The organism is Sphingorhabdus sp. Alg231-15, assembly GCF_900149705.1.
Lineage (GTDB): Bacteria > Pseudomonadota > Alphaproteobacteria > Sphingomonadales > Sphingomonadaceae > Parasphingorhabdus.
In genome coordinates this window covers 3408916-3466586 of the sequence record NZ_LT703001.1, presented here as the reverse complement: position 1 = coordinate 3466586, position 57671 = coordinate 3408916, and the positions used below count along the sequence as shown (strand labels likewise).

Genomic DNA, 57671 nt, shown 5'->3' with positions numbered 1-57671 from the left:
AATGATGTCACGCATATGGCTGATCCGCTTGCCCAATGGAAAGGAACACCGAGAAGTTTAACCGTGAACCCATTTCAGGTTTCACAAAAACCTATCGAGGATGCGAAGCGCGCCAATTAGAAGGCTTTTCAAACGCTCCCTGCCAGATGCCGCGCTTCGCCTTTTCTGCGCTTGCCTCTTCCCGGCCGTAAATCACTTGGTCAAAATTTTCGGAAGACATCGCGTGGCCTTGCTCAACCATAGAGGCACCGAGATCCCTGTCAGCGTTTGTACAGGTGACAATCATGCGACCATATCGGTCGCGGGCACGAACATCACAGCTATGCTCGCCTTCACCTAACGCCGTTTCCAGGGCAGTGCGCGATGACTTCCCGCATGGCCAATCGCGATTTTCTGAATCTTTACATATCTGTCGATATTCTGGAGCATCGATACCATAGATACGATATTCGTCGTCTGCATCCTTGAAGCTATCGCCATCAATAACAGTAACTTTTCTGCCATTAATGATGATAGTCTCTTCACCGCCGACCCATTGTGTCAACGCCCATGAACCGCCGACGACCAAAATGACCATCAACAACAGTTTGATTTTCCTGAGAAACCCTCTCGTCATAGCGCGGCCAGCCTAGCCGATAATCGCCATCATACAATGGTAGTTCTAAGCTACGCCTCTACGACTTTTAGGGTCGGATATCGTGATACGATATGATCAAACACAGCCGGATGCAGGGGTTGAACAAATTCACAACCGAAAAAATCATCCTTAATCCAGCAAATCTTGCTTTCAATGGCTGCGAATGATGGCAGGGTCATGAAGATATTTTTTTCCCCTGTCAGCCTCGTCATGCAGCGCATACGAAAGCCAGAGAGTGAAAGATCGATAACCATGGCTTCAATACGGCCGAGCCCTGGCTCCCGAACCTCTGCCGCTATCTCGACACCGGCGCGGGTCGAGATCCGATGATCGCCGCGCTTAAACTTTTTGTCTATCACGCGCTGGTTGGACTTGCCGCTCATTGCCAGTTAATTCCCGATTTGCGCCAAGGAGAATCTCATCCATGGCAGTTTCTTCGGCCATTGAGACCATTTGTCAGCTTGCGGCTTTTTATAGCATTTGATGTTTATCCAAAAGTTAACGTCGTGGCCGATTTATTTGGTTAATATGACAAGCATGTCATCATCATTAGCCCAGGTTTTTCAGGCCCTCCAACGTTAAGTTTGGTCAATATGGTCTCTCGGGCCAGAAGAAGTTTTGAGCTAAGTAGACAGCCTAGGAACCGCAGTCCGTCTGGCAAAATCCAGCCTCTTCATCTTCTAGCTCAATCTGGATCGTCATGTGGTGGATCGCAAATCGGTCTTTCATCGATTTTTGTACATTGGCGAGAAAGTCTTTGCCCGGATGTCCGCTGGGAATGACCAGATGTGCCGTCATCGCCGTTTCACTTGTGCTCATCGGCCAGATATGAAGATCGTGAACTGTTTCCACCCCCGGGAATTCCGAGAGCGCTTCCAACACCTCCTCCACATCAATATCTCTGGGTACACCGGCAAGTGACATCCGCACCGCCTCAGACAACAGACCCCAGGTGCTCCAAAAGATAAGCGCCACAATGAACAGACTAATGAGTGGATCGATCCAGTTTTTACCAGTGAAGAAAATAACAATGCCGCCAATGACAACACCCGCCGAAACCGCAGCGTCGGCCATCATGTGCAGAAATGCGCCGCGGATATTTATATCTTCCTTCTGCCCACGCATGAACAACATGGCAGTGCCGAAGTTAATCGCGATACCAATGGATGCCACAATAATGACCGTCTGCGAGGCTACTTCACTGGGAGCGCTAAACCGTTCTATGGCTTCCCAAGCAATGGCCCCACACGCAAGCAGCAAGAACAGGCCGTTTAGCAGCGCCGCCAGTATCGAGGACCCACCGAGACCGTAGGTAAACTGCTTGCTTGGCGGCTTCTTGGAGAGCTCTGCACCTGCCCATGCAACGGCCAACCCCAGGACATCGGAGAGATTATGCCCAGCATCGGCGAGTAACGCCATGGAGCCTGACAGCAATCCGAAAACCACTTCGACAATGATATAGATGACGTTAAGTGTAATGCCCAATGCGAAAGCACGGCTGAAATTGGTTGGCATGTGGCCGTGAGGGCCATGGCGATCGTGATGGCTGTGGTGGATATGTCCGTGATGATGGTGATGGCCGGACATCTGCGCTCCGATAAATTACTCAATGACTTTAAGTCACTAAATACACGGATTTATCAGAGCGGTCTATGATTATTCTTTAATGTTTTCTGTATGTTATATCATTCATACAAGAGGTTATCTGTAATCAGTCGACGATCAGACCAATGGCCAGATAAATGATGATCGCAGAACCGAAGCCGAAAATTGTTGCGAGCACAAAGATTATACGCAGAATATTGGCATCCATACCGCTCCAATTTGCAAGGCCGGAGCAAACACCCATCAACTTGCCATTGGTTTTATCGAGTTTGAGTTTGTTTTTCACTGGACTATTCTTCCGTTTGTTTGATGAAATGGGTTCAGGCCAACTGGTTGGCGTGGAACTGGTGGGCTTGTTTCTATCGGCCATCAGATCACCATTGAAGCTGCGTTATTCATCGCTGGAGCGATGCTGGCGCTTACGAAAACAACTGCGGAGAAGAGAGCTGCAAAAGAAGCAAGAACTTTGTTTTTAAGATCGTAGGTCATGTTATTTCCTTTCGGGGGGATGGGAGAAAAATTAGATTACCAGAGAGCCGGCGTTGTTGATTGCGGGTCCTACGCTTGCACTGATCAAAACAGAGGCAGAAACGATAGCGGCAAAAGCAGCGGCGATATTATTTGATACATTCGAGAACATTTTTGATTTCCTTCTAATTTAAAAAACTGGGCTTCGCGGTTGTGTTAGCGAAGATGTCTCATACATTGCACATGCCGTGCCAGTTTTTGATATTTCTTATATTACAATAACTTAGTGATTTTCTGACTTGAGTGTCAAATTCTGTAAAACCACTTATTGGTGTTTTTCACCATTTTTTAGTATTAGATGAACAGTATGTGAATGATCTCCTCATAGATCGCGATTTTCCTTCTCATCATATGCCAGCAGGGCTAGAGATGGCGGCCTGTCATGACGATCTCCCGGCTCACTCTTCAAAACTTCAGAAACTATCCTCAACTGCGATTGGATGTCGCGCCCGGCTTTATTGTGTTGAGTGGAGAAAACGGGGCCGGCAAGACCAATATATTGGAAGCCGTTTCGCTTTTGTCTCCTGGACGAGGACTACGGCGGGCCGCCATGAGAGATATGGCCTTTGAAGGCGGCGCTGGCGATTTTGCAGTGGCGGCACAGCTGGATGATGTTCAGCTAGGTACGGGTACGAGTGCGGAACATCCCGAACGCCGGAAAACCCGCATCAATGGCGCAGCGGTTCCCACCAATGATCTCGCGCAATGGCTGTCGATATTATGGCTGACGCCAGCAATGGATCGCCTTTTTATGGAGGGTGCATCGGGACGGCGGAATTTTCTGGATCGCCTGGTTACCGCGCTTGAGCCCGACCATGCCCGCAATTGCGCTCGCTATGATGCGGCACGTCGCGAGCGCAATCGGCTGTTGGCTGATGAATATATGCCGGATAGTGAATGGCTCGATGCTCTGGATGGACAGCTTGCGCGATTTGGAAGCGCCGTTGCAGAGGCTCGCTTTCGGATATCAGAAGCGCTCAACAATACGCTGGCAACGACCGATGATGGCTTATTTGCCTCGGCCAAGCTCAATCTGAACGATGACGCGCTCCGTAGTGAGGAGATGCTGCAAGATGCTTTGAGGGCCAGCCGTCAGGCCGATCGCGCCGCAGGACGGACATTGAAGGGGCCTCATCGTGCAGACTTGACCGTCTTTCACGGAACCAAGGATCAGGCGGCGGAAAAATGCTCGACCGGGGAGCAGAAAGCACTGCTCTTTTCGATCATTCTTGCCCATGCCGACCTTATTGCCGAGCAACGGGGCAATCGCCCGATCCTGTTGCTCGACGAGGTGGCCGCCCATTTGGACCCCAGGCGCCGCGCCGCATTATTTGGAAAGCTTTCTGAAAAGGGTGGCCAAGTCTGGCTCACTGGCACCGAACCGGGTCTTTTCGAGGACGTTCCCAAAGATGCGCTGCATCTCAGGGTTGTCGAGGCCAGCGTTACGAAGCGTTAACCAAGTATTTTAGCGGTCAATTTGTGCCTGTTGGCTAAGCGGGTGTCATGCACATAGCCGCGCAAAATGAACCGATGAAACTAATGAGGAAACTGGGTAGCTCCATCATTCCCATTCTTCTGGTCCTGCAGGCGATATTCTTCCCGACCATGGCACGCGCGGAGGACGGTTCGTCCTCCCAATATCTGCAATGCGTTCCCTATGCCCGCCAACTCAGTGGCGTCCAGATCTATGGTGATGCACACACATGGTGGCGGCAGGCTCGATTTGCTTATGAGCGCGGAAATGTTCCACAATTGGGTGCAGTCCTATCGCTCAAGAGCCACGGCAAGATGAAACTCGGCCATGTTGCTGTTGTCAGTCGGATATTGGATGATCGCCACATATTGTTGAGTCATGCCAACTGGTCACCAATTAACGGGCGTCGCGGACAGATTGAGAGCAATGTCGCAGCGATGGATGTATCGGACAATGGTGACTGGAGCCGGGTTAAAATCTGGTATGCTCCGATTGCTGCCCTTGGCAAGACGGCCTATCCGGTCAATGGATTTATCTATCCGAATGAGAAGCCAAGCGACTTCAGGAACAATGCGGGCAAGCACTGGACCGCCGCCAAGGCTGTTCAACGGGCAAGAACCCCCAATCGTAATCTCTTCGCCCGGCAGATGAAGTCCGAATTGGACAAGGCCGCACGGCGGGAACAGCTGGCCGGCGTCGGACATTCTAATGCTCAACCAACAGATTTAATTGGTGAACTGCTGGACAGAGTGGGCAGCTAAAGTCACAACAGCGCAAGGCACCAATTGCGCTGGAGCGACAAGCGATGAACGACAACCCTCCAACCTGCCTGATCATTTTGGCTGGCGGTCAGTCGCGCCGAATGGGACAGGAAAAGGCCACTATCAGGCTCGATGGAGAGCGCCTGGTCGACAGGGCGGTGGCACGATATCGACCCTCGGTTGATCGCATATGGCTCTCGGCACCAAGCGATTTTGAAACCGGCCTCGATATCATCAGTGATAATCCTGATGCGCCGGGAGGTCCTGTTGGCGCCATTTTCACTATAGCCGCAAATTTGCCGATACTCTGTCCCGAAGCGATAGGATTTCTCACCATCCCCGTTGATGCGCCTTTTGCGCCAGATGACTTGGTTTCGAGACTGAGCGCGGTTCCTGGTTGTTCGGTGGCACAAGGCCCCAAACGATTACACCCGGTTTTTGGTTATTGGCGCTGTGATATCGTCAATAGTGTCCGCGGGACACATGAGATTGGTGATCAATCCCCATCCCTGCATTGGTTAGTGCGGCAATGCGATGCCCAACTGATAACCTGGCACGATGAACAAGCCTTTATGAATATCAACACGCCGGACGATCTCGTCGCTGCTGAAGCCCATATATAAAAGCCGGCGCATGAGGGGGTGCGCCGGCTTTCAAAGTCGCCGTTGGTGCAAGGAGCAAACCGCTTTTCAGCGACCCATTACTTCAGACGACGAAGTTCTTTTTTCGTCAGCGTTGTAATCAACTTGCCATCTGTCTTGGACAGCGTTTCCGCTTGAACACGGCGCACTTTGCCCTTGTAGATGACCAATACGTCGCCATCGTCAGCCACACGGTTGACCTTGGCAACGCTCGAGCCGGTTGCGTCATAGAGACGGTCGTTGCGTTTTGCGTCAGCAGCAAAAGCCGCAGGTGCTGTCAGCGAAAGAGCCGCAGCAGTCAGGACGATAGAAGCAAATTTATTCATGGTAGATCTCCAATAATCTCCAGGGAGGAAGAACGACCACTATGCTGACATAAAAGTAAGTTGCAATGTGAAATGTTGCACCTGCGAGTTGCATTTTTGCAATTGACTTACGCCCGCTGTGAAAAATGACTATCGTAATAATGTTGCGCGCAGAGCAATGATGATGCAATCACCCGGCTAACAATCTTGACCACAGGAAATCCTATGAAACGTTTCGGTATCTTTCTCGCGCTTGCCGCCCTGCCCTCCATAGCTCAGGCGGAAGAGCCGCAGGAGGCGGAAATACTGGCCGCAATTGATGCGCGTTATGACGAAACCGCCAGCGTCGCCCGGCAGATCTGGGAATGGGCAGAGGTCGGCTATCAGGAAGAAAAAGCCAGCGGCCTGCTGCAGCAAAGTCTGCGCGCCCAAGGCTTCACAATTGAGGCAGGCGTTGCAGAAATACCGACTGCCTTCGTCGCAGAATATGGCAAAGACGGACCTGTGATCGCGATTCTGGCCGAATTTGATGCCCTACCCGGCATCAATCAGGACGCCGTTGCGACCCGTTCGCCCATTGCCGGCAAAACAGCCGCCCATGCCTGCGGCCATAATTTGTTCGGCGCCGGCTCCCTCGAGGCAGCAATTGCCGTCAAGAAATGGCTCGATCAATCCGGGACACCCGGCCGGGTCCGGCTCTATGGTACGCCAGCCGAAGAAGGCGGTAGCGGCAAAGTCTATATGGTCCGCGCGGGATTGTTTGATGATGTCGATTTCGCTCTGCATTGGCATGCCGGTGATGAGAACTCAGCCGCAGCCCGTACAACATTGGCCAATCGTTCGGCGAAATTCCGGTTTCGCGGGGTCTCCGCCCATGCCGCAGGTGCTCCGGAAAAAGCGCGCTCCGCACTGGACGGTGTAGAGGCCTTCAACCTCATGATAAATATGATGCGCGAACATGTGCCGCAGGATTCACGCATCCATTATGTCATCACCGAAGGCGGCACAGCGCCCAATGTCGTGCCCGATTTTGCCGAAGTGTTTTACTATGTCCGTCATCCTGACCCCGACGGCGTTGAAGCCATCTGGAAGCGACTGGAAGATGCCGCCCGCGGTGCCGCCCTTGGCACTGGTACCAAAGTCGAATGGGAAGTTATTCACGGAAATAATCCCTTGCTGGTCAACGAACCGCTGGCGAAAATGATGGACTCCAAACTCCGTCAGGTAGGCGGCATTACATATACCGCCAAAGAGCAGGAATTTGCCGAGCAGATCTATGCCAGCTTTGATAGCCCCAAGCACGAACTTGGCAGCGAGTCAGAGATACAGCCCTATGACGTAACGCTTGGCTATGGCTCGACCGATGTCGGAGATGTCTCCTACGCCACACCAACGGTCGGACTGAGCACCGCCGCATGGGTACCGGGTACGTCGGCCCACAGCTGGCAATCCTCAGCCGCCAGCGGCATGTCGATCGGATTCAAGGGCACCCAAGTCGCCGCCAAAGCACTGACGCTCGCAGCTATTGAGCTTTACACCAATCCCGAATTGCGCCGTGAAGCCAAAACCGAATTTGATACGGCACGCGGTCCGGATTATGTCTATAAATCCCTGCTCGGCGACCGCGATCCACCATTAGATTATCGGAAGTGAGCGCGGTCGTTTGTTCTGAGCACTTAAAAGGGCAGATTCTGGCAGTTGCCAGGCAGTTTCTCTTCCGAAAATACCGCCCGTACGAATGGTAATGTATCTCCGGTTGAACCCGGCACAACGCCGCGATGATCAAGGTCTCGATACAGCACGGACTGGATGGTGGAGCCAGCCTCACAGGCTCTTTTAACGAAGGCCGCTTGCATGCGGACAGGCGTGTCTTTGTCCTTGCCACCAGTACCAACGAAAGTTGGTATCGGAAGTTTCAGAGTCGGATAACCCATTCTGGCAAAGGCCGTAGCCAGAAGATCAGACGGCGATTTTTTGAAAGTGCGATTGTGGGTCAGTGCCTGGGCACCGACTTTTGCCCTGACATCTTTGTGACAAGTATTTTCTACTGACTTCGCGATCGGAAGGGCCTCTTCCGAAACATAATCGGACAGCGCGAAACTAGAATCGGTGCGCTGTACCAGCGACAGAGCCAGCATATTATAGGCAAGCATGGGGTCAACGCGATCAGGCGGTCTCGATTCCTGCAGCGCAATCAATGCTTTGGGAGAGAAAAACGGGACGCCGGTGGCAACCGCCCCGATGACATTTACATCCGGTGCATATTCTGCTGCGAAAGCAGCCGTCGCTATCGCCGCGCCAGCGCCTTGAGACTGCCCGAACAAAACCACTTTGTCTGAAACCGGAAAATCGGAAGCCTGCACCGCACGTATGATATCAAGATTGCTATAGGCTTCTGGACGTGTAGCCAGATAGGGATGCGTGCCACGAGTACCCAATCCCTGATAATCGGATGCAACCACGGCAAATCCATTTTTCAACCAGAATTCAAGATGATCCCTGTCTTGTTGTTGCCGCCCATTCCAGGAAGGCGCACAAATATCGGCAATACCTACCGTTCCATGCGTCCACGCCATAAGCGGCCAACCACCGGCTGGCGCGGTGCCTTCGGGCAAAAATAATGCGCCCGAAACATACAGCAGATCTTCGCCATCCAGACCGTCGGTTGAAGAATAGAGCAGGCGGAAATTTTGTCCTGCCCCTGGATTGGATTGCGTGACACCAAGCGGTTCCTTTTTCAGAAGCAAGCCGGGTGCTTTTAGCTGACCTTCATACTGATAGAATTCAGAGAGAAAGCTATCACCCAATGTCATATGCGATGATTCCGGCTTGGCCGAAATTTCAGGCGCATCAGAAAGAGGCGCACAAGCGTTGATCAATAGAGAACTGGCTATGAGATAGATTTTTGATTGACTGCTCAATTGAGCCCCCCGCTCCAAAAAAACGACGCTAATCCCTTTCTCCGACGTGAGCAAGCCTACCGTTCTCAGCCAGTTACCGACCACCCCCTCTTCGTCGCAACATTATCATGCGGGCGACCATCGCGCTGTAAGTAGAAGCCGGACCAGCATAGAGATAGCTGTCGGGTAGGGCCTATTGTCTACGGATCGCGAGTGTCACCATGACAACAACAAGGACGATCAATGCGCCGAAATTGTCAATCTTGCACTATTTCCGCTTTTGGGTGCAAAGGCCGACATATCCCATTATTCTGGTGTGTCGAAATTTGGTGTGGCGAAGTCTGCTGGGAAGTTGATCGACCACCCAAATGCTTCTTCGGCTGCAATGCGGAGTTCATAGCCTAACTCACGGCCCGCCTCGCCGTTGGTCAAAACGACAAATCCGTTGCCCTGTACCGGATGCCCTTCGATCCATGATTTGTAATTGTCATTTGCTCCGCCATGATGAAATGCCAGCTTCTCGCCAACCCCATTGAGCCGTGGCCCAAGGCCATGCCAGCTGCGCGGCGTACGTGACAGCATTTCGTTGCGCAGCTCGGGTGACAAGAATGTCTCGTCAGTCAAAATGGCCTGCACAAATAATGCCATGTCAGCAGCACTGGTCCAAAGACCGGATGCTGCCATTTCTGGCATGGACTCATATCCTCTTGGTAACGCCCGTGCCTTACCTTTTTTGTTGTGCGATTTAGCAATATTGCCATGTGCTTCGGGAAGCGGATTGACAAAGGTACTTCTTGTCATGCCCAGCGGTTCGAACAGATATTCCTTGGCAACCTCAGGATAAGGCTGCCCCATGACATCTTCGACAACCAGTTGTGAAACCGTTATCCCGCCACCTGAATAATCCATCTGTTGCCCAGGTTCGAACATCAACTTCACAGCGCGATGTTTTGCCGGACCGGTCCCGTTAAGGGTTTGAATGGTAGTCGGCAATTTCTCTCCGGGCTTGAAATCAGGAAAGCCGTGCTGACTGAAACCGGAAGTATGCGAGAGTAAGAGGCGCAAGGTCACTTTTTGAGATTTGGTATATTCCCCTTCCGGAACTTTCCATGATTTCAAATAGCTATTAACATCCTGATCCAGATTCAGAATCCCATCCTGTACCAAGCGCAAAATCAACGCAGCGTTCACAACCTTGCTTACTGAACCGGCCGAAAAAACGGTCTGGCCATCAACAGATGCCGAGGCGTTTTGGGATTGCAGACCATAGCCTTTGGTATGAACGATTTTTCCATTCTGGATGATAGCAACGCTGGCCCCTGGCACATTATAGGCTTTCATCCGGTCTTCAATCGACCATTTCTGAGCGTCGGGATTCTTGCGATCCTTCAAAGACCGAACCGATTGCTCAAACTTCGCTATCCGGACATCCAGGCCTGCAGACGGGGTCAAGCTATCGGCTTGCAGCGGCGCACTGAAAGACAGAGCTGCTAGTGCACAGAATAAGGGCCTTAAGATATCGCCATTCTTCTTCACAGACTATCCTCCAACAATATTGACTACAAACCTGCCGTCATCGCAGTCAACTGCTTAACTTTGCTACTTTAAATGCAGTGAATAGCAAAGCGCTACCCGCAACTCTGTTGAGGAACTTGATCACGCCGCTGTTTAGTCTGCTCTTTGCGAGACCATTTCCCAACCAGGCATAGCCAGAATATATGATGATATCGAGAAATGCTGTGGCCAGCCCCATGATCAGGATTTGCGGAAGTACTGGGCTCGATAGATCAAGAAATTGCGGCAGGATCGCAGCAAAGTATAAAAGCGCTTTTGGATTGGCAAACTCGACCAGAAACCCCCTGGCGAACATCGCCTTGAAGCTTTGCCGCCGCCCCTCGACAATGTTCAAGCCGCCGGATTTGCTCATGATCGCAGAAACCCCAAGATATATAAGATAGGCGACGCCCGCCCATTTGATAACAGCGAACAGCAGGCTAGAGGCAATGATGATGGATGCGATGCCAAGTGCTGAAAGCGCAAAATAAACAGCATTTGCGAATGCAATGCCCAGTATCCCCGACTGAGCGCGCAAAACACCGTTTCCGGACCCCTGTGACGTAACCGCTATCGCAGCCGGCCCAGGCGATGCCACTACAACAAACGTCGTTCCAGCAAAAAGAAGGAAGGTATTGAAGTCCATAGATGCCTCCATTAGCTTTTGAAATGGATGCATAAATTATGAAATCTACAGACTGGATGCTACCAGCATTATGCCGGAAAGACCGGAAATTATCCGGTCATTTTGACCCAGCGAGGGAGAGAGATTAGATGAGCAAGCGCGGTTTGGATGCCAAAGACATACAGCTTCTTGGAGCGTTAAAGGCCAATGCCAGGGCAAGCCTTGTCTCACTGGCGCGGGACATTGATCTGTCGCGAAGCTCAACCCATGACCGAATAGCTCGGCTCGAAGAACTGGGGGTCATCAAGGGCTATACCATCAATATCGACCGCACGCAGCTTCCGATGACACAAGCGTTCCTGACCATTCGTTTTTCGGCTGGATCCTCTCAAACCGAACTCGCTCAGATCATTCATCAGATGTCCGGCGTTGAAGCGGCCTATTGCCTTTCTGGAGATCTCGACATGCTCGTCTATTGTGAATGCGAGAGCTTGGAGGAACTCTCGCATTTGCGGGAACGGTTGGCACAGCGAGAAGGCGTTCTCGAGATAACAACACGTCAGATATTAGCATCTTCTGTCTCATAGATGCCGTAATGAAGATGTTAGCGCTTGGGATAACTAGCCAAATTGATGCAGCCGCTACCGCGCACAAAACCAAACATAGTTATCTTGACTGATTGCCACCAATACCGTTTACCTTATTGCGCATGAAGTTCCTGATCCCCGTAATTTTGGTCATCACGGCCTGGTCCCCAAATGCCGGTGCGCAATCACAAGAAATCCGTGACCAAAATACCGAAGAACAAGCTGTTTCTTATAACGATCTATTGCTCTTTGACGCAGAATCATATTCTTTCCCGGATGAAAAGCGTGATGATCTCTCGCAATGCGAAGGCCAAGACCTGGCAGGGATGCTGCGCGCGGTGCAAACGTGCTGGCCGGTTTTTCAAAACTATCGCGATACCAAAGCTTACCGTCACGCCAGAGCCAAGGCGGTTGCGCTTGTCAATGATCCGGATGCTGATCTTGAGGAACTTGATAAAGCGCAGGCCGATCTCTTGACCGAAGCGCTTTTGGTGCCGCAAGTCATTACCGAGCCGCGCTATCCTGCACAATTTGAGCTCGCCATCATTGCCCATGTCATTCGTTTCAAAGAATTTTCCCGGACTCGGCAATATCAGTTGGCCCGGGAGGATGCCAATCGGATGATTGGTTTCTTTCACGGCGGAAAGGCCTTTCGCGAAACCGGTCTGCACAATGGCATATTGCATTTAAACCGTGTGGATATGAACTTGGCCATCGATCGACCGGCATCGGTCGATGTGATTGAACGCCCCGAAAATATAAGGCCCATCGGGTTTGCAGATATTCGTTCGATTTTCGAAGGGGCGTTCTACGATACCAGCCAGAAGCCCAATGCCATTGTGTCGCTTGGCGTAGATCCTGAACGGGTGCTAAAACCCAATGATTGCTCGGGCCGTAACTATGCCGGTTTGTTGCGTGCCATTCGGTTTTGTGAACCAATATTGAGACTTTACGAAGACATGCGTGCCACTGATTTGAGAAGTCTTCCCCTTCAACTCAATAAAACAGATCAGATCATCGGGAATAGGATCGTTCGCCGCGCAGAAGTTTCAGAATTTCCGGCGGCAGATTTCTTCGCATTGTTTGCTCTTCTTTCTCAAAGCGGTGCAGCATATGTATCTGGAGACAATGAGGAGGCCGAGCGGTTGCGTGTCGCGGCCCAAGATCTTTTGAAGCAATCAAAGCTCGATTGGAATGAAGACATGTCCGATACACTCGATCGCCTGCCAACACTGGTTGAAGAAGCCAAGGCACGTCAGGCAGCAATAGACGAAGCTTCATCAGAAAACTGACATGCGGGCCTCCACTTGCGACGCTTTTCAGAAATAAAAAGGCCCCGCTTTTCAGCGGGGCCTAAATTCATACCAAAGCAGCGGCAATTATTTCGGCATCAATACGCCGTCGATAATATGGACTGTACCATTGCTTGATTCGACATCGGCTTCGATCACGTTGACCTTATTGCCGGCACCGTCCTCAAGCACGACTTTCTCGCCTTCCAGCGTCGCCTTTATAGCTCCGCCTTCCAAAGTGGTGAGACTAGCCGTGCCATCGCCATCGGCAATCGCTTTTGCAATATCGGCGGCCTTCATATCGCCTTCGACCAGACCAAATCTTGCGATGCTGGCCAATTCGGTCTTGTCTTCATTCGACATGAGACCGGAGAGTCGCTCCTGATCCATTTTGTTGAAAGCATCGTTTGTCGCAACGAATACTGTGAATGGACCTTCATCTTTAAGCTCCGCGCCAATGCCGGATATGCCAACCATGGTGCTGGCTGTGGATAGATCTGGATTAGCCTGTACAACGGCGGTCAGATTTGTTGGTTTTTTCGCTTCTTCTGCAAGGCGCGCGTCATAAATGGCTTGTTCTTCTTCGCTCATTTCAGAAGAGCAGGCAGTGACTGTCACCAATGCGGCGGAAGCAATAAGTAGTTTAATGGGGGTGTTCATGGGTTACCTTTCGTTTGAATTCTCTCCTTATATCACCAACCGAGGGATGACAGCAAAAAATTCGAATATTTTGAGTTGTTATAGCTTTCTTTTCTGCCGGGGTTCTCGCTGATCCGTTGGCAGATTCGAGCTCGTGTTAACGGTCGAAAAACAAATTTTCGATTATCCCTTTTGTTAAGTACTGGCGCAAACGTCTCTGCTCATTCCCACCAATAAACCGACCGATTTCTTGCACCTGTGACAAGCTCATTCATCGTCACTGGATCATATAGTCGGCCATTGACCATCACCCGGTGTACCCTGTCGCTGTTGCGGATGTCAGCAAGAGGATCGGCATCAAGCACAACCAGATCAGCGAGCTTGCCCGCCTCCAGCGATCCAATCTCATCCGCCATTCCAAGCGATTTCGCGGAATCGATGGTACCGGTCCTCAGTGCTTGCAAGGGCGACATGCCACCGCGAACGAAAGACCAAAGCTCCCAATGAGTTGCAATTCCGGGCTGCTGGCCATGAGCACCAATCGATACCAAGACGCCCTTCTCCATCAGCTTCTTGGCCTCGCGCGCATTGTTGTCATCCACAAAATCCTCTTCCGGAGCCTTGGTTCTGCGTACATTCGCAGCGGCCAGTTGCTTGGGCGGAGTATGAATCAGTAGTGGATGCTTGAACACATCCGTCGCCTGCCGCCAATAGGGATCACCCGCCAAACCGCCATAGCTCACGACCAGAGTTGGTGTATAATTGGTCTGCGACTGTGAGAACATCTGCACGACATCATCATAGAATATATCAAGCGGGATATTATGCTCCAGCGTGCTGTTGCCATCAGCAACCAGCGCCATGTCCATGCCGAAGAGCGACCCCCCTTCAGCAACGACCAGCATATTCTCCAGACGTGCCGCTTCGACAACTTGCTGCCGCTGTTCTCGGCGCGGTTGATTATAGTTTTTGACGCTGCTGCCACCCTGCGCCTTCAACCGTCGGACATGATCAAGCGCGTCATCAAGACTATTGATCTCCGCGTAAACGCGTGGAGATTTGGCACCATAGACAATCTCTCCAGTAGAGAAGATGCGCGGTCCGACCAGCATTCCGGCGCGCTGCATTTCTGCTGCAACAAATATCTCGCTCGCCCGGCTGGACGGATCGTGGATGGTCGTCGTGCCAAGCGCTAGATTCTGGATCAGGGACCAATTCTGTTGCGGCACAAGTTCATCTGTACCCTGTGCACCGTGAGCATGGGCATCGATATAACCGGGAACGATGGTTTTACCGGTTACATCAACCACTGCCGCGCCTGCGGGAATTGAGATATTCCCGCGCTGGCCGATGGAAATGATCTTGTTGTCCCTGACGACAATCGTGCCATCATCAATAATTCCGCCATCTTCGCTCGCCATTGTGACCAACCGCGCACCAACAAGGGCCACTGAACCATTGGGCTTGGCTGCGGAAATCGTGCGTTCCAACGAAACCCCGCGGGTTGGAGGAGCGAATTTCGGTGCATCCTTTTTAGCTGGAGCAACGGGAAACAACGCGCTGGTCTGTGCGGTGTAGACTGTCGGGCCAAGGCTCCAGTGAAGCTGCTGACCATCTTGCGACCAGTGAATATAGTCGGCTCCGCCCTTGCTGACCCGTGTAACGGGCAGCGATTTGCTGTTCGGTGCCACCGCCACAGCCTGAATTCCGGGCATCAACGGCATAACAAATGCTTCGTAATTCTGACGAAAAGCAACATAGTGCCCATCCGGTGAGACGATGTAGTTATTCGCCAGTTCACCCGTTGCATGGGTCCGTTTGGCCTCGCCATTGAGGTCGCTACTCATCAGAACCCGTTTATCGTCTTTCTGCGCCATCATGAACAGACGATCGCTGCTTGCTCCAAATTGCGGACCAGCGGCGCCTTTGGCTACGCGCTCCGGCGTGCCGCCCGTAGCGGCAACACGATAAACTCCGTCTTCCACCGAGTAGTCCGGCGAGGTCAGATAACCACCGCCCTGCATTTCGAAAACTATGGTCCGACCGTCAGGCGAATAGTGCGGCCGGGCATAATGGCCGGGCCGGTTGGTTACAACGCGCGGCGATCCGCCCGAGGCATTGACGGTCTTTACGCGGCCCAGACCTTCGTCGGTCCAACCGACAAACACGATAGACCGGCCATCACGCGACCATGAGGGAAACAGCTCGCGCTCGTTGCGGCTGTTCGTCAGCCGTTTCGGGGAACCGCCGTTCATCGATTTCACATATAGCTGCCCCAGGCTTTCGAAGACGACCTGACGGCCATTGGGCGAAACCTCTGCGAAGCGTGACATTTTGGTGGTAAAGCTATCGGGTGCCACCGCAATTTTGGGATGCGGAGCGTCGACGATGCCGCGGGTGTCATTGATCGCAAAGGGAATAACTGCAGCACCCGAACCATCAGCCGAAACCTTGCGGATCTTACCTCCGGCCCAGAAAATTATGCTTTTGCTGTCGGGCGTCCAGTCCATATTAGGATAAACGCCTGTAACAGCCCAGGTTTCCTGAACATCCTGATCGAGATCGTCATAGATCTTGCGCTCTATTCCGGTGGCCAAATCTTTGACATAAAGCTTTGACTTGGAGCGTTCACGGCGGACAAAGGCCATGCTCTTACCATCTGGTGAGGGGGTTGGCCGCACCGATCCGCCAAGACCGGAAACAGCAGTCGTTACCTCACCAGTCTCAAGATCATATTCCTCGATATTGAACAGATCTTTATTGGAATCCTGCGCATAGATAAACGTACTGCCGGGCGTGATGTTGCGCGTATAATAGAGCGATTTGCCATCGGGTGCGTAGATTGGTTCACCTAGCTCTTTTTGATGTTTTTCATTGGGTTTCTTGACCAGCACGACTCCTGCTCCGCCAGAGACATGATAGACCCACACTTCTCCCGTGCCGAGTGAACGACCAGTGGTAAAATGCTTCTTTGCGATGATATAGCGGCCATCCGGGCTCCAGCTAGGCTGGTTAAGCAGGCGGAATTTTTCCTTGGTGACTTGCCGCTTGTCGCTGCCATTACGGTTCATGATCCAGATATTGTCGCCGCCTCCCCGATCAGAGGTAAAGGCAATGCGCTTTCCATCAGGGGAGAAACGCGGCTGTACTTCCCACGCCAGCCCTTCGGCTATGCGGGTTGGCGCGCCGCCCGCCATTGGCATTGTGTAAATGTCTCCAAGCAGTGCAAATGTAATGCTCTGACCATCGGGGCTGACATCAACGTCAATCCAGCTGCCTTCATCCGTGTTGATCGGGACCTGCTTTATGGTCGCGCCTTTGGGCGCATTCACGTCCCATTTTTCCTCTTTCGCTTTTTCATCCGCAGATTGAGCAAAAGCCTGCCCAGCAAAGGAAATGGCCGCAAGTGCGGTGATCAGGCGATATTTCATGAGGACTCCCAATGACTTTATTTTATTTCAAACTTAAACAACAAAAGAAGTCCGATGAACAGAAAATATTGAGCGGTCCTGAAAAATGCGATATTTTTTCGATGATGGACCTGCGGTCTTTATTGGATTACAATGCTTTACATCGGGATATTAAGGTGGGGAATATGAAGGGGGTCAGCCGAAACTGTCGAAATATTGCCCTTTTTGCGGCAGCAACGCTGCTGCTCACATCCGGTTGTACGACACGAGATCAAATGGCCGTCGCATCAGAAGAACCGGCATATGACATCCCACCACCGATGGCCGAGGCTGCTGCGGTTTCATCGCCGCCGCCTCCACCTGCCCCCAAATCAAAAGCGACCGGCATCACCAAAAATCTAAACGTAGCTCGCAAATCATCTAGCGGTGCACGGGTCGGGGCCGTCCGCGGTAGCTCCAAGTCAAACGCCAATTTGGGAGCGGTCAGCAACAGATTTAAGGCAGCTATCGGAAAAACTCGCGGCTTGGCAATTGTTGGCAATCCCGGGATCCCATCCTATCCGGTCTGGCCACCAGAGGCACCTTCATCGCGCGTCAGTCTTGATCGGTTTATCAAAGCACGATCAGATCTTTCGCTTTATGATGCCGGGCAAAAGCTGAAACGGTCGTTTGAGGATGCGGGCTATCTTGAATATAGCTATTATGCCGCACCCGGCGGCTTTGTGCTGGTCACGCGCATCGAGAAAATCAACGCAAAGGGCGACCCTCTGCCCGGCACAGAGCGCTATAAGTTACCCAATCAGCGCAGCTCTGGATCACTGACCAGTTTTGTGCGCGGTCTTTTCCTCGATGCCCCGCCAGGATTCTATCGCTACATTGCCGTGGTGGTCAGTGATAAACCTTATCGAACAAGTCGCAGAAAGCTCTCCAGCACTGAGGCCGGAAGGCGGCTGACAAGAGGCAGTAACAATCTTTCTGCCGCCTATAAGAAGGTGGCGTTCACGCGCGATCACAATGTCGAGGCACTCATCTACGAGTTCACCAAGAACACCCGCACCGGCAAAGTCCGGATGATTGCGCCCGGCCGCCTGACCCCGAAAATTCATTTGGCCAAGACAAAGCTCAACAAGACCATCCCTTCCAATTTCAGGCGCTGAGCAACCATGCGGATATTCCTAAGTTACCGGCGCAGCGATAGTCAGGATGCAACAGCGCGGCTGGCTGACCGACTGGCTGACCTGCCCCGGATCAGATCTGTTTTCCTCGACGTCGAATCTATTGCCGCAGGCGAAGCCTTTCCAGAACGTTTGCGGAGTGCGATGGCGGAAGCGGATATCTGCCTCGTGTTGATCGGTAGCGGATGGATTGGCCAATCCAAAGCCGGTGAAACTTCACGCATAAAGGCCGAAGACGATTTCGTGCGCATGGAAGTCGCCGAAGCACTCCGCCTGGGCAAGCGGGTGATACCGGTTCTGTTAAATGAAGCGCCGATGCCTGCCCGGGATCAACTTCCCGAGGATCTCCATCCACTGCTTGAGCGCAATGCACTCTTCCTTCGGCACATGTCCTTCAACCAGGATGTCGAGATATTAAGCGACGCAATATTGCATAGCGAAGCAGGTGGACGGCTTGGCAAGCGACGGAGGATGACGCCAACAGGCATTGCTGCGCGCTTACTGGGCGGATTGATTCTGGCAATTTTGATGCTGCTTGTCATTGGTCTGATCAGTTTCTGGAGTAGCGGTGGTCAGTCTCTGGAAACACTACTCGGCGGACGAGCCGGACTTGGACTGTTGGTGCTTGCGGTCCTTGGTCTTAGCCAGGCGCTGACATTCGGAATGATCCGTCTTCCATTTAACCGGTCGTAGGATATGCCAGTAAGCCTCTCATCAAAAGCGGTTATTTTCCTCGGCCATCACTAGCATTGATACCGCATGACGCCGGGCTACAACCATATGGTCCTGTCCATAGCCACCGCCCAAGGCACTGGCGACTGGAATATCTCGGCTACGCGCTTGGCGGATGACATAGCGGTCACGTTCGGCGAGCCCCTCGTCCGTCACCGCCAACCGCCCCAGACGATCATCAATATGCGGATCAACGCCTGCTTGATAATATAGCAAGTCGGGTTCAAACGCATCCAGCATGGCAGGCAAATGATCGGACAGGATTTTCAGATATTCGACATCATCGGTTCCGTCTTTCAGACCGATATCGATTGTTGATCGCGCCTTACGCACCGGAAAATTCTTCTCGGCATGAATGGAGGCGGTCATGATATCGCTTCGTCCGGCAAGCAATGACGCGGTGCCGTCTCCCTGGTGGACATCCAGGTCTAAGATCAGAATACGCCGCACATCTCCCTCTGCAATGAGACGGTTGGCGCTCACTGCCAGATCGTTGAAAACACAATAGCCAGCGCCGGTATCAGCCAAGGCATGATGACTGCCCCCTGCACTATTGGCGGCATAGCCATGTTTGAGAGCAAGTTTCGCCGCGAGCCATGTCCCACCGGAAGTAAACTGCACACGCCGTGCAATTTCAGTGGAGACGGGAAAGCCTATGCGCCGTTCCTTTTCGTGAGGCACGCTGGAAGATAATACCTGATCGACATAGTCAGGATCATGAACCGCTTCGAGCCAATGACGTTCCATTGCATGCGGGGCATATGCGGTATGCTGGTCCGACAGCTCCTTCACGGCCTCGATAACCAGTTTGTATTTGTCAAAGGCAAAGCTTCCCCGCGTCGGAGGCGGGGCGACATAGTCGTTATGATGGACGATATGCAACATGCGATGATGGTAGAACAGGCGAAGGAAAAATGACACTGTCCCAAACGCCATATGGGGGCTATGGGCCATGCAGCGTACATCAGGACGCAACAGCGGACAAAGAGATACCATCATCGCAAAACGAGAAAAACCAGGCAACAAAGGCCTTGCTGTTCCTAGCGGGCGACTGGCCCGCTTTGCCCGTTTTGGAACGATGGCAACGGCAATTGGCGGCGGCATGCTGCTGGAAGGCGCAAAGCGTCTGGCCGATGGCGAGCGCCCCAAAATGAGCGACATACTGCTGACCCCGAACAACGCAATAAAGCTGACCAATCAATTGGCAAATCTGCGCGGTGCAGCAATGAAACTAGGACAGATGCTGTCGATGGACGCGAGCGACTTTCTTCCTCAGGAATTGTCTGAAATTCTCGCACGGTTACGCGCAGATGCTCAATATATGCCTCAAAAACAATTGCTTAAGGTCATGTCCTCACAATATGGACCAGATTGGCAAGAGCGTTTTGCGGCTTTCGAGTTAAAGCCCATTGCTGCGGCGTCCATCGGTCAGGTCCATCGTGCCACGACGCACGAAGGTCACGTCCTGGCCATCAAGGTGCAATATCCCGGCGTAAGGGAGAGCATTGATAGTGATGTCGACAATGTCGCATCGCTGATCAATCTATCAGGTCTGATACCGAAATCTCTGGATATCGCCCCGATGCTGGCAGAAGCAAAATTGCAGCTGCATCAGGAAGCAGATTACGAGCAAGAGGCTGCCTATCTCAAGCGCTTCGGAAAATTGCTGAAAGGCGCGCCGGATTATCAAGTGCCTAGCTTGCACAAGGATCTGACCACTGGTCACGTTCTTGCCATGGATTTTATCGACAGCGTACCAATTGAATCCTTAGAGACCGCGTCCCAGAGAGACCGCAATCGGATCATCAAGCTGCTATTTGGTTTGCTGTTACGCGAACTGTTTGAATTCCGATTGATGCAAACCGACCCCAATTTCGCCAACTATCGATATAATGTCGAAACCAGACAGCTGGTGTTGCTCGATTTTGGTGCGACCAGGGCCATTCCGAAACGTGTTGCCAATCAATATCGCAAACTGGCGGCAGCGGGAATGGCAGGTGACCGCAAGGCAGCCCAGAAAGCAGCCATAAAAATCGGATTATTTGACGATGATGCGGCAGACCATCATCAGGAAGCCATCATGGACATGTTCGAAATGTCGATGGCGCCTTTGCGCAAAAAGGGTCCGATCGATTTCGCCGACAACGCGATTGCTCAGGAATTGCGCGACGAAGGCATGCGCTTCGCCGCCGCGCGAGATTTCTGGCATGTCCCGCCAGTGGATACCGTATTCATTCATCGCAAATTTGGTGGCGTTTATATGCTGGCGAACAGATTGAAAGCCAAGGTCGATATTCGGACGATGCTGGAAGCCTATCTCTAGATAACGGTCGCTAAACCGCCATCAGACGATAGATCGGATATGTCCCGTAGCCTTTGGCAAATTCTACATTACCGACATAGCGGCATTTGAACCGATCAGATGCCTCGAGCACAAGGATTGCAGCAAAAGGCTCTGTAACAAAGACCGCTCCCGGCGGAGTAACCGGCTCAATCCGCGCGGCGCGAGATACTTCGGTTCCATAAAAGGTGGTATTGCCGGTGATCAGATCCTTGGTTTGATAGGCGGGGCCATAGTGCACACCGATCCGCATTCCGCTGCTCTCTGACAGACCAAGCAGACTATAATCAAAATCCTGCAGCGTTTCTTGCAGTGCCAGGGCAATTTCAGCAGCGACTGGGGCATCCAGACTGATCGCCAACACCGCATCGCCCCAGCTATTTTTTGCCAGCACTTTGTCAGGATAGCTGTCCAGCACGGCCGCCATCCGCCCCATCACCCCTTGCCAAAAAGCCGGGAGCGCGGCTTCAGCCAATTTCGAAAAACCGGGAAAATCAGTGAATAGGAAGGCTGCCAACCCGCGGGTCAGTTCATCGGTTGCTGGTTGTGCTGACCAGCTCAGACTGCGATCAACATCATCCGGAGCGATGATTGTGGTCTCGCCCCCATAGCCTTTCCAAGCCTGCACATCTGCGCCGGTGCCTGCGGGACCGGTGGCCGCAATCCCATCCCATATTGCCAGCTGCTGGGGAGAGCTCCGGAGATATTGTGCACGTAAAGTAGCCATGCCCATCGCCACCTTGCTAGCATAACCAAATTGCGCTTGATCTCCGACATAATTCATCTCAGTCGCAAAATGTACGCTCGTGGCCGCGTTCAGGCATTGCTCAAACCTATTGAGCCATCCTTCCCCGGCGGGCATTACCGACTGTGCGATAAAATCGTCTTTCACAAAGGGAAGAGTGACATGCAGCTCCCCTCCCCGCGCAATTATTGCTTCCGCTACCAATATATCCGCACCTGCGGCCAACGAACCATAGACGAAATCGACATTCTGATTGTCCAGAAAATCATCGATCCGTTGCCGCAAAGATGCCTCAACCGTCGCGTCTTCAAGAAACATGTGACCGCAATAATGAATCACCGTGGGCGGTGATATTGGGACTAGCAATGCATTTTGCTTGTCGGCATCCAGATCCAATGTCCTGGCAAGCAGCAACAATTGCCGGCTGGTGCTGGACTTGGCGCCGCTATTCGCATCAGGCAACTGACTTGCCATGTAAAGCGCCGCTGCGGCTTCATCCGCTCGCCCATTGATCAACAGGGCTTCAGCCAGTGTTGCGGCATCATAATAGTCTTTGGGGTTTGAAATCGGGTTGAGAGCAATGATCGAAGACGCCAGCTCCTCGGCCTTTTTCTTGTCCCCGCTTAACAGTGCCAGGCTGGCCGCATTTATGCCGGGATAAGCGTCGCCGCTATCTTCATAAATATCTGCATAAGCCCGGTAAGCAGCGGCTAGCGCCTCGTCACGTTCTTCTCCGTCAGGCAGCGCCAGTGCGGCATCCTTTAGAATACGCGCAGCCAACGAGCGATGATGGGCATTGGCGGAGCTGTGCAATCCATAAAGCTCATAAAGCTCCATCGCCTGCTGGCCGTCGCCCATTCGTGCTAGAGTTAAAACCAGCAGATGGCGTAACTCCGCAGACTCATCACCGGCCTCGATCGCAACACGCGCAAGATCATAAGCCAATAGCAAATTGCCCTGATCAATCGCATTTTTCGTCTGATCTACGCTAAGCCCCATCCCACTTCCCTAGATAAGTTTTACATTTGCCGCAAATTATGGATTTAGTCACTAACTTGGCTATAGTGGGTAAGTTGTGACTGAGATCGCATCACAGGGAAACGGGGCAAGATATGGGGCAAGAACCAGCGACACAGCTGTTTATCAGCCATCATTCCAGCAAATTGCCGGTTGCGCTGGAACTCGAAAAATCGCTCGCCAAATATGGCGTTACCTGCTGGCTGGCACCGCGTGATGTCGAGCCCAGCGAGGCCTTTGACATGGCGATCAAGCGCGCGATTGACGAAAGCTGCGCGACATTGCTACTATTTTGCAGCAAGTCCGACAAAAGCCCTCATGTAAAGCGCGAATTGATCCTCGCGGATTCGTCCCGAAAAGCGATTATTCCTGTCCGTTTGGAGGAACTCGCCCCTGATGAACTCGCCTATCATCTTGCCAGCTTCCAATGGATTGACTGGCTGGAACAACGCGAAAGCACTATCGAACGGGTCGCCGCCAAAGCGCATCAGTTGGCTGGCACCGTCCAGAAAACCATGACGGTCGAGGACCTGATTGAACATAGTGGCAAAGACAACGCGGATGAGACTGACGCAGGGACCATATCCGATCAACCTGAGGAACCCGAGCCTGCGGAAGCGGTTGCCGATCCGGAGCCAGAACCAATCCATGAAGAATACGAAGACGAATGGGAGCCGGAAAAACCAAAAACCAATTGGGCGCTGATCGCAGCGCTTGCAGCCCTGACGGTCGCAACAATCGCTGTTTTTCTGATCTGGAACGCATCGGGAAGCGAGAATCCATTGCCGCCAACGGAACCCGCTGAACTTCCCGTAGAGCCAGTCGATGACGCTGACGATGAAGTAGTTGAACCAGAACCGGAAGTGGAAGCCAAACCGGTCGTGCCCAAACCCCTTCCGCCCGACGGACCCAGTTTTGATTGTACCAAGGCGTCGCAGCGGGTTGAGTTTTTGATCTGTAACACTCCGCAATTAGCCAAGCTCGACCGGACTTTGTCGTCTGTCTACAAAGATGCAATGTCTGCAGCCGGTCCCAATGCGCCTAGGCTTCAACGCCAACAACGCGCATGGCGCACGGAAACGCGGGACCGCTGTCCCGACACCGCCTGTGTTGCCACCGCAGTCAGAGAACGGCTTGCAATTCTGCGGGCCATTGCAGCTGGTAATCTGGATGTACCGCGCGACCCGCCCAGACCGGCATTCAGAAGCGAGTTTAGCGATGCTTTTGACAATGAAAATGAGCGCGCTTTCGAGGATAATGGGACAGTGCCTCCCGAACAAAGCCCTAATTAAACAAAGGGTGTCTCCCAGTGCCTTTGCATGTCAAACAGATGCGCAATGGCAGGACTTGAAACCACCGCAGGAACCAGCACGGCAATGTCTAGTCGCTATCCCAACTATGTGCTGGGCGTATTGTTCATCGTCACGATGCTCAACTTTCTTGATCGCCAGATTATTTCGATATTAGCGGAACCGGTAAAGCGCGATCTGGGACTGAGCGACACGCAAATCGGGCTAATGACAGGGCTCTCCTTTGCGATTTTCTATACTACTCTGGCCATTCCGGTGGCTGCTCTGGCCGACAAGTGGAACCGCAGCCGGATCATAGCCATAGCCATTGCTATCTGGTCCGCCATGACTGTGGCCTGCGGTCTCTCGACCAATTTCATCCAACTTTTCCTGGCTCGTGTCGGGGTCGGCATCGGTGAAGCAGGCTCTGCGCCAGCGTCCCATTCGCTGATTGCCGACTTATTCCCGCCCGAACGGCGCGCGGGCGCTTTGGGAATATTGGGCATGTCGGTGCCAATTGGCGCGTTTATCGCATATGCTGGTGGCGGCTGGATCGCCGAAAATTTCAGCTGGCGGGTAGCGTTTTTAATGGCCGGATTACCGGGAGTCATCATTGCGGTGGTGATCTGGTTCACTGTTCCCGATCCGCGCGGCAACGTGTCTTTGGCCGCGGCTTTCAAGCCTGACCCAAGCAAAACCAGCTTGAAAGAAGCCTTGGTCGAACTGTCTTCCAAACCCGCTTACTGGCATCTCGTCGCAGCCGGTGTGTTGGTGCAGTTTGTGTCTTATGGCTTGGCAAGTTTCTATGGCGGCCTGTTCGTTCGAGTGCATGAAATTGGTTATGGAGAATTGGGTTGGAAACTCGGCGTCATGGTCGGTCTATCGGGCGGGTTCGGCGCATGGCTGGGCGGCCGGGCTGGCGACTATTTCGGCAAGCTGCGCCCGACACTACCGCTGCTTGTTGCGGCCCTGGTCATGGTGCTTGCTGCTCCGGGTATGATCTGGGCAATATATGGACCAAGCGCCAATATCGCAGTAATATTACTGGCCATCCCCACCTTTGCAGCAACCTTTTACTATGGGCCCAATTTCGCGGCGTTACAGAAACTCGCCAGCGACGAAACCCGCGCCATGGCAGTGGCCATCTATCTGCTCGTCGCTGGCATTATCGGCCTGGGTGTTGGCCCGGTATTCGTCGGCATATTGTCAGACATGTTCGCCAGTGACCTCGGCGAGGCTTCGGCTTTGCAGCGTGCCCTCGCCATATTGGCGCTTTTCAACATCTGGGCTGGCTTCCATTTCTGGCGAGCCACGCGTTCAATGCCTGACTGATCTTCGCAGCGACTACATCCGCGCAAACAAAATCGGTCTATTCCACTTTAACGGTTTCGCTTCGTCAATCCGCTGGGTAGGACAGCCGGATGATTGAGAATCTGCTTCCACTCCTGAAATCGACCTTTGGATTTACCGCGTTTCGCGGCGTGCAGGATCAGGTTCTTGCGCGGGTGATGGAGCGTCAGAACACGCTCGCAGTCATGCCGACCGGTGCAGGCAAGTCGCTATGCTATCAACTGCCGGCCATTGCTAATGAGGGCACGGTCGTCGTCATCTCACCGCTCATCGCCTTGATGCATGATCAATTGCGCAGCGCCGAAGCGGTGGGCATCCGCGCCGCGACACTTACCTCTGCAGACGACAATCGCGCAGAAACGATTGCGCGGTTGAAGGCCGGCGAACTGGACCTGCTCTATGCCGCGCCGGAACGGGCGTCGGGCGAGCATTTCCGAAATCTGCTTGAACAGACCAAAATCTCTCTCTTCGCTATTGATGAAGCGCATTGCGTGTCGGAATGGGGACATGATTTCCGGCCCGATTACCGGTTGCTACGGCCGCTGCTCGATCATTTCGCCGATGTCCCGCGCCTCGCGCTGACCGCCACTGCTGACAAGCATACCCGCGATGACATATTGGTGCAGCTGGGGATTGAGCAGGATGGCCTGATCATCGCTGGCTTTGACCGGCCCAACATCCGCTACAGCATTTCACCGCGCAAAGGTCTGACCGGGCAGGTTGCTGATCTGGTTGAACGGATACCCGGCCCCGGGATCATCTATGCGCAGACCCGCAATGCTACCGAGAAAATGGCCGATCAGATCGCAAGAACCGGCCGCAGCGCCCGTGCTTATCACGCTGGACTGCCGCCGGAAGTACGTCAGCGCAATCAGGCCGATTTCGTTGCTTCTGAAGATATGGTGATGGTTGCAACCATTGCGTTCGGAATGGGTATCGACAAGCCTGATGTCCGGTTCGTCGCCCATGCGGGACTGCCCAAATCGATCGAAGCCTATTATCAGGAAACCGGCCGCGCGGGACGCGACGGTGATCCGGCCGAAGCACACATGTTCTGGGGTGCCGAAGATTTCGCGCGTGCGCGCCAAAGATTGTCAGAGGTTGACGAGACCCGACTGAACAGCGAACGCACTCGGCTAGCGGCGCTCGGTGGATTGGTTGAAGCAGCGGGATGTCGCCGCGCCATATTGCTCAAACATTTTGGTGAAGAACCGCCGCAAAGCTGCGGCAATTGCGACAATTGCCTGAACGCTCCGATCACTCGCAACGTCACCGAACTGGCACGGAAATTTCTCTCCGCCGTCTATCGCACCGGTCAGAGCTTTGGTGTCGGTCATCTGGAAGCTGTGCTGACCGGTAAGCAGGAAGATAAAGTCCTGTCACGAGGCCATGATCAACTCTCGGTTTTTGACATTGTCGATACAGAGGAAGCGCCGCTCATCAAACCGGTTTCACGGTCCCTGTTGCTGCGCGATGCATTGCGCAACACCGAGCATGGCGGCCTGATGTTCGGACCAGAAGCCCGCGCAATATTGAAAGGCGAAACCGAGGTCGCCATTGTCGAGCCACCCAAGCGTGAACGCAAGAAACGGCGCGGTGGATCCTCTCCCAACCCGGTGGGCGATCCGTTGTTCGATGCCCTCAGGTCCAAACGGATGGAATTGGCCAAGGACCAGGGCGTCCCACCCTATGTGATTTTTCATGATAGCGTGCTGCGCGATATGACTGGCTTCAAACCACGCAGCTTGTCTGCGCTGGGCGAACTGCCCGGGATCGGCGCAGCAAAGCTCGAAAAATATGGGGAAGACTTTCTGAATGTGATAAGAGAAGTATCCGAAGCACAGGAGGAAAGTGTATGAAAATGATCGTCGCATCATTGGCAAGCTGCGGCCTGCTAATCGGCGGCGCTCTGATGGCCTATTCGACGAGCTCCGCCGAAGAAAAATCCTCCGTTCCTGTAGAAAAGGTTGAAAGCATGTTCCGGAAAATAAACGATAAAGTCAGTGTCTCGCCGCAAATCAGCCTGGATGATATTGCTGCAGCCAAGGCCGAAGGCGTGCGCTTGATCGTCAACAACCGCCCTGACGGCGAAGAGCCCACCGCACCTCAGAGCGCAGATATTGAAGCCGCGGCAAAGGCCGCTGGAATCGCCTACATCGCAATCCCGATCACCCATAGCGGTTTTTCCGCACCGCAAGTCGATGCAATGATTGCGGCTCTTGATGGTGCCGAAGGGAAGACGCTCGCCTATTGCCGGTCCGGTACACGCTCGACTTTGTTGTGGTCACTGGCCCAAGCAAAACAGGGCGTCTCACCGGACGAGATTGCACGGCTGGCCGGAAATGCTGGCTATGACATAACCCCGGTCCGTGCGATGGTTGATGCTTTGGCGGGCGGGACGGACTAATCCCGCTGGACAGTTGCTGACAGCACTGTAAATAGGAAGCCATGGAAAGTCTTCCCGATCCAACCCTTTATGCGATTCCGTTTTTTGTCGTCACGGTAGCGATCGAATTTTTCATGAGCCGCTATCGCGATGATATCAAATATGATGTCAAAGACATGGCGACGTCACTGACATTGGGCACTGGCAGCGTGGTCGCTGGCATATTGACCGGCGGGCTAGCCGTGGCGGCAATCTATTGGGTCTATCAGTTTCGGATACTCGACGTCCCGTTCACCTGGTGGGCCTGGATACTCGCCATATTTGTTGATGATTTTTTCTACTATGTCTTCCACCGCGGCGCGCATCGCATCCGCTGGGTCTGGGCTGCGCATGTCAATCATCACAGCAGCGAGCATTATAATCTCTCGACCGCCTTGCGTCAGCCGTGGACCAGCACCTTCGCGCTGACTTGGATATTCTCGCTACCGATGTTCCTGATCGGCTTTCATCCCGCGATGATCGCCTTTGTTGGCGGCGTTAATCTGCTCTATCAATATTGGATCCATACCGAAGCCATTGACCGGATGCCGCGCTGGTTTGAGGCGGTAATGAACACCCCGTCCCATCACCGGGTCCATCATGCGACCAACCCACGCTATCTCGACAAAAATTATGCCGGGATTTTCATCATTTGGGACAAGATGTTCGGTACGTTTGAGGAAGAGCGCAATGATGAGAAAATCCAATATGGCATCATCAAAAACCTCAAAAGCTATAACATCCTTTGGGCCGTATTTCACGAATGGATCGGCATGGCTAAGGATCTGTGGTCAGCGCCGTGGCGCTACAAGCTCTTCTATTTGATCAAGCCGCCTGGTTGGAGCCATGATGGCACCCGCGACAGCAGCGAAACGATCAGAGCGCGATGGCTTGCCGCGCAAAACGAACAAAGAATAAGTCACCCTGCAACAGAACAGGGAAATGCTGAAAAAAGTTCAGTGTGATAGTTAAACTGGAGAGAATAACATGGCAGAATATGACATTATCGTCATTGGCGGGGGATCAGCGGGCAGCGCAGCTGCAGGACGGCTGAGCGAAGATGGTAAGCGGTCGGTCTGCCTGATCGAAGCCGGTGGCAATAACAATAATTTCCTCGTCAAGACGCCGGGGATGATGCCCTTCCTGCTCAAGAACGCGAACTGGCAATTTGATACGGTACCGCAAAAAGGGCTCAATGGTCGCATCGGCTATCAGCCACGCGGACGCGGGCTCGGCGGTTCCAGTGCGATAAACGCGATGGTCTATATTCGCGGCAATAAATGGGATTATGACAATTGGGCCGCGCTCGGATGTGATGGCTGGAGCTACGATGATGTCCTACCTTACTTCAAGAGGTCCGAGAGCAATGAGCGCGGCGGCGATGACTATCATGGCGGCGATGGACCACTCTCTGTGTCTGACCAGAAATGGCTGAACCCTGGCAGCGTCGCCTTTGTCGAAGCCGCGCGCAATTTACAGATTCCGGTACTGGACGATTTTAACGGAGCCGAGCAGGAAGGCATGGGCATCTATCAGGTGACCCAGAAAGGCGGCGAGCGCTGGACTGCCGCGCGCGCCTATGTCGAGCCCATGCGCCAGCAACCGAATCTCGATATTAAGACCAAATCGCTGGTCGAGAAACTGATCGTCGAGAATGGCCGCGTAACCGGCGTGCAGATCAAACGGGGCCGCAACCAGGAGGTCCTGACGGCCAAAGGAGCCGTAGTGCTGTCCGCAGGCGCATTCGGATCGCCACATATCTTGCAGCTGTCCGGCATCGGTCCTGCCGCCCATCTCAAAGAAAAAGGCATAGAGGTCACCGCCGACAAGGCGCACGTCGGCGCCAACCTGAAAGATCATATCGATTTTGTCTCCGGCTATAAAACCGAGTCCAAGGAATTGATCGGTGACTCGCTGCAGGGAACGGTGCGCATGGGCAAAGCGATCATCGAGCACAGGATGAAACGGACTGGCATAATGACTACGCCTTATGCTGAAGCGGGCGGTTTTTGGCGCTCCAGCCCTGACCTTCCGGCTCCCGATATTCAGTATCATTTCGTGCCCGCCATGCTCGAGGATCATGGCCGTGAGAAAGTCAAAGGCCATGGCTTTAGTTGCCACGCCTGCGTCCTGCGTCCGCACAGTAAGGGTACAGTGCGTCTCAACAATTCCGATCCAGCCGCGCCGCCGGCCATCGATCCCAATTTCCTTGATGACGATCGCGATATTGCGACCTTGCGGACCGGAGTCAGGCATATGCAGCGGATCATGGAAGCGCCGCCCCTGACTGACTTCAAACCAACCAATCGCCACCCCATCGACATGAGCAATGATGACGCATTGGACGGGTTGATCCGGGAGCGGGCGGATACCGTTTATCATCCGGTTGGCACGTGCCGCATGGGTAATGATGATGATGCAGTGGTCGACAGCCGTTTGAAGTTCAAAGGTTTGGACGGGCTTTACATTGCTGACGCATCCATCATGCCGGAGATCATAAGCGGCAATACCAATGCGCCCAGTATCATGATTGGCGAACGTGCAGCAGATTTCATCAAAGCCGATCTGGCCTGACGATTAGCGGGCGAACAGAGATTTTCTAGGCGAGGATCGTATAGCCTTCTTCGCCCTGCCCACGGCACATTTGCTTCGAAACGCGGGTTTCCTGACCGTCGATAATCGCGACGTCGGTGATGCTGAGGCATTTACGGCCATTGGGCTGCGTGTTCAGCGCTGTCACCGTTGACGAACCCGAAACACCGGCCCGTGTGGGGCTCTTCCAGGTGGCGGTAGCGCCCACTTCTTCCTCTTTGGTCACCGCGACTGTCGCTTCGGCGGCTTCTTTCTGTTCGTCTTCGGTCAACTGACAGGCAATTTCACCGACCAGAACAGCGCCAACGCCGCTGGAGATAAGCGTGCCGACTTTACCCAGACCAGCCGCATTTCCGGCAACACCGCCGAGGATGCCACCCAGCAGGCCGCCACGCTTTCGCGACTTCTTGCATTTTTGAGCGCCTTTGGATTTTTTGGCGGTTTTAACCTTGCCGCCTTTTTCGGATTTTTCTTCGACAACAGCATATTCCGGTACCGGATAACCACCACAACCGGTGTTGAAGCAGAAACGGTCCTGCAAATAGGCACGGTCTTCCTGATAGCGTGCTTCCAAGGTGCGATAGGTTTCCAAATGCGCACCATCGGGATCGGATGAGCCGTGCTCTGCCATCATGGCCGCATAAAAGTCGTCGCGACTCTTTGCCGAATAATCCATTTTCCCGGCAACTCTAGACGTATAAATTGCTGAAATCTCATTTTGATGGTCGATCATCCGCTGACGAAATGGGGTCAGCACTTCGGCATAATATTGATCGAGCAAGACGGTGCAACGATTGGTATCTTCCGCCTTGTCAAAGGGAGCCGCAATTTTCTGAAAGTCCTCTCGACAGTCGGGATAGCCATCCTGACTGAGGACTGGTGTTGCCGGTAGGGTGGGCAGATCGGGTTCCGTCATCGCCGGCGCGACATAGGCGCGATCCGCTTCTGCCACCTCTTGATCCTGCGAATGAGCCGGGGAGCCAGTACCAGCTAACAAGGATAGCGCGACTAGCACATGAACCATGCTGTATACGTGTTTTGTCATCTGATTGCCTCCCGTTTAAATGGCTAGCTTCAATCCGCGTATATCGCAAGCTGCACTTGGCAGCTCACGGACATCCGGTGTCACTTAAGATGCTATTTACGCTGCCTTTTTTCCACTGTCTGTGAATTATCGCACTTCTTGTGACAAATATGATCTTCGACTATGCTATGTTGCTGTCGGGGCAGGAAAAATAATCATGAAGAGATATGTTAAATTAGCAGTGGGATTGACGGCGATGTTGGCCGTTCATGGAAATTCACCTGCCGCTAAACCTGCGATGGATCCGGAAAACCCCACTTGCCCGGCTGAACCAAACTGGACCAGTAACAAAAAGATGATTCTAAAGCCGGTGGATAAGAACGGCACCAAGGTTTTGCTCGCCGAGGGTGTTGTGGACCTGGAATTGCCAGAGCGCTTAAAGAAGGCGCTGTCCGACAATCCGGACATCACCGAAATCTGGCTGCGGTCTCCAGGCGGCCATGCCCGTGCGGGCAATGAGGCGGGCCGGATCATCCGCGAAGTCGGTGGCGCAATGATCACACGCATCCCCGCTGGCTGGACCTGTTTCAGCGCCTGCAATTTTGTCTTCATGGGCGGGCGGGCAAGGATTATCGAGGCGGATGGGGATTTCATGGTCCACATGTTCACCATGACTGGTGATCGCAATGCGATTAACTACAGCATCGAGATGGGCACGGACTCCACCGTTGAACTGATAGGCGAAGTCGAACAGGAAAGCGCCTTGCTGGCAACCGAAGATAATGATTTCCTCATCCGTATGGGCGTATCCCGAAAATTACTGACCGACATCATGTACAAACAGAAAGCCGTAAAAACAGAAGGCGATGATCAATCCACCCGTCGTTGCCTGACCAAGGAAGAGGCGCTGAAATATAATGTCGCCAATGTCGGCGACTAATCCTCCATCACAGACTCCCACCCCCCATCAATACACAATATTGTAATTGAAATAGCGCACAGGACATTCATGCTGAAAAAATTACTCATCGTCGCCCTGCTCCTAGCCCCTGCTCCGGCACTTGCATGGGGCAGCTATGCCCATCGCACGATTGCCGGGATTGCAGAAACAAATATGGATCCGGCCAGCAAGGCGCGGATGAACAAGCTGTTTCGCTCCGCCGCTCTGCTCGGCACCCCGAAATGTGACCTCAAAAACATCGGCGATGCCAGCGTTTGGCCAGACTGTATCCGCCGCGACCGGCTGCGTTGGGGTTATACGAGCCCGTGGCACTATCAAAATGTTGATATCTGCAAACCGTTTGACCTCAAAAGCGCTTGCCGCAATGGTAATTGCGTGTCGGCACAGATAGATCGCAATGCGGCCCTGTTGAAGGACAAATCTCTGCCCGCCCATATCCGGTTGGAAGCGTTAACATTTCTCGTGCATTTTGTCGGAGACATGCACATGCCTCTGCACAGCGGTGATCGTAGTGATCGCGGCGGAAACGACGTCAGTGCAGCCTATGGCCTGATCGAAGGCCGGATGAACCTTCATTGGCTATGGGATGGCCCTCTGGCGGAACGCGCGATTACCGACGGACCGGAAATGATCCGCCAGTACAGCGAAGAGGAAAAGTCCAACAAAGCCTTCGGAACGACCGATTTCTGGGCGATGCAGGCCTGGCAAATAGCGCGCGATTACAGCTATCCGACGGCTGAGGATCAACCAGCATGTGGTCCCAAGCTAACAAGACGGGGCAAGGTGGATAATGACGAAATCCGGAAACTCATCCCCACCGCACGACTCCAGATTGAACGTGCCGGACTGCGACTCGCTCGTTTGCTGGAAGAGGCGCTCAACTAGCCGATTTTAACGGTTTCTTAAGGACGTTTGTCAATATTTGGCAGTTTTCCGTAACTTTTTTTTAACATTTTTTATCGCTGCGATTCAATGGCTTGGACATCGCTGTGCGAAATATCACCGCGAAATGTCGGAAAAATCCTATCTACATTCTTGTGAACCTTTATCTCTTCGTCGACGGAAAGAAACGGTTCACCGTCAATTCAGTAACGAATCTTAGTCTCGTGCGTATTAATTTTGGCAACCAAGAGAAGGAAGAACGATGTATTTGTCCCCAAGATCATTCGTCAACCGTCCTCAAGACGTATTGGCCGAAACCAACAATCCGCAAGAAGCGGCCGTGCTCCAGCGCGGATATCAGCCGATGTACCATCTCGATATCGTCAACCGCTGCCCCGGCTGCGGTAAATCGCACTGGCATGTTGGCCGGTTCAGCGCAGAATGTGCGCATTGCGAAACGGCTTTGCCACTCGCAATCGTATCAAGCCAACCCATGGAGCCTCGCTTTACCGAGAGCTTCAGCAAGACTGCAATGGCCGCTTGAACCGACTAGGTATTTTATTTCCGTAATCCTGCAACGCGCCGCAGCCATTTGCTGACGGGGGCGACATAGAGCTGATGAGCTGTGGCAGCGTTGTCGTAGGCGTAAGCGGAAACGGCGTCGGGATATAACTGCAGCCCGTGATCCGCCTGTTTGATTTCCAGCCATTGTGCAGCGCCGGGTGATTTTCGGTTGATCATGTCGACAATCATTCGGTGGCCATGACGGCTTTCGAACTGTTCATATTCACCGAACACCACCATGACCGGCACGTCGAGCGACAACCAAGCCGCCAGGAAGTTCTGTTCCGCCGCTTGCCAATGCCAAGCAAATGGACGACCATAGTGGTTTTCGGCACCAGTCCCCCGGATTCTGCCCCAAACACCCGCCAACTCGGGATGATCTGATGCGACTTCACCCGGTGTTTTCTGGTCGATCAGATAGTGCTGAAGAAACGCAATTCTCTGAATCATTTCGGGATGAATGTCCTCAGGCTTAACCGCACCAGACCGTTCGACATATAGCCGTTCGAAATGGATCATCCGCTCCAGATAGGTGACCGCCCCGCCACCTTGTACGATTACACCGGCGACATCGTTATCCTGGGCGACCAAAGGTGCCGTGGTAGATCCCAAGCTGCTGCCCAGAACAATCACCCGTTGTGGATCTACCCATGGATGCTGTTTGGCTTGGACCAGAGCCTCGCGATAATGGCGCACCTCTGTATTATAATCGAGCTTGTCGCATCCCGGGCCTTCGCTATCGCCGGTCCCGGCACGCTCTATACGGATCATGACCATTTCGGACTGCTGCGCAAGCAACCGCAACTGTGTATCGCGCCCATCAGGAAAGATAACACTGTCGCACGAGACCCATTGAGTCACAAATATCGCTGGCAGGGGTCCGGTGGTGCCATCTGGCCGAGTCAGAATGCTGCGTAGACGCAGCCCCTCACCCATGGAAACCGTTCCATATTCGGTCTCCAGCCCTTCAGTCTGTTCCAGCGTTACATCCGGTGCCACCGCTAGACCTCCGGTTACTCGAGTCTCGGCATTCAAGTCGCTTACGTTTGCTCCGGCCATTGCCGCTGCAAGGATCAAACCTGTTAAAAATCGGCGCATCATTATCCCTTTCACACTCTTTCCCACGACGAGAACAGATTGATAGGGACGGTTGACGCCAGCCAGAAAGGGCGATGTGACGAAGGGACTAAATTTTCACCGGCGAAATCTCTTACTGCAGTGCCAAACGATAGCGGTTGCCTATTTTGAAGGTCTGACCATTATTGAGCGTGAGAATATTGCCGGTCAGGTCCTTTATATTCTGACGCCTTACCAGAACAGACCGGTGAATTCGAATAAAGTCATGGGCGGACAGCAGCCTTTCCATCGCGGAAATCGACATACGGTGCAATATTGGTGCCCCCGATCCATGCAATTCAACATAGTTGCCAGCAGCGACTACCCATCCGATTTGATCAATAAGCAAGGGAAGCTCGTCTGTGGAGACAAGCTTCTTGTCGGCAGCTCGCTCGGATACGAAACGCCTCAATATCCAGGACAGCGCTAACATTCCTGCGATAACGGCCGCACCCGGGAGCCTTCTGGTCAATTCGAACATTACATTGCTGCCAGACATCAGATGATCCAGCAGAGACATGCCGACTGCAAAGACCAACACAATCCCAAATTGCGAGAACCATGAGCCGGACCGCTTTGCAATTTCAAAACAGATCAGCCATGGCACGATATTCAGCCCAGCCCAGACGATGCCATCGACCAAAGGCTCTCCCCGACCAGCAAGCGTAGTGTAAATCAGACAGTAAAATGAGGAGGCAAGCGTAAGGGTAACCGCAGTCAGCAGCAGCTGAGCAGCGGTTAGCGGGCGAATGAAAATTCTGTCCAGACTATCACTCAGCAAGGCATGTTTCCTGTCGCTATAACAGTCTGCTTTTTAGCAGAATTACTGACCTTTGACTAGATATCTCCAAAAGCTTCGAGCGCGGCGCGGGCAATGGGCTCTCCCCATTCCTGTACAAAATGGCCGCCCCCTTCGATCATCATTGGATCGGGACAGCCGTTGATCAGCTTTTGCAATTTGAGCATAGCCGGTGGGCCGAGGACCGGGTCGGCATCGCCGATGGCCATGAAGCTATCGCCTTGCCATTCATCTTTCCAGAATACCGCAGCTTGCGTGCTGACCTCAACGCCGTCCATCTCCGGTGAAACGGGGACCAGCGCAGGAAATTTGCGGGCGCCTGCTTGATAGCTCGGGTCCGGAAATGGCGCATCGTAAGCGGCGATTTCCTGTTCTGTCAGGTGCGGCGTACCGCTGGCGATGATCTGACCGGTCTTGAATTCCGGCGTGTTTAGCGCGAATTCCTTCCACGCATTGAAACCATCCCCCGGGGTACGGCCAAGCCCTAGACCTGTGTTCATAATGATCAGGCGTGACAGCCGCGCTTTGAACGCATCATCAACTGGCAGGGTTAGTCCGATCAAGCCGCCCCAATCCTGCACCACCAGGGTGATGTTCTTGAGGTTCAACCGCTCGACCAGTGCGAGGATGTAGTCGCGGTGAAAATCGAACGTGTAGTCGTCGAGCTCCGTAGGCTTGTCAGAACGACCAAAGCCGAAGAAATCAGGCGCGACGACCCTTGCCCCGCTTTCCCGAAAAACCGGGATCATTCGGCGATAGAGGAAAGACCAGCTTGGTTCACCGTGAAGGCACAGAAATGTCCGATCAGCATCTTTCGCCCCTTCATCGATCCAGGCTGCCCGCAATCCTTCATAACCCGGCAGATCATCAGCATAGTGAACCGGATAGTCAAAATCGGGAATATCGGAAAAGCGTTCATCGGGCGTGCGGACAGCATTGATGGTCATGATCTATATTCCTCTCAAGGGTTTCGCTTCGAAACCTGTCATTGGCGCAGGACCGGGTCAAGAGTGCATATATGCAAATGGCCGTCAGATTTTTGCATATTTCGCGAAGGGTATGATGCAGTCGAGCGTTATCACAATATCCGCCCCATAGGCGGTTCAGTTGTGGAGTATGCTGTGCGCGAAAAAGTCTGTCCGGAAAGAATTTGGGAAAAAGGCGTTCGAACTACAATGTTGGGTTTGTGCCTGTTTACCTTGGGCTGTGGTGGCGGTGATGCAGCGCCATCCGCAAGTCAGCCGATCACCTTACCGCCCTCTGCTCCTACCCCGACGCCAGTACCCACACCAGCACCCGCGCCGTCACCGGCACCCTCACCGGCTAATTTTCAGGCGATAATTGACGCAGCAGAGAATTTTGATGATTCCGATTTTGCGATCATAATCGGAGACAGTAACGGCATAATATTCGAATATGAAAAGGGAGTTTTTCCGGTATCCCAACAACGTCTAATCGCCTCTTCGACAAAATGGTTTACCTCCGCCACCATCATGCGCCTGGTCGAAAATGGCGTGATGGATCTGTCTGATCATCCGCAGCAATATCTGTCTTACTGGACCAGCGACCCTGCCGACCCGCGCTCCGAAATCACGCTTGAACAATTGCTGTCCTTCACTTCTGGCTTCAACGCCAGTCCGCGCGTAGATAGCTGTGTTGCAGACGGGTCGACCACCATCCAGACTTGCGCAGAGGAAATTTACGGCTTTGACATTGCATCAGATCCGGGAACGACCTTTGCTTACGGTCCACATCACATGCAGATCGCGGCTGCCATGGCCGAGCGCGCCACTGGCCTCCCCTTCAACACCATTTTTCGGGATATTATCGCCAACCCGCTGGGGATGAGCCAAGCCTCGACCTATCTCTCTCCAAGCATCAGCAATCCGAGAGCCGCCGGCGGTGCCGCCACAACTAGCCGGGATTACGCTTTGTTTCTGCAAGCGATACTTAATGGCTCCTTGATCGCCGACCGTGACAGGTTTCTTGAGGATCGCACGGACGCCGTCACGTTTCTGTTTCGCCCAGACGGTGCCGAGGAAAGTGGCGACTGGCATTATGCGCTTGGCGCCTGGCTGGAATGCGATGCTGATCCGTTCGTTCCAGCTTGCACCGAAGCCCAGATCTACTCGAGCCCTGGCTCCTTCGGCTGGACCCCGTGGATCGACTTCCAAAATGGCTATTTCGCTCTGATCGCGCGCCGCGGTGATTTTGCCTCGGCGGATATTGCCATATCACTCGAACAGATATTACAGCCGCTGATCGTGGAAGCGTTGTCAAACTAATCACCTGAAAAGAAAAAGGCGGCCACATGGACCGCCTTTTTGCTTGCTAATTCTGAGCGGCTAGTCGTTACCCACAGTCTCACCGCCCTCGGTGCTTGCCGTTTCACCAGGAACCGGGAAGCCGCGTTTCTTGAGGATATATTTGACCTCAGGATCACGGCCGCGGAATTTCCGATACGCGTCCTTGCGATCGGTTTCATTGCCGGTCGCCAAAATGATCGAACGATAACGCTCAGCCACTTCCGGATCCCAGACATTGCCCGCTTCTTCAAACGCTGCCCAGGTGTCCGCATCCATCGTCTCTGACCAGAGATAGCTGTAGTAGCCGGCCGAATAGGCATCTGATGAGAACAGATGATTAAACTGCGGCAGGCGGTGACGCATGACGATCTCTTTCGGCATGCCGATTTCGGTCAGCGTCTCCCGTTCGAACGCATCCGGATCAGTGATCGGTTCAGCGCGGTTATGCAGCTTCATATCCACAATGGCAGATGACAAATATTCCACCGTTGAAAAGCCTTCATTGAAGGTTTTCGAGTTTTCAATCTTGTCGACCAGCTCCTGCGGCATGGGCTCGCCGGTCTCGACGTGCCTCGCATAATTATCGAGAATGTGGCGCGTCAACAGCCAGTTTTCATGTACCTGACTAGGATATTCCACAAAATCCCGTGGTGTTCCACCAAAGCCGGGATAGGTAATATTATAGTTGAAATAATGCAGCGCATGTCCGAATTCATGGAATAGTGTGGTTGCATCGTCGAGGCTGATCAAAGTCGGCTTGCCATCGCCACCAGGAACGAAATTATTGTTGTTCGAGGCGAAGATATAACGGTTGTCGCCGCCCAGATTATATTGGCTGCGATAGGTCGTCATCCACGCCCCCGACCGCTTGCCTTCACGCGCGAAATTGTCGAGATAGAACACCCCGATCAGCTTGTCGCCACGCTTGACTTCAAAGGTCCGCACCTGCGGCTCGAACACCGGCACGGCGCCGGTATTCTCTGTGAAAGTCATGCCATAAAGTTTGTTCGCCATTTCGAACATGGCATCGACCATATTGTCGAGCTTGAAATAGGGCTTGATCTCGGCTTCATCGAGATCATATTTCGCCTTGCGGACTTTTTCGGCATAGAAGCGATAGTCCCAGGGCTCAATAGTGATGCCAGCGCCTTCAGCATCCGCAATTTCCTGCATGTCGGCGACTTCTTCCTTCACCCGACCAACAGCCGCAGGCCATACCTTCATCATCAGATCCATTGCAGTTTCAGGGGTCTGCGCCATGGTGTCTGCCATGCGATAATGCGCATGACTGTCAAAGCCGAGCAGCTTGGCGCGGTCTGCGCGCAGCTTCAGAATCTTGGCAATGGTTTGATTGGTGTCGTTGGCATCGCCATTATCGCCGCGGTTAACATAGGCCATGTAAACCTTTTCACGAAGATCGCGATTGGTCGAATTCTGCAAGAACGGCTGCATCACCGAGCGCGTGTTCTTGAGTGCCCAGCCTTCCTTCTTCTGCGCTTCAGCAGCAGCACGGACCGATGCGATGAAGCTGTCGGGTAGCCCGGCCAGTTCAGCCTCTTCGGTCAGGTAGATATAGGTTTCCTCATCCGCCAGCACCTTGTTGGAAAACGCGTTAAATGCCTTGGACAATTCTGTGTTCAAGCGGATCAGTTCCTGCTTGTCGTCGCCTTCCAGCTCCGCACCGTTACGGACGAGAGACTCATATTGCCGCGTCACCAGACGCTTCTGCTGCGCGTTGAGATCGGATCCTGCAAGGCTATCATAGACCGTCTTGGTCTTCTGGAAAAGGCGGGGGTCGAGCTGGATCTCGTTGTAGAAGGCCGAGATTTTTGGCAGCCATTCCCCCTGAACTTTGCGGACTTCTTCATTGGAAAGATTGCTTGAATGCACCCCCCAAAGCGCAAACACTTCATTGGCCTTGGAACCTGCTAGTTCCCAAGGCACCATGAAATTGTCGAAGGTCGCAGGCTCCGAGCTGGATAGGATTACATCGACTTCCTTCTTACCCTCGTCCATCAGCGACTGGAAAGCGCCGGGAAAATCAGAAACCTTCACTTCGTCCCATGGCGGCACGCCATCATAGGGGCCGGTCCATTCTTGCAATATTGTGTTTTCAGCGGCATCGTCAGACGTCTTTTTCATCCCGCTATTTCCATTGGCACTCATTCTGTTGAGCTCCGCTGTGGTCATCTTCTTGCCGTGATTATCGGCAAAGGCAGGACTACTGCTGAAACCGAGCAAGGCGGCGGTCGATACGCCGAGGAAAAATTTACGGCTGGAAACTGAAAATCGCATTTATGTCTCTCCAATAGATAGGATATGTCGCCCCTGTTAAGGACACAAAACTCTACGCTTTCTGGCGCTTGATACCCCGATACAATAACCGCGTACCAAAGGCAAAAAGGTTGCGTTTGAAATCATGTTTTAGACAAACGGCGCTTAGCCGTCGATGAACGACGACCGAGCTCACTCTCACTCAAATTTGGCAAGCCAGTCCTAAGAAGAGAACCGGATTTAATGTCTGTCAGAGATGCCGAGACAAATGCATCACGTCTCGGGAAAAGCGTATCAGATCGCGACTTGCATGAATTGCGGTTTACTGGCGTCGTTGGACGCGTTCTGTGCAAGGGGATAATTTCCAGGAGGCAAGGCTGCCAATGGCATACCCGCAGAGGCGAGATCATAAGGGGAAACCCGGTGGCGCGTACAAAGCCCGCCTGCACCATCGCTAATCAACGGTGTTTCAAACTCTGCTGCCAACATTGATTCCTGTGATCGTGTGACGCTGCAGATAACCAGTTGGCCACCACCAAGATCGAGCACTAGCTTGGTTCCGATAGGGACGCCAAGCATGCCTTCAAACCGTGCGCCCGTCTTCGAAAGATCGCGCATAACCACGTCATATCGGTGATCTTCATGGATTGCGCCAATGCGCCGGAAAACCGTACGCCGATCCTGCCGATAGAGATCTGGTCCGTCGGGCTCGATACGAAACTCTCCGCTTCCCAGCTTTTCTCCAATTTCCTCAAGCTTGAGCGCTTTTGAGTAAATCCACCCTTGAATGTACCGAGCGCCTTTTTCACACACCAAATCGAATTGGTCGAACGCCTCGACCCCCTCGACCGTTGTCTCCATACCCAGCGCTTCCGACAGACTGACGATGGCCGCGATTATCTTGGCGCTGTTCTTGTCTTTTTGGGTACAGGAATCGACAAAGCTCTTGTCGACCTTGATCTTGTCGAACGGTGCGGAGCGCAGATAGCTCAGCGACGAATAGCCGGTACCAAAATCATCTAGTGCCAGCCTTACGCCCAGTTCCTTGAGGATTTTGAACGTATTATCGATGGTTTCGCTGTCACCCATGAAGACGCTCTCAGTCAATTCGAGCTCCAGCCTTTCCGGCTCCAGTCCACTTGCTGCCAGCGCGTTCATGACAATTTCGGGAAATCCGCTATTGGCAAATTGCACAGCCGAAACGTTCACCGCGATCCGGACCGATTTCGGCCATTGCAAGGCATCCTCACATGCCCGGCGCAGCGCCCACTCGCCCAGTTGATTGATAAGGTTCAATTCCTCTGCAATCGGAATGAATACACCGGGACTGACCGATCCTCGTTCGGGATGAACCCAGCGCATCAATCCTTCAAAGCCGACGACCATATGGTCATCTGTCCGAACAACCGGTTGATAGTGCATCTCGAGCTGACCGTTATCGAGCGCTTCGCGCAAGTCCTCGACCAACATCCGCCGTTCCTGCTCTTCATCCTTCAAATCGGCAGAATAGAAACGATACTGGCCACGTCCGGAATTCTTTGCCGCATAAAGCGCAAGGTCGGAGCTTCGGATAAGCTCTTCCTTTTCGACGCCGTCATAGGGCGCGACCGCAATACCGATGGATGTTCCGATAATAGCGCTTTTGTCGTCAATGGGATAAGGTTGCGATACGATTTTGACGATCTTTTCCGCGATTTCGCCGAGCTTTCCGCGATCGTCAAGGTCAGGCAAGATTACCTGAAACTCATCGCCACCCAACCGACCGATTTCGCCTCGATCACCGATAATCGTGCGCATGCGTTTGGCAACCTGCTTAAGCAGCTCGTCACCAGCAGGGTGACCCATTGTGTCATTCACCTGCTTGAACCGGTCGAGATCGAGCATCATAATCGCACAACTGCGGTTAGCCGCCTTGAATGACCCCAGTAAGCCAGTGAGCCGGTTATCCATACGGTGACGGTTAGCCAGACCTGTCAGTGAATCAAATTCGGCCAGTCGTGAATCTTCCAGCTTGCGCTGATACTCAACTGACACATCCTTGGCATTACCACGATAACCCTGAAATTCTCCGCTATCGTCAAATTTCGGATGGGCGGTAATCATCCACCAGGTCTGCTTGTCCCCAGGCCTAAGTGTCAGGGGAACGCGCCGGACCACCAGATCGTTGATCTTGCTGCGCTTGCTGAACTGATATTTTAACGGTCGGTCAGATTTTTCGTCGGGATTGTCAGGATCATTCTCGAAAAGCGCCGTCATTTGCTCAGCCAGCAATTCATCAACCGGTCGATCGAGATTTTCTGCCGCTTTTTCAGAGAGGTAAACGAGCCGGCCATCCGCATCAGTGGCCCACAGCCAGTTTATGCCTGCTTGTTCAAAATCTTCGAGTACTTCAATACGGCGTGCGTGGTTATCAGACGTAATCACCGATATGGAATCGCCGTCTGCACCGTTGGAAAATGCTCGTAATATGCCTTTAACCGCCATAGATATTGTGTCTCAGCCCCACGTGAAGAGTTATTTTTGGTCCTTGACCACCCCCTTAAAGGCACATGGTTTACATAGCGCTAACAATTGGCAAACTGTCGCAAAATCTAGAAACAAAAGCCCCGCCAGATCGCTCTGACAGGGCTTTTTGACGAAATAGACTTTGATAAAGTCAGGCGTAGCTGACTTTTACGTTCGCTTTGCGATTACGACGCATTGCGCCACCAATGGCACCAAAGCCGAAGATCATGAAGGCCCATGTCGCAGGCTCGGGCACAGCTGCAATCGCATTTGTTCTGAACTGCAACGTATAATTGTCATCAGCAGTCGAGAAACCACCCACCGTCTGGATTGTTCCATCAGCAATGAAGTCAATTCCGCCAGCCAGTGGTTGCAACGGGCCGAGTTCTCCATTCAGAAACGGCGTGGAAAAACGCGTGTCACCGGCCGTGCCGGTCAAAGCCCACGTATGCAATACATTCCCAGCGCCATCAAATATGTTGAAGGCCAAATCCAGATCAGCAAGCAGCGTTTGACTGTTGAACAAGCCGTAGGTTCCCGTGTACTCGGCGCCAACAGCTATATTCTGAATTTCTGTCCCATCTTGAAATGTAATACCACTCAATGTGGGAGATTGATAATCCCAAAGGAAAATCATTTCGGCGGCGCTCGCATTGCTTGATAGAGCAAGAAGAGACGCTCCTGTTAAAGCAAAAATAGATTTCTTCATCAAAACTTCCCGTCAAAATTGTAGCGGGACTTCAGTCCCTCGGTATTGCGAACCCTAAGGAAACGTTAACAGAATTTACACGACAGAGCAATTTGCTTTGTTTGCCGACAATACCTGTACCAGTTTGGGACAATGTCGCAAAAATCAAACAGCTATTCCGGCCGCTCCGCCAGCAACGCCCGCACCAGAGGTTGCAGATTCTCGTCATAACGCGCGAGCATCACATGCTCTTCTGCGGTCTCGAAATGGCTGACCAGTTGTTTCCCGTTCCACCAATGCAGTGCGATGGCCGGTGGATCCGCGACAATCATGTTGCGACCGTCGGGATTTTCCGGATCTATCGGTTCGAGATCAAACGCAACCTGCGGCGCGGTGGAGGCGCAAATCGAGAGGCTGGTTCCTTCAAACGAAGTCGAAATATTGCGGTGTAAATGGCCGGTAATCATACCCTTGACCTGATCATGTCCGGCAATCGTATCCGCCAGAGTTGAAACCCAGGGTTCGCGAGGGTCGGTGTTCATCCAGGCGATACCGGATTCCACGGGCGGATGATGCAAAATCAGCAATGTCGGCTTGTCCTGCTTCTCAGACAGCCTGTCGGCCAGCCATTTTGCACGAACATCACAAAACGCACCGCCATGCCGTCCCTCTTCCAGCGTGTCGAGAATCAGCAGGCGCAGAGGGCCCTCATCAATCTCATATTGAACAAAGCCATCGGCCATAGGAACATCGGGGAATTGCTTTTGAAACGGTGCTCTCAGATCATGATTGCCCAGACACATATGAACCGGAAAGGGTAGGTCAGCAAATGCCTCTTCGAGCCTCTGATAACTCTCCTGGTCACCGCGATCGACCAGATCACCCGTGGCGAGCAATGCATCGGGTCGCGGCGTCATTTCGCACAAGACTTTCAGCGCCTGATCGAGCCGCTTGCGGTTAAATTCGGACGGATTATCCGGATCAAAGCCCAGATGAATATCCGTTACCTGCGCCAAAAGCATGGGCGCTTCCCCTCTCTTACGTCACTTCTAGCGACTGGCAATTTTCTGCTTTCTTGTTTTTACTTTCAGCTTGTCCGATGGCTTCAGCGCCTCATTGTCGTTCACCGCCGTATCGGGCTTTTTGCGCTTGTCCTTCTGTTGCTCCTTGATCAACCAGGGCGCACCATCATCGGCATGATAATCATGACACATAGCGCATGTCGATGGCACATCCGATGTATTCTGGAATTCACCGCCATGACATTCACGGCAAGTCTTGATGCCGGGCAATAACAGGTCCCGGGCATTGTCAGAGGTTGTTGCCGCATGGCATGATGTGCAATCCTCTTGCGTGTGCGCTTCATGGCTGAACCAGCCTTTGTGCATATAGCGGTCGGTCTGGGTTACTGGCTTGATCCCATAGTCCACACGCCCCCGAGCGGTCGGCGGGGTTACACCATGGCAGTCAAAACAAGCACCGCCGCGGGAAAAAACCTGCTGAATAGCGAGATTTGCCCGGCTTGGCCGAAACTGGACGGCGCGGGCATAATCGCTTGCCACCCGGCTGTCATTTTCAGCGCCAGGACGCCGCCGTTTCATACCGCCAAGATTGATCGGCCGCGAAGGACCGGTCGAACGATAATACGCACGCAGGTCGGCGCGCACCATGTCGGGCTCGCCATGGCGCAAAGTCCGTACCGTGTTGCCGATCTCTTCAAAAGCGAGGCTGTGGCACATCGCACAATCCTCTTTCATGTCGACTGGCTCGAAGCGTACGCCATTGGCATCGGGTGTATGGCAGTCGGCACAGGCTAACGAATCGCCAAATCCAAATTTCGCCGACAGCCGTCGCCCCATTTGCGCAACTCCGCCGGTTTTCGACATATGCACATCGTGCGGAAATTTCAGACCATTATATTCGGTCGGCTTTTCATCCAGTGAAACCCGCTTGCGGGGCGGGTTTTTGCCACCTGGCTCGACCAGCAAGGCAGGACGAAACTGCGGATGCGAAATCCCGAAATCTGATGCATTTTCAAGTTTCGTATCGGTCAACCGCCCGTCCATTCCTTCGTGACAATCCGCGCAGAATTTTTGCGCAGTAGGCTGCATAGCACCGGCGCCCTCATGCTCGGTGTGACATTCGACACACCGGCCCGGAGGTTTGTTGAATGCCGAGGCAAAGGCCGCACCGACTTTTTCAAACCCTTCAGGCTCACCCATGGCCGTGCGCAGACGGTCTTTCTTGGCATGATCATGCGCGTCATCTTCATGGCAATTCAAGCAGGTCTTGTCCGTAACCGTAACAAATGCATCGACATGGCAGGCCTGACAATCGCCTTCGAGGCTGTGATGCGCTTCGCTGAGCGCGCCGGATGTCCACATCGTGTCAGCGTGGAAACCTTCGGGCCGTTCCTCGACTCCGCGATAGGTTGTCCAGGTGTAGATGGGCCAAACCAGAAATGCCGCCAGCACCAGCGCGATAAAGCCCCACGCGCTGATCCTTTTTCCAGGCAGAAGGCCCTTTAATGTATAGAGCGCGCCTTCTTCCCGGTCTTCAGCGGAATCGGACAGAGCCTCGACCCGCTTGACGGTAAGAGTAACGCCTCCCTCCTCCTCGCTGACGACAATCACATGACCGCCAAAACCCAACTCCGCACCTTTTGCGGGATCGATAGTCGCCGCCATATTCTGGCGGCCGTCGACGGAAAATTTCTGACCTGAAATGCTCTCAATCTCTATCCGGCCATCATCCAATTGACGTATGACGGCATGATCAGGATTGACGGCAAGGTCCGGCAGATGGATCGCATTTTCTGTGTTTCGGCCGATCCCGATCTGCGACTCTTCGAACGGATTGGCGCGGATAATCTCGCGGCCATCGGCAGTGACAGCAATTTGGCGAACGATAAAGGTCATCAGTCTATCTCCCGCCTACCAGTAAAAGAAAACGCTAATGATATGCGCCGACAGCGACGCAATCAGGGCGAAAGTCATTGGCACATGAATGAATAGCCAAACCTGCAGTAGCGCTTTCAGCCTGAGATGGCGGCGAACGCGGGCGAGCGTTGCCTCCTTCTTCTCCAGCAACGCATCCACCTTGTCGAGCGGGTCATCCCCGCCCATGCGAGGCTGATAAGCGCGCTCTCGTCGCAAATCAGCCTGCGCAGCGCGGGTAGCACAGTTGGGATATTTTCCGGATACCCGCTTGAGAAAACCACCACCAAAGGGGTCTTGTTCCAGAGATTGCAGCACCAAAGCGGCATGTTCTGCCGATAATGGCTGTGCCGCTTCATGCAATTGCCGATCGAGTGATCGCAGGTTTTCCAGCATCTGCGTCTCGGTCATCTCGTCGCGATTATTGGACAGGGATTGCGGGATGGTCGCATAGAAATAAATGCCGACGATACCGGAGATGATAACGATCATCATGAAAGCATAAGCCGCTGTATGGATATTCCAGCCAAATTGAAATCCGGTGTGCAACGTACCGATGACTATCAGACTGAGGCCGAGATAAATATGAGCCGATGTCCATGCTTTCAGCGACCATTTACCCGCCGTCATTGCGCGTTTGCGAACGCCGAGCATCGTCAGCCACAGGATTAGTCCCGCGCCGATAGTGCCGAGCGTATAGCCATACCAGCTGCCGCCATTGTGGCGTGGGGAAACGTCGATGAAGAGATAGCTGACAATCGAAACCAGCATGATGAAAGAGGCGATTTTCAGCCACTTATAGCCAGCATGTTTGAGAAAGCCGTCATGCATGGCGACCTTCTTTTTTGCGACGCCACCGGGAACAGGAACAGATGCCATTATGCGTCCTCCTGCTCAAGTTTGGCGACGGTGAGGAATTCCTCGGGCGCTACACGGATAGCAGCACCGGTGGGACAGGCCCGGACACAGGCTGGGCCACCCTTGATCCCCGCGCACATATCGCATTTAATCGCCTTTTTCGGCTTCTCGACATCGGGATCGCTATTCTCCGCGGTCCACTGCTTGTCGGGCTCGCCGGGCCCCGGGCCCTTGCCAAAGAACAGCCAGCTGAGCAGACCCGGCTTCTTCGGCGGCACCTTGTCCATGCGGATCACACCATAGGGGCAGTAGCGCTGGCAATTGCCGCAACCGATACAGGTGTCGTCAATAAACACCTCACCGTCTGGACCGCGGTGGATAGCGTCAGGCGGGCAATCGGACATGCAGTGCGGATGTTCGCAATGGCGGCAGCTGGTCGGGACATGCAGATGCGCATAGGTCCTGCCCGCTTCGCGGTCGAGACGGGACAAACCTTCGTGGCTGTCCGCACAGGCCTTCTCGCAATTGTCACAGCCGACGCACAGATTCTCGTCGATCAGCAGCACGTCGGTTGCTTCGCCAATGCCATTGTCGACAAGAAAATTCGCGACGCCCGAATACATGTCGACAACGCCGGAAAAGCTGTCTTTCTTGGCCTCGACAAAGGCGTTGATATCCTGCCGTGCGGCCATATCTTTCTTGGCGCGACGGAGAAGATCAGGATGGGCATCGAGCACTTTTTTAAACGCATCGCCCTGTATCTTGATCACTTCGGACTTGATCGCGGCCTTTACCGTTGCGGTGCGCATACCGCCAGCAATCAGGGTCATCTCGCCAACATAGGAGCCCGCCGGCAGATAGGATAGGAATACCGGCTTGCCGCCAATTTCCTTCTCGACAACCATCGATCCGACACGGATCACATAAATATCGTTGCCGTCTTCGCCTTCGCTGATAATCGCTTCACCGGCGCGAACATTCATAATCTCGCTGGTCTCAACCGCCTCGGCAATATCTTCCTTGGTCAGGCCAGAGCCGAACATTTGCAGCAATTGCCGTTCCGTCGATATCCGCGTGATCGCACGTTTCGCTGCCGGCACCGACGCTTGCAATTTCAACGCTGCCGTGCGCGACACTTCAATCGCGATCATATCTTCGGCGGCGTTAATCGTTGCGCCGCGGCGACGGCCCGAAATCAGGCCGACTTCGCCAAAGATCGAACCTTCCTCAATCGGGATGACTTTCGAACTGTCATTGGGGTCAATCTCGACCAGCACCGAACCCTTGGCGATAGTGAACAGCGAAGAGCCTGGATCATTGCGTTCAAAAATTGTCTCGCCCTTGCGATAGGCAATCGGTTCACTGTCGAGCATGAACTCACGCATCTGCAAGGGCGAAAGATCGTTAAGGATCGTCACCTTCTCACGGAAGAACTCAAGCCATTCGTCCACTGATTTGCCACCGGGCAGGCTCGCAAATTTCTTCTCAAGAATAGGCTCGTCCGCTGGCTTCAATTCGTCATTGCCGTTGATAAATTCAATGACATCATAGCCCTGATTCATGCAGTGTTTGATCAGCGGATAGCCAGCCAGCGCGCCGATAACATAGATGCCCTTTTTAGTGCTTTCAAAGGCAGGCGTCAGCTTGGGATAAGCCTCCCGGTCCTCGCTGGTGAATTCGATGCCGCATTCCTCGACAAATTTGCGCGGCGGAGCGGAACCCATCCGTGCAATGATGCGGTTGCAGGGAATTGTTTCCTGCCCGTCGCGCGTTTCGAGCACCAGTTCACCATCTTTGACTTCAGCCGGTGTTGTCTCGTTGCGGACCATGACCTTACCCTGCTCACCCGCTTCCATCAGCAGCTTCACATTGGCCTTTTTCGCGCGAGCAAATTCTGCCGAGCGATTGAGAATGGTAACGATATTATTCTGCGCCGCATCTGCCGCCAGACCGAGTGCATTCTCGATCCCCGCATCACCAGAACCGATCACGGTGATATGCTCGTCATAATATTCGCCGGGATCATCCAGCTGATACTGCACCAGCTTATTGTCTCCACCCGGACAGCGCATCAGGTTGGGGTTTCCCTGCGTCCCGATAGCCATGACTATGGTTTCAGTCATAACTTTATCGCCGTTTTTCAATGTGATGGTGAAGTTTCCTTCCTCACCTTCAATCTTCACCGGCTCGGCATTAAATTGGACATTGACCTCGCAAGCCTCGGTCTGCTTGTCCCAGATTTCCAGAATGGCTTCGCGCTTGCCCGCGTCAAAATCCATGTCCGAACGCAGCACCAGCTGGCTCGGCGTCGCCATGACATGCTTGCCCTTTTGATATTTGTAGATGGTATCGGAAAGATGGTCGGTCTTTTCCAGCAGCACATGTTTCAGCTTTAACTGGGCGGCGCGGCCAGCAGCACTCATGCCCGCTGGGCCAGACCCCACGATCACAACTCGATACTTTTCTGCCACGCGCTATCTTCCCCCTTTTGCCTTGTCGGACCAACGCTCCCTCATGCGTTTTTCACAGACCGATGCAGCAATAATTTTGGTTTCAGCGCGACCCCAAAAGACTTAACTAATCCGTATCTTATCAAAAAGCTTTTGATATACCAGTGGAAAATATCACAGTTTATTCCGCTTTGGTCTCTAAATAATTTGTGCAACAAAATACTTGTCAAACCATTGCGGTTGACGACAAACTAGTGGATCAACCGGGTCGCACCAGTTGGGGAATTTTTAAACGATGAGCGAGCCAGTCAAAACCGATGAGCCTGCCAAAAAGACGGGTGGCAACATCAGCCGCATCGCGCTGATATCTGCGGCTGTTCTGGCAATTAGTGCCGTTGGCGTTCAGGTGTACCGCACCATGGAAAACGACAATACGGTCAGCAGCACGGGTACAGACACCGCCGCTGGAGCAACAGAACAGGCGCCCAGTGTCGATGAAGTGATCGCAGGTCTTGAGAAAAAATTGCAGGATGATCCCAAGGATGCCGAAAGCTGGCGAATGCTGGGCTGGAGCTATTTCGAGACCCAGAAATTTGCCGAATCCGCCACAGCGATGAAACGCGCGACAACGCTCGATCCCAAGAATCCCGAATATTGGTCCATGCTCGGCGAGGCCTTGGTGATGTCGAGCAATGGTCAGCAAGTGCCGCCGGATGCAGCAGATGCTTTCAGAAAAGCGCTCGCTCTCGACAGAAGTGATCCGCGTGCGCGCTATTTCCTCGCGGTGCAAAAGGATATTGCAGGCGATCATCAGGGCGCGATTAATGACTGGTTTGCGTTGCTCGAAGACACGCCCGCAGACGCGCCCTATGCCGAAGATATTCGCCGGGTGATCGGACAAGTGGCTGCAAATGAAGATATCGATGTTGCGGGGCGCCTTGCCAAGGTGGCGCCGGCCGCTCCGACAGGCGGCATATCCACGGACGGCCCTCAGGTAGCGACCGCCGCCATTCCCGGCCCCAGCCGTCAGCAGATGCAGGAAGCTGCCGCCTTACCCGCAGGCCAGCAGGAAGCCATGATCGCCAATATGGTGGATGGCCTCGACAAACGGCTGCAATCCAACCCCAATGACGCGAATGGCTGGATCATGCTGATGCGCAGCCGCATGCAATTGGGTCAAACCGCGAAAGCGAAAAAAGCACTGACCGACGGGCTGGCAGCGTTCAAGAATGATGGCGCTGAGGCGAAACGGATCAGGGAAGCGGGAATGGCTTTGGGGGTTGGAGGGGTAGGATAAGCCACCTTCAATGCTTTGCTAAAGGGTTACGCACGTTTTGTTCGCGCCTGAACCATTTCGGATGGACATAGTCGGCGTCAGCTCGCCCTGGATTCCAAATCAAGTTTGGAATGACGTAGTTGATGATCACTGGCAGGACGAAACTGTCAAAGCGGATCGTCATGCTGAACTTGATTCAGCATCCAGAGCGGCTCACCATGGGCTATGCCCAAAACACCTGCCGTATACATCATGGCAAGTCAGCGAAATGGCACCATCTACGTCGGTGTCACCAGCAAGCTGATGCAGCGGATATATCAACATCGCGAAAAACTGATCTCAGGGTTCACATCTCGATATAATGTTACTCGCTTGGTCTGGTTTGAGACGCACCAGACCATGGACACCGCCATAACGCGCGAGAAGCAGATCAAGGCGTGGCGGCGGCCATGGCGGTTAGCTTTGATTGAAGAAAACAACCCTCAATGGCTGGATCTGGCAGAAGAGCTTGGCTTCGATCCTTTGGCTTAGTTCTTGAGGTACCCCTTCCCTCTGGATTCTGAAGCGAGCTCAACACAACCCCCACAAAAAATCACGCAAAGACACCAACGGCCAAGTTGTCCCTCCTCGGCGGCTTTGTGTCTTCGCGTGACTCCTCCCCCAAAGCTATAAGTTCTAGTCCATTCCTATAGCTTAATGCCCAATCCAACACCGACCACAATGGGATCGAGATTGATCTTCACGCGCTGCGTTCCTGCGGCGGTTGTGCGCAATGTGGCGGTGGTGTCGACATCGAGATATTTCACGTCAAAGTTCAGGAACATTCTGTCATTGATCGGAATATCGAAACCCGCTTGCAGCGCATAGCCAAAGCTGTCCTTTAGATTGACGCTGGTATCACCGACCGCCGCTTCCAAAGCATCGGTCGCATTTTCATTGTAGAAAATCGTGTAGTTGATGCCGGCACCGATATAGGGACGGATCGCTGCATCAGGGGCAAAATGATATTGCGCCGTCAGGGTTGGTGGAAGCACCCAGGTGGATGCCAGACGCCCGATGCTGCCCGTGGTCCCGGTCACGCCGCTAGCGCTGTGCTTGGTGGTTGCAGCGATCAGCTCGAAACCGATATTGTCTGTCGCCATATAGGTGATGTCAACTTCTGGCGCAGGACTGTTATCCACGCTGACCTGCTCGCCGGGAAAGGCGGGTAGAATTGAACTGCTTTCTTCACTGGGCATCACGTTGATCGCCCGGACGCGTACCAATATGTCACCCTGTTCGGCAAAGGCCGGTGCAGCACTCATTGCCGAACCGGATACCGCCGCAAGGGCGAGAAACTTTGTCATTTTACGCATTGGAAAAATCCTTCTTACTTAGTCCCCATTGGTGGTTAGGGAGAGCAAGAAGGGGTCGCATTGATCCAGCGCAACATTCGGGTTGATCTGGGTCAATAGAATAGGTTCATGGCCGATTCCTCTGTCCTACAGGCCAGCGCCTGTGGCATGAACAAACCTGGCTCTTTGACAAATGAATAGATACTCCCACGCCATGACGCCGGAGGGTGAGAATTGTGTGAACTTTGAATGTCATGGCGCGCAAAAGAGGCGCGCTAGCAATACCCACAAATTGGAAAATTCGCGGGATGGAGTTCGAGACCCTTTGCAGTGTGATTTGTGTGAACTTTGGAATCGGCTGACATAGTGAAACGGCTCAAAGAGCCTTGTCCACTATGTCAACTTCGTTCGAAATTGGCTGTTTCCAATTCTTTTACCGAAACAAGGGCTCGCCAAAGCTGCGCAATTTTCGCGAGTGCAAAGTCCCCGCATCAGCTTCCTGCGCCAGCAAATCAATCGTCCGCAGACCAATGGCCAGATGCTGGCCAACCCGCTCCTGATAAAAGGCATCGGCCATACCGGGCAGCTTGATCTCGCCATGCAACGGCTTGTCGGACGCGCAAAGCAAGGTCCCGTAAGGCACCCGATAACGATAACCGTTGGCCGCAACTGTCGCCGACTCCATATCGATAGCAATGGCGCGGGACTGGTTCAAACGTTTGGCGATTTGCTCGAAACGCAACTCCCAGTTGCGATCGCCGGTGGTGACCACTGTGCCAGTACGCAAATGCTGTTTAAGTTGCGACTGATCAATGCCGGTTTCTTCCTGCACCGCCTTAGTCAATGCCAATTGCACCTCCGCAATGGTCGGCAGCGGAATGCTTGGCGGCAGAACGTCATCAAGAACATTGTCATCGCGCAGATACGCATGGGCAAGAACATAGTCACCCAGCCGCTGAGTACGGCGCAAGGCTCCGCAGTGACCGATCATCAGCCAGACATGCGGGCGCAAGACAGCCAAGTGATCAGTGATCGTCTTTGCATTGGATGGGCCGACGCCCATGTTGACCAGTGTGACGCCCGGACTGCCGTCTTTGCGAACAAGATGATAAGCTGGCATTTGCGGCGGCTTGGCAATGGGCGGGCAGGATGGCTTGCCATCCGCTCCGGTAACCCGATTGCCCGGCTCGACCAGCATTTCCGCCTTGCCTGCTTTGACCTCTTCCAGACCAAATTCGATGAATTCATCGACATAGCGCTGATAGTTTGTGAACAGTATAAATGGCTGAAAATATTCCGGATCGGTGGCGCAATAATGGCGGATACGGTGCAGCGAATAGTCCACGCGTTCGGCGGTGAACAGGGACAGGGCACTGTCGACATCATCCTGAAAAATCTGTCCGCCATCGACAATTTCGTCATTGGTCTTGACCAGATTGGGCGTGTGAAAATGGTTGGGCAGCGCATCCTTGCGATCCCGGTCCAGTCCGCCCGCGGCATTTTCAATGGCAAAGGCCAACGGGATCGGCGTGTCGGACAAGCCAACGTGGATTTTCGCTGTGAAGACTCGATTGATCCGCTCCAGCTGATCGAGCAGATAACGGCGATAGAGCTTCGGTTGACTGATTGTTGTGCTGTAGCAGTTAATGTCGGAAATCCGGCCTGAGGCGAGATTACTGGTTTCGGTTGCCTGATCTGCAGGAATCTCAACCGAAATCATCGGATAGACACCCTGCTCACGGTCACCATCGGACAAATCGCCCTTGGCATAGCGCGCAAAACGTGCGGTGATCAGATCAATTTGTTCTTGGTAGAGTTTTTCGAGAAGAGCGACGGCCGCTGCCGGGCTGTCGCAGAGCGCCAACGATTGGCGTGGGGTAGAAGTTGTCATGTAGTCTCCGTTTACAGTTACAGGGCTGTAACGGAAAATGTGCCAAAAGGGAAAAACTAAGTGCGAGAAAGGCGTAAAAATTCTACAGCAGCGAGAAATTCGGCCTGTTTGATTGCGCGCGTCTGGGCTGCGAGATCGTCGCTACCCCATTGCTGTTCCTGCCAAAGCTCTTCCAGATTCATCAATGGCCAGAGCGTATCGGCATCATAAGCACCTTCAACGAGCGCCAACACCGCGACCAACGATCCCGCTAGCCCGACAAGAGACAGCATGGCAGCAAGCGTAAAATCATCATGCGCTTCGACAGCTTCGGAAAGCCGGGATATGGTCTGCTCGGACTGCGACTGATGCATGATACCTTGGGTCAGAGTGAAGCTGACATCATAACGTGTGCGGGCCCAATTGAGCAGCGGGCCCCACTGTTCCGCCTGATGATCGCACAAGGCCTGCTGACTGTCGTCACCGCGATAGTAAAGCATATCGCTATCCGAAAATGCCGCAATGCGCCCAGCAATCCGTTCCCGCTCGTGAGCAACCTGATCCAGCGCTCCCTGCGCAAGGGCAGTTAGCGGCATGGTTTCAGGGTCAATTTCCTCGTCTTGCGCGGCCCATTCCGATGCTATGGCTTCGGCCAGTGCCGCCGTGGGTAGTTGAAGAAGATGGCGCGCCGGAGTCTTGACGGGCCGGCCATCGAGCTCAATTGCAAAACCGCTGTCAACCGCGATGCAAGTGACCTGCTTATAAAATCTTTTCATCGGCTGCTTCTTTTTCCGCTTCCTCCGCCACCTGCTGTTTGACGAACGTGCGCACCATCACAAACGGCATCACCCATGTCTGGGCTAGGCCAAGGATGATCAAGACATAACCGACCGCAGCGGGAATATCAGCCAACCGCCCCAGTGCGATGGCAATGCCGAGCATCAATATCGCTATGCCAAGCAATCGAATGATACTGACCATGAAATGCAGCCTCTTGGCCTGCTTTTCCTTTTCCGGGTCAGCAACATAAATTGGATCGTCATATTTGTCTGGTTGCTTGGTCATTGATTGAGAATCTCGTATAATTCATCCATGGTGCCGGCCACGATATGCGCTCCAGCTGTAAGCAGCTCATGGCTGTCATGATAGCCCCAGTCGACGCCAATCGGGCGGACACTGGCATTGACGCCCATTTCCATGTCGAAGGTCGTGTCACCGATCATGGCGGTGGTTTCGGCGGCGGCGCCCGCCTCGGATATCGCCAGTTCAACCATCGCCGGATGCGGCTTGGACGGATGCCGGTCAGCGGTTTGCAAGGTTACAAACCGCCCCTTCAGCCCATGCGCGTCGAGAACATGGTGAAGTCCACGATCGGACTTGCCAGTCGCAACGCCAAGCACCCAGCCATCATTGTCCAGCCGGTCGATCAATTGCAGCAAGCCGTCATATAGCGGTTCCTGCACCGCGCCTTTCTCCCGCATTGCAAAAAAGCCGTCGCGATAAGATTGGGTTACAGCCGCAACCAACGCGTCTTCCTGATCGGGTAATAGCTGCCGAACGGCCTCCTGAAGACTTAGCCCCACGATGCGCCGTGTCTTGTGATGATCAGGCGGGGTGAGGCCGTGTGCAACAAAAGCCTGATCCATCGAAGCACAGATATTAGCCTGACTGTCGACCATCGTACCATCGCAATCGAATAGGGCCAGCTTGTTCATTTCGGACTGAACTCCCGGATCATATGGGCCATCGCCCGGCGACCAATGGCATCCAGCGCATCAGCTGCATTGTCGCGCGCAACTGCTGGCTTGTTCTGGCTAAACTTCGCCGTCGGGCGCCAAGCCTTGATTTCAAGTTCAAATCCGACAATCGCATCGATCATCTTGTTGAACTTGTCGCTATCCATCTTGTCACGGTGCCACGGTTTCTTTGGCGCAAGCTTGGCTTCATTTTGCTCGGCAAGATCGTCCAGCAAGGCCACAAGACCTTCTCGCTCCATCTCGCGTACCGGGCCTTCAAGCTCCAGCGCCAGATAGTTCCAGGTTGGAACCTGATCATCAATCCCGTACCAGTCGGGACTGATATAAGCCTCTGGTCCGTTGATGACACAGAGGGCGGTCAGGCCGCTCAGAGATTTGGTCAGCGCATTGCCGCGTGACAAATGGAATTGCAACGCTCCGTCACCTGTCGAAAAAACCGGCACATGCGCCACTCGTGGTCCATCCGCTGTGGTCGCGAAAATCATAGCAAAGCCAATTTGGGCAATCAGCGCCTCAAGCGCGGCTCGCTCATCGGCATCATTGTGATCATTGCCCGACTTGGGCCATCGAAACGCGGGATCAGGATGCATTAACGGCCCTTTTGCTTGACTTTGGCTTTGTGTGGCATGTTTTTCTTATGGGTGGCTTTGCCCGCATTGGGGCGATCGCGTTTGGTGGGTTTACCTGCCTTGGTTGGCTTACCATCCGTCTCGCCGCGCCCGCGCCGTTCGCCGCGTTTATCTTTACGAATCTGTTTCGCATGAGCGCGGCTCTGTTTTTTGCGCACCGCCTTACCGCCCGGTTTCTTCTCTTCCAGCGGCAGGTCACCGATACTGAGATCCAGACCCAGCCCTTCAATCGTCTCGGCGAAATGGGGCGGCAGGTCGGCCTTCACGTCCAGCTTGTGCCCATCAGGATGCTCAATCCGCAACCGCCTTGCATGCAGATGCATCTTACGGCTGATCGAGCCGGTCAGAAACGCATCTTTCCCGCCATATTTTCCGTCGCCCAGAATTGGGTGACCAATGGCCGCCATGTGAACACGCAGCTGATGGGTACGACCGGTAAATGGCTGCAACTCAACCCAGCAGGCGCGGTTGCCAGCCCGTTCAATTATCCGGTAGCGTGATTTTGCGGCCTGCCCGTTTTCCTCGTCGACATGCATTTTTTCGCCGCCGGAGCCCGGTTGCTTTGATAGCGGCAAGTCAATCATTCCATCGGCAATTTCCGGCACACCCATGACCAGCGCCCAATATACCTTGCGCGCGGTACGTCCGGAAAAGCGTTTGGAGAAAAAGGATGCCGCGCCCGGTGATCGCGCCAGCAGGATCGCGCCGCTCGTGTCCTTATCGAGCCGGTGAACCAGCTTGGGTCGGCTTTTTGCATCATAGGTGAGCGCATCCAGCAGCCCGTCGAGATGGGTTGTCGTCTTGCTACCGCCCTGCGT

The 57671-nt window shown here is 53.4% G+C and carries 51 protein-coding genes and 1 pseudogene (2 of these 52 only partly in view); 22 read left to right on the top strand and 30 right to left on the bottom strand.

Annotation, left to right across the window (positions count from 1 at the left end; all coding sequences use genetic code 11):
* On the top strand, positions 1-120 hold the end of the coding sequence (locus DG177_RS16800) for a rhodanese-like domain-containing protein (protein WP_108812539.1). 474 nt of this gene lie to the left of the window's left edge; only the last 120 of its 594 coding nucleotides appear in the window; its start codon lies beyond the left edge, outside the window; the stop codon is at positions 118-120.
* Here the strand turns inward: DG177_RS16800 and DG177_RS16795 are convergent.
* From DG177_RS16795 to DG177_RS16780, 4 genes are all read right to left on the bottom strand, one after another.
* Positions 92-616, bottom strand: coding sequence for a thermonuclease family protein (locus DG177_RS16795; RefSeq protein ID WP_108812538.1), 525 nt, complete (start codon positions 614-616; stop codon positions 92-94). The two genes, DG177_RS16800 and DG177_RS16795, sit on opposite strands and share 29 nt — an antisense overlap.
* A gap of 50 nt (positions 617-666) precedes the next feature.
* The gene (locus tag DG177_RS16790) at positions 667-1020 is read right to left on the bottom strand and encodes a PilZ domain-containing protein (protein WP_108812537.1); all 354 of its coding nucleotides are present in this window, start codon (positions 1018-1020) and stop codon (positions 667-669) included.
* 253 nt (positions 1021-1273) lie between these two features.
* A complete protein-coding gene (locus DG177_RS16785) occupies positions 1274-2224 on the bottom strand; it encodes a cation diffusion facilitator family transporter (RefSeq protein WP_108812536.1) in 951 nt (316 codons plus the stop codon).
* Positions 2225-2348: 124 nt separating this feature from the next.
* Complete coding sequence (locus DG177_RS16780) at positions 2349-2528, bottom strand: PspC domain-containing protein (RefSeq protein ID WP_337658976.1); 180 nt, start codon at positions 2526-2528, stop codon at positions 2349-2351.
* A gap of 624 nt (positions 2529-3152) precedes the next feature.
* Here DG177_RS16780 and recF point away from each other — a divergent pair.
* From recF to mobA, 3 genes are all read left to right on the top strand, one after another.
* On the top strand, positions 3153-4226 hold the full coding sequence (recF, locus tag DG177_RS16775; RefSeq protein WP_108812534.1) for a DNA replication/repair protein RecF: 1074 nt from the start codon (positions 3153-3155) through the stop codon (positions 4224-4226).
* A 74-nt stretch (positions 4227-4300) separates the two neighbouring features.
* Entirely contained in the window at positions 4301-5005 is a 705-nt protein-coding gene (locus DG177_RS16770) for a CHAP domain-containing protein (RefSeq protein ID WP_108813042.1), read from the top strand.
* 44 nt (positions 5006-5049) lie between these two features.
* Entirely contained in the window at positions 5050-5628 is a 579-nt protein-coding gene (mobA, locus tag DG177_RS16765; protein ID WP_108812533.1) for an NTP transferase domain-containing protein, read from the top strand.
* Positions 5629-5705: 77 nt separating this feature from the next.
* Here mobA and DG177_RS16760 read toward each other — a convergent pair whose 3' ends face one another.
* Positions 5706-5972, bottom strand: coding sequence for a hypothetical protein (locus tag DG177_RS16760; protein WP_108812532.1), 267 nt, complete (start codon positions 5970-5972; stop codon positions 5706-5708).
* A gap of 204 nt (positions 5973-6176) precedes the next feature.
* Here DG177_RS16760 and DG177_RS16755 point away from each other — a divergent pair, with 204 nt between their 5' ends.
* Positions 6177-7604, top strand: coding sequence for an amidohydrolase (locus DG177_RS16755; RefSeq protein WP_108812531.1), 1428 nt, complete (start codon positions 6177-6179; stop codon positions 7602-7604).
* Between the two features lie 23 nt (positions 7605-7627).
* Here DG177_RS16755 and DG177_RS16750 read toward each other — a convergent pair whose 3' ends face one another.
* The 3 genes from DG177_RS16750 to DG177_RS16740 all read right to left on the bottom strand — a co-directional run bounded on the left by DG177_RS16750 (position 7628) and on the right by DG177_RS16740 (position 11051).
* On the bottom strand, positions 7628-8872 hold the full coding sequence (locus DG177_RS16750) for an alpha/beta hydrolase (RefSeq protein WP_337658975.1): 1245 nt from the start codon (positions 8870-8872) through the stop codon (positions 7628-7630).
* A gap of 285 nt (positions 8873-9157) precedes the next feature.
* Positions 9158-10387, bottom strand: coding sequence for a serine hydrolase (locus DG177_RS16745; RefSeq protein ID WP_108812530.1), 1230 nt, complete (start codon positions 10385-10387; stop codon positions 9158-9160).
* 46 nt (positions 10388-10433) lie between these two features.
* Positions 10434-11051, bottom strand: coding sequence for a LysE family transporter (locus DG177_RS16740; protein ID WP_108812529.1), 618 nt, complete (start codon positions 11049-11051; stop codon positions 10434-10436).
* Positions 11052-11179: 128 nt separating this feature from the next.
* Between DG177_RS16740 and DG177_RS16735 the strand changes: the two genes are divergently transcribed.
* Positions 11180-11617 carry a winged helix-turn-helix transcriptional regulator gene (locus DG177_RS16735; RefSeq protein ID WP_108812528.1) on the top strand — a complete coding sequence of 146 codons (438 nt, stop codon included), beginning with the start codon at positions 11180-11182 and terminating at the stop codon, positions 11615-11617.
* 122 nt (positions 11618-11739) lie between these two features.
* On the top strand, positions 11740-12909 hold the full coding sequence (locus DG177_RS16730) for a hypothetical protein (protein WP_108812527.1): 1170 nt from the start codon (positions 11740-11742) through the stop codon (positions 12907-12909).
* An 87-nt stretch (positions 12910-12996) separates the two neighbouring features.
* Here DG177_RS16730 and DG177_RS16725 read toward each other — a convergent pair whose 3' ends face one another.
* Positions 12997-13569 (bottom strand): fasciclin domain-containing protein, encoded by a 573-nt coding sequence (locus DG177_RS16725; RefSeq protein ID WP_108812526.1) that lies wholly within the window; start codon positions 13567-13569, stop codon positions 12997-12999.
* 200 nt (positions 13570-13769) lie between these two features.
* Positions 13770-16979 (bottom strand): amidohydrolase family protein, encoded by a 3210-nt coding sequence (locus DG177_RS16720; protein ID WP_108812525.1) that lies wholly within the window; start codon positions 16977-16979, stop codon positions 13770-13772.
* A gap of 164 nt (positions 16980-17143) precedes the next feature.
* Between DG177_RS16720 and DG177_RS16715 the strand changes: the two genes are divergently transcribed.
* Both DG177_RS16715 and DG177_RS16710 read left to right on the top strand, forming a co-directional pair.
* Positions 17144-18115: a hypothetical protein gene (locus tag DG177_RS16715; RefSeq protein WP_337658974.1), complete on the top strand. Its 972-nt coding sequence runs from the start codon at positions 17144-17146 to the stop codon at positions 18113-18115.
* Positions 18116-18121: 6 nt separating this feature from the next.
* Complete coding sequence (locus DG177_RS16710) at positions 18122-18826, top strand: TIR domain-containing protein (RefSeq protein WP_108812523.1); 705 nt, start codon at positions 18122-18124, stop codon at positions 18824-18826.
* Positions 18827-18847: 21 nt separating this feature from the next.
* Here the strand turns inward: DG177_RS16710 and DG177_RS16705 are convergent, their stop codons facing one another.
* Positions 18848-19750, bottom strand: coding sequence for a histone deacetylase (locus DG177_RS16705; protein WP_108813040.1), 903 nt, complete (start codon positions 19748-19750; stop codon positions 18848-18850).
* A gap of 67 nt (positions 19751-19817) precedes the next feature.
* On the opposite strand from DG177_RS16705, the gene DG177_RS16700 reads away from it, so the two are divergent.
* Positions 19818-21188, top strand: a complete 1371-nt coding sequence (locus DG177_RS16700) for an AarF/UbiB family protein (RefSeq protein ID WP_108812522.1) — start codon at positions 19818-19820, stop codon at positions 21186-21188.
* 10 nt (positions 21189-21198) lie between these two features.
* Here the strand turns inward: DG177_RS16700 and DG177_RS16695 are convergent, their stop codons facing one another.
* Positions 21199-22950 (bottom strand): tetratricopeptide repeat-containing protein, encoded by a 1752-nt coding sequence (locus DG177_RS16695; protein ID WP_108812521.1) that lies wholly within the window; start codon positions 22948-22950, stop codon positions 21199-21201.
* Positions 22951-23063: 113 nt separating this feature from the next.
* On the opposite strand from DG177_RS16695, the gene DG177_RS16690 reads away from it, so the two are divergent.
* From DG177_RS16690 to DG177_RS16665, 6 genes are all read left to right on the top strand, one after another.
* Positions 23064-24260, top strand: coding sequence for a TIR domain-containing protein (locus DG177_RS16690; RefSeq protein ID WP_108812520.1), 1197 nt, complete (start codon positions 23064-23066; stop codon positions 24258-24260).
* A gap of 45 nt (positions 24261-24305) precedes the next feature.
* A complete protein-coding gene (locus DG177_RS16685; RefSeq protein ID WP_337658973.1) occupies positions 24306-25589 on the top strand; it encodes a spinster family MFS transporter in 1284 nt (427 codons plus the stop codon).
* A gap of 89 nt (positions 25590-25678) precedes the next feature.
* Entirely contained in the window at positions 25679-27466 is a 1788-nt protein-coding gene (recQ, locus tag DG177_RS16680; protein ID WP_108812518.1) for a DNA helicase RecQ, read from the top strand.
* Between the two features lie 116 nt (positions 27467-27582).
* The gene (locus DG177_RS16675; RefSeq protein WP_108813039.1) at positions 27583-28014 is read left to right on the top strand and encodes a TIGR01244 family sulfur transferase; all 432 of its coding nucleotides are present in this window, start codon (positions 27583-27585) and stop codon (positions 28012-28014) included.
* Between the two features lie 41 nt (positions 28015-28055).
* Positions 28056-28997 (top strand): sterol desaturase family protein, encoded by a 942-nt coding sequence (locus tag DG177_RS16670; RefSeq protein ID WP_108812517.1) that lies wholly within the window; start codon positions 28056-28058, stop codon positions 28995-28997.
* Between the two features lie 22 nt (positions 28998-29019).
* Positions 29020-30606, top strand: coding sequence for a GMC family oxidoreductase N-terminal domain-containing protein (locus DG177_RS16665; protein WP_108812516.1), 1587 nt, complete (start codon positions 29020-29022; stop codon positions 30604-30606).
* Positions 30607-30631: 25 nt separating this feature from the next.
* Here the strand turns inward: DG177_RS16665 and DG177_RS16660 are convergent, their stop codons facing one another.
* Complete coding sequence (locus DG177_RS16660; protein ID WP_337658972.1) at positions 30632-31669, bottom strand: hypothetical protein; 1038 nt, start codon at positions 31667-31669, stop codon at positions 30632-30634.
* Between the two features lie 196 nt (positions 31670-31865).
* Between DG177_RS16660 and DG177_RS16655 the strand changes: the two genes are divergently transcribed.
* From DG177_RS16655 to DG177_RS17820, 3 genes are all read left to right on the top strand, one after another.
* Positions 31866-32588 carry a hypothetical protein gene (locus tag DG177_RS16655; RefSeq protein WP_337658971.1) on the top strand — a complete coding sequence of 241 codons (723 nt, stop codon included), beginning with the start codon at positions 31866-31868 and terminating at the stop codon, positions 32586-32588.
* Between the two features lie 69 nt (positions 32589-32657).
* Positions 32658-33494 (top strand): S1/P1 nuclease, encoded by an 837-nt coding sequence (locus DG177_RS16650; protein ID WP_108812514.1) that lies wholly within the window; start codon positions 32658-32660, stop codon positions 33492-33494.
* A gap of 259 nt (positions 33495-33753) precedes the next feature.
* Positions 33754-34035, top strand: a complete 282-nt coding sequence (locus DG177_RS17820; protein ID WP_337658970.1) for a hypothetical protein — start codon at positions 33754-33756, stop codon at positions 34033-34035.
* Between the two features lie 14 nt (positions 34036-34049).
* Here the strand turns inward: DG177_RS17820 and DG177_RS16640 are convergent, their stop codons facing one another.
* The 3 genes from DG177_RS16640 to DG177_RS16630 form a co-directional block, all read right to left on the bottom strand.
* A complete protein-coding gene (locus DG177_RS16640) occupies positions 34050-35156 on the bottom strand; it encodes an alpha/beta fold hydrolase (RefSeq protein ID WP_108812513.1) in 1107 nt (368 codons plus the stop codon).
* Positions 35157-35265: 109 nt separating this feature from the next.
* A complete protein-coding gene (locus DG177_RS16635; protein ID WP_108812512.1) occupies positions 35266-35952 on the bottom strand; it encodes a LytTR family transcriptional regulator DNA-binding domain-containing protein in 687 nt (228 codons plus the stop codon).
* Positions 35953-36008: 56 nt separating this feature from the next.
* The gene (locus DG177_RS16630; RefSeq protein ID WP_108812511.1) at positions 36009-36917 is read right to left on the bottom strand and encodes a haloalkane dehalogenase; all 909 of its coding nucleotides are present in this window, start codon (positions 36915-36917) and stop codon (positions 36009-36011) included.
* A 174-nt stretch (positions 36918-37091) separates the two neighbouring features.
* On the opposite strand from DG177_RS16630, the gene DG177_RS16625 reads away from it, so the two are divergent.
* On the top strand, positions 37092-38255 hold the full coding sequence (locus tag DG177_RS16625; RefSeq protein WP_337658969.1) for a serine hydrolase domain-containing protein: 1164 nt from the start codon (positions 37092-37094) through the stop codon (positions 38253-38255).
* A gap of 60 nt (positions 38256-38315) precedes the next feature.
* On the opposite strand, the gene DG177_RS16620 is transcribed toward DG177_RS16625, so the two are convergent.
* The 7 genes and pseudogenes from DG177_RS16620 to DG177_RS16590 all read right to left on the bottom strand — a co-directional run bounded on the left by DG177_RS16620 (position 38316) and on the right by DG177_RS16590 (position 49960).
* Positions 38316-40571 (bottom strand): M3 family metallopeptidase, encoded by a 2256-nt coding sequence (locus tag DG177_RS16620; protein WP_337658968.1) that lies wholly within the window; start codon positions 40569-40571, stop codon positions 38316-38318.
* A 273-nt stretch (positions 40572-40844) separates the two neighbouring features.
* Complete coding sequence (locus tag DG177_RS16615; protein WP_108812509.1) at positions 40845-43034, bottom strand: EAL domain-containing protein; 2190 nt, start codon at positions 43032-43034, stop codon at positions 40845-40847.
* Between the two features lie 172 nt (positions 43035-43206).
* Positions 43207-43320: pseudogene (locus DG177_RS17895) on the bottom strand (PEPxxWA-CTERM sorting domain-containing protein); the annotation flags it as partial.
* A gap of 596 nt (positions 43321-43916) precedes the next feature.
* Complete coding sequence (locus DG177_RS16605) at positions 43917-44765, bottom strand: metallophosphoesterase (protein WP_108812507.1); 849 nt, start codon at positions 44763-44765, stop codon at positions 43917-43919.
* A gap of 27 nt (positions 44766-44792) precedes the next feature.
* Positions 44793-46661 (bottom strand): cytochrome c3 family protein, encoded by a 1869-nt coding sequence (locus DG177_RS16600; RefSeq protein WP_108812506.1) that lies wholly within the window; start codon positions 46659-46661, stop codon positions 44793-44795.
* Positions 46662-46676: 15 nt separating this feature from the next.
* On the bottom strand, positions 46677-47558 hold the full coding sequence (locus tag DG177_RS16595; protein ID WP_108812505.1) for a hypothetical protein: 882 nt from the start codon (positions 47556-47558) through the stop codon (positions 46677-46679).
* Positions 47558-49960, bottom strand: coding sequence for a cyclic nucleotide-binding domain-containing protein (locus DG177_RS16590; RefSeq protein WP_443216444.1), 2403 nt, complete (start codon positions 49958-49960; stop codon positions 47558-47560). The genes DG177_RS16595 and DG177_RS16590 overlap by 1 nt, the downstream gene beginning before the upstream one ends.
* A gap of 322 nt (positions 49961-50282) precedes the next feature.
* Here DG177_RS16590 and DG177_RS16585 point away from each other — a divergent pair, with 322 nt between their 5' ends.
* Positions 50283-51284, top strand: coding sequence for a TPR domain-containing protein (locus DG177_RS16585; RefSeq protein WP_108812503.1), 1002 nt, complete (start codon positions 50283-50285; stop codon positions 51282-51284).
* A gap of 204 nt (positions 51285-51488) precedes the next feature.
* Complete coding sequence (locus DG177_RS16580) at positions 51489-51794, top strand: GIY-YIG nuclease family protein (protein ID WP_108812502.1); 306 nt, start codon at positions 51489-51491, stop codon at positions 51792-51794.
* Positions 51795-51949: 155 nt separating this feature from the next.
* Here DG177_RS16580 and DG177_RS16575 read toward each other — a convergent pair whose 3' ends face one another.
* The 7 genes from DG177_RS16575 to DG177_RS16545 form a co-directional block, all read right to left on the bottom strand.
* Positions 51950-52609: an OmpW/AlkL family protein gene (locus tag DG177_RS16575; protein WP_443216443.1), complete on the bottom strand. Its 660-nt coding sequence runs from the start codon at positions 52607-52609 to the stop codon at positions 51950-51952.
* Between the two features lie 421 nt (positions 52610-53030).
* Entirely contained in the window at positions 53031-54488 is a 1458-nt protein-coding gene (locus tag DG177_RS16570) for an AMP nucleosidase (RefSeq protein WP_108812500.1), read from the bottom strand.
* Positions 54489-54544: 56 nt separating this feature from the next.
* On the bottom strand, positions 54545-55243 hold the full coding sequence (locus DG177_RS16565) for an ATP12 family protein (RefSeq protein WP_108812499.1): 699 nt from the start codon (positions 55241-55243) through the stop codon (positions 54545-54547).
* Positions 55227-55532, bottom strand: coding sequence for a hypothetical protein (locus DG177_RS16560; protein ID WP_108812498.1), 306 nt, complete (start codon positions 55530-55532; stop codon positions 55227-55229). Before DG177_RS16560 ends, DG177_RS16565 begins: the two co-directional genes overlap by 17 nt.
* Positions 55529-56182, bottom strand: coding sequence for an HAD-IA family hydrolase (locus DG177_RS16555; protein ID WP_108812497.1), 654 nt, complete (start codon positions 56180-56182; stop codon positions 55529-55531). The genes DG177_RS16560 and DG177_RS16555 overlap by 4 nt, the downstream gene beginning before the upstream one ends.
* The gene (locus DG177_RS16550; protein ID WP_108812496.1) at positions 56179-56814 is read right to left on the bottom strand and encodes an FMN-binding negative transcriptional regulator; all 636 of its coding nucleotides are present in this window, start codon (positions 56812-56814) and stop codon (positions 56179-56181) included. The genes DG177_RS16555 and DG177_RS16550 overlap by 4 nt, the downstream gene beginning before the upstream one ends.
* Positions 56814-57671, bottom strand: the 3' portion of a protein-coding gene (locus DG177_RS16545; RefSeq protein ID WP_108812495.1) for an RluA family pseudouridine synthase. The gene runs 426 nt beyond the window's last position; the window shows 858 of its 1284 coding nt (coding positions 427-1284); its start codon lies off the right edge, out of view — the gene reads right to left on this strand; its stop codon occupies positions 56814-56816. Before DG177_RS16545 ends, DG177_RS16550 begins: the two co-directional genes overlap by 1 nt.

Excerpts from the sequence above, each read along its gene's own strand:
- DG177_RS16795 (WP_108812538.1), bottom strand. The coding sequence starts at position 616 with ATGACGAGAGGGTTTCTCAGGAAAATCAAACTGTTGTTGATGGTCATT.
- DG177_RS16790 (WP_108812537.1), bottom strand. The coding sequence starts at position 1,020 with ATGAGCGGCAAGTCCAACCAGCGCGTGATAGACAAAAAGTTTAAGCGC.
- DG177_RS16785 (WP_108812536.1), bottom strand. The coding sequence starts at position 2,224 with ATGTCCGGCCATCACCATCATCACGGACATATCCACCACAGCCATCAC.
- recF (WP_108812534.1), top strand. The coding sequence starts at position 3,153 with ATGACGATCTCCCGGCTCACTCTTCAAAACTTCAGAAACTATCCTCAA.
- DG177_RS16770 (WP_108813042.1), top strand. The coding sequence starts at position 4,301 with ATGAAACTAATGAGGAAACTGGGTAGCTCCATCATTCCCATTCTTCTG.
- mobA (WP_108812533.1), top strand. The coding sequence starts at position 5,050 with ATGAACGACAACCCTCCAACCTGCCTGATCATTTTGGCTGGCGGTCAG.
- DG177_RS16760 (WP_108812532.1), bottom strand. The coding sequence starts at position 5,972 with ATGAATAAATTTGCTTCTATCGTCCTGACTGCTGCGGCTCTTTCGCTG.
- DG177_RS16755 (WP_108812531.1), top strand. The coding sequence starts at position 6,177 with ATGAAACGTTTCGGTATCTTTCTCGCGCTTGCCGCCCTGCCCTCCATA.
- DG177_RS16740 (WP_108812529.1), bottom strand. The coding sequence starts at position 11,051 with ATGGACTTCAATACCTTCCTTCTTTTTGCTGGAACGACGTTTGTTGTA.
- DG177_RS16735 (WP_108812528.1), top strand. The coding sequence starts at position 11,180 with ATGAGCAAGCGCGGTTTGGATGCCAAAGACATACAGCTTCTTGGAGCG.
- DG177_RS16730 (WP_108812527.1), top strand. The coding sequence starts at position 11,740 with ATGAAGTTCCTGATCCCCGTAATTTTGGTCATCACGGCCTGGTCCCCA.
- DG177_RS16725 (WP_108812526.1), bottom strand. The coding sequence starts at position 13,569 with ATGAACACCCCCATTAAACTACTTATTGCTTCCGCCGCATTGGTGACA.
- DG177_RS16720 (WP_108812525.1), bottom strand. The coding sequence starts at position 16,979 with ATGAAATATCGCCTGATCACCGCACTTGCGGCCATTTCCTTTGCTGGG.
- DG177_RS16715 (WP_337658974.1), top strand. The coding sequence starts at position 17,144 with ATGAAGGGGGTCAGCCGAAACTGTCGAAATATTGCCCTTTTTGCGGCA.
- DG177_RS16710 (WP_108812523.1), top strand. The coding sequence starts at position 18,122 with ATGCGGATATTCCTAAGTTACCGGCGCAGCGATAGTCAGGATGCAACA.
- DG177_RS16705 (WP_108813040.1), bottom strand. The coding sequence starts at position 19,750 with ATGTTGCATATCGTCCATCATAACGACTATGTCGCCCCGCCTCCGACG.
- DG177_RS16700 (WP_108812522.1), top strand. The coding sequence starts at position 19,818 with ATGCAGCGTACATCAGGACGCAACAGCGGACAAAGAGATACCATCATC.
- DG177_RS16695 (WP_108812521.1), bottom strand. The coding sequence starts at position 22,950 with ATGGGGCTTAGCGTAGATCAGACGAAAAATGCGATTGATCAGGGCAAT.
- DG177_RS16690 (WP_108812520.1), top strand. The coding sequence starts at position 23,064 with ATGGGGCAAGAACCAGCGACACAGCTGTTTATCAGCCATCATTCCAGC.
- DG177_RS16685 (WP_337658973.1), top strand. The coding sequence starts at position 24,306 with ATGGCAGGACTTGAAACCACCGCAGGAACCAGCACGGCAATGTCTAGT.
- recQ (WP_108812518.1), top strand. The coding sequence starts at position 25,679 with ATGATTGAGAATCTGCTTCCACTCCTGAAATCGACCTTTGGATTTACC.
- DG177_RS16675 (WP_108813039.1), top strand. The coding sequence starts at position 27,583 with ATGTTCCGGAAAATAAACGATAAAGTCAGTGTCTCGCCGCAAATCAGC.
- DG177_RS16670 (WP_108812517.1), top strand. The coding sequence starts at position 28,056 with ATGGAAAGTCTTCCCGATCCAACCCTTTATGCGATTCCGTTTTTTGTC.
- DG177_RS16665 (WP_108812516.1), top strand. The coding sequence starts at position 29,020 with ATGGCAGAATATGACATTATCGTCATTGGCGGGGGATCAGCGGGCAGC.
- DG177_RS16660 (WP_337658972.1), bottom strand. The coding sequence starts at position 31,669 with ATGACAAAACACGTATACAGCATGGTTCATGTGCTAGTCGCGCTATCC.
- DG177_RS16655 (WP_337658971.1), top strand. The coding sequence starts at position 31,866 with ATGAAGAGATATGTTAAATTAGCAGTGGGATTGACGGCGATGTTGGCC.
- DG177_RS16650 (WP_108812514.1), top strand. The coding sequence starts at position 32,658 with ATGCTGAAAAAATTACTCATCGTCGCCCTGCTCCTAGCCCCTGCTCCG.
- DG177_RS17820 (WP_337658970.1), top strand. The coding sequence starts at position 33,754 with ATGTATTTGTCCCCAAGATCATTCGTCAACCGTCCTCAAGACGTATTG.
- DG177_RS16640 (WP_108812513.1), bottom strand. The coding sequence starts at position 35,156 with ATGATGCGCCGATTTTTAACAGGTTTGATCCTTGCAGCGGCAATGGCC.
- DG177_RS16630 (WP_108812511.1), bottom strand. The coding sequence starts at position 36,917 with ATGACCATCAATGCTGTCCGCACGCCCGATGAACGCTTTTCCGATATT.
- DG177_RS16620 (WP_337658968.1), bottom strand. The coding sequence starts at position 40,571 with ATGCGATTTTCAGTTTCCAGCCGTAAATTTTTCCTCGGCGTATCGACC.
- DG177_RS16615 (WP_108812509.1), bottom strand. The coding sequence starts at position 43,034 with ATGGCGGTTAAAGGCATATTACGAGCATTTTCCAACGGTGCAGACGGC.
- DG177_RS16605 (WP_108812507.1), bottom strand. The coding sequence starts at position 44,765 with ATGCTTTTGGCGCAGGTAACGGATATTCATCTGGGCTTTGATCCGGAT.
- DG177_RS16600 (WP_108812506.1), bottom strand. The coding sequence starts at position 46,661 with ATGACCTTTATCGTTCGCCAAATTGCTGTCACTGCCGATGGCCGCGAG.
- DG177_RS16595 (WP_108812505.1), bottom strand. The coding sequence starts at position 47,558 with ATGGCATCTGTTCCTGTTCCCGGTGGCGTCGCAAAAAAGAAGGTCGCC.
- DG177_RS16590 (WP_443216444.1), bottom strand. The coding sequence starts at position 49,960 with ATGAGTGCTGCTGGCCGCGCCGCCCAGTTAAAGCTGAAACATGTGCTG.
- DG177_RS16585 (WP_108812503.1), top strand. The coding sequence starts at position 50,283 with ATGAGCGAGCCAGTCAAAACCGATGAGCCTGCCAAAAAGACGGGTGGC.
- DG177_RS16580 (WP_108812502.1), top strand. The coding sequence starts at position 51,489 with ATGCCCAAAACACCTGCCGTATACATCATGGCAAGTCAGCGAAATGGC.
- DG177_RS16575 (WP_443216443.1), bottom strand. The coding sequence starts at position 52,609 with ATGACAAAGTTTCTCGCCCTTGCGGCGGTATCCGGTTCGGCAATGAGT.
- DG177_RS16570 (WP_108812500.1), bottom strand. The coding sequence starts at position 54,488 with ATGACAACTTCTACCCCACGCCAATCGTTGGCGCTCTGCGACAGCCCG.
- DG177_RS16565 (WP_108812499.1), bottom strand. The coding sequence starts at position 55,243 with ATGAAAAGATTTTATAAGCAGGTCACTTGCATCGCGGTTGACAGCGGT.
- DG177_RS16560 (WP_108812498.1), bottom strand. The coding sequence starts at position 55,532 with ATGACCAAGCAACCAGACAAATATGACGATCCAATTTATGTTGCTGAC.
- DG177_RS16555 (WP_108812497.1), bottom strand. The coding sequence starts at position 56,182 with ATGAACAAGCTGGCCCTATTCGATTGCGATGGTACGATGGTCGACAGT.
- DG177_RS16550 (WP_108812496.1), bottom strand. The coding sequence starts at position 56,814 with ATGCATCCTGATCCCGCGTTTCGATGGCCCAAGTCGGGCAATGATCAC.